General features: G+C 70.4%; 54 protein-coding genes (2 of these 54 cut by a window edge). 35 read left to right on the forward strand and 19 right to left on the reverse strand.

Features of this window, described 5'->3' with window-relative positions; translation table 11 throughout:
- Positions 1-63: the start of a hypothetical protein gene (locus AB0D59_RS24995; RefSeq protein WP_362569293.1), read on the reverse strand. Its footprint begins 759 nt before the window's first position; the window shows 63 of its 822 coding nt (coding positions 1-63); the start codon lies at positions 61-63; its stop codon lies beyond the left edge, outside the window.
- A gap of 49 nt (positions 64-112) precedes the next feature.
- Entirely contained in the window at positions 113-403 is a 291-nt protein-coding gene (locus AB0D59_RS25000; protein ID WP_362569295.1) for a hypothetical protein, read from the reverse strand.
- 380 nt (positions 404-783) lie between these two features.
- On the opposite strand from AB0D59_RS25000, the gene AB0D59_RS25005 reads away from it, so the two are divergent.
- From AB0D59_RS25005 to AB0D59_RS25045, 9 genes are all read left to right on the forward strand, one after another.
- Positions 784-2,973 carry an ABC transporter family substrate-binding protein gene (locus AB0D59_RS25005; protein ID WP_362569298.1) on the forward strand — a complete coding sequence of 730 codons (2,190 nt, stop codon included), beginning with the start codon at positions 784-786 and terminating at the stop codon, positions 2,971-2,973.
- A gap of 127 nt (positions 2,974-3,100) precedes the next feature.
- Positions 3,101-3,787 (forward strand): hypothetical protein, encoded by a 687-nt coding sequence (locus tag AB0D59_RS25010; protein ID WP_362569301.1) that lies wholly within the window; start codon positions 3,101-3,103, stop codon positions 3,785-3,787.
- A 158-nt stretch (positions 3,788-3,945) separates the two neighbouring features.
- A complete protein-coding gene (typA, locus tag AB0D59_RS25015; RefSeq protein ID WP_362569304.1) occupies positions 3,946-5,853 on the forward strand; it encodes a translational GTPase TypA in 1,908 nt (635 codons plus the stop codon).
- Positions 5,854-6,368: 515 nt separating this feature from the next.
- Positions 6,369-7,994, forward strand: coding sequence for an ABC transporter substrate-binding protein (locus tag AB0D59_RS25020; RefSeq protein WP_362569307.1), 1,626 nt, complete (start codon positions 6,369-6,371; stop codon positions 7,992-7,994).
- A 137-nt stretch (positions 7,995-8,131) separates the two neighbouring features.
- Complete coding sequence (locus AB0D59_RS25025; RefSeq protein WP_362569310.1) at positions 8,132-9,064, forward strand: ABC transporter permease; 933 nt, start codon at positions 8,132-8,134, stop codon at positions 9,062-9,064.
- Complete coding sequence (locus tag AB0D59_RS25030) at positions 9,057-10,010, forward strand: ABC transporter permease (protein ID WP_362569313.1); 954 nt, start codon at positions 9,057-9,059, stop codon at positions 10,008-10,010. Before AB0D59_RS25025 ends, AB0D59_RS25030 begins: the two co-directional genes overlap by 8 nt.
- Positions 10,011-10,021: 11 nt before the next feature.
- Entirely contained in the window at positions 10,022-11,071 is a 1,050-nt protein-coding gene (locus tag AB0D59_RS25035; protein ID WP_362569316.1) for an ABC transporter ATP-binding protein, read from the forward strand.
- Positions 11,064-12,203 (forward strand): dipeptide ABC transporter ATP-binding protein, encoded by a 1,140-nt coding sequence (locus AB0D59_RS25040; RefSeq protein ID WP_362569320.1) that lies wholly within the window; start codon positions 11,064-11,066, stop codon positions 12,201-12,203. Before AB0D59_RS25035 ends, AB0D59_RS25040 begins: the two co-directional genes overlap by 8 nt.
- Positions 12,204-12,381: 178 nt before the next feature.
- Positions 12,382-12,789, forward strand: a complete 408-nt coding sequence (locus tag AB0D59_RS25045) for a VOC family protein (protein ID WP_362569323.1) — start codon at positions 12,382-12,384, stop codon at positions 12,787-12,789.
- On the opposite strand, the gene AB0D59_RS25050 is transcribed toward AB0D59_RS25045, so the two are convergent.
- The 5 genes from AB0D59_RS25050 to AB0D59_RS25070 are packed head-to-tail and all read right to left on the reverse strand — an operon-like array spanning position 12,779 to position 18,652.
- Positions 12,779-13,771 (reverse strand): ABC transporter ATP-binding protein, encoded by a 993-nt coding sequence (locus AB0D59_RS25050; RefSeq protein ID WP_362569325.1) that lies wholly within the window; start codon positions 13,769-13,771, stop codon positions 12,779-12,781. The two genes, AB0D59_RS25045 and AB0D59_RS25050, sit on opposite strands and share 11 nt — an antisense overlap.
- Complete coding sequence (locus AB0D59_RS25055; RefSeq protein WP_362569328.1) at positions 13,768-14,766, reverse strand: ABC transporter ATP-binding protein; 999 nt, start codon at positions 14,764-14,766, stop codon at positions 13,768-13,770. Before AB0D59_RS25055 ends, AB0D59_RS25050 begins: the two co-directional genes overlap by 4 nt.
- Positions 14,763-15,704 (reverse strand): ABC transporter permease, encoded by a 942-nt coding sequence (locus tag AB0D59_RS25060; RefSeq protein WP_362569331.1) that lies wholly within the window; start codon positions 15,702-15,704, stop codon positions 14,763-14,765. Before AB0D59_RS25060 ends, AB0D59_RS25055 begins: the two co-directional genes overlap by 4 nt.
- Complete coding sequence (locus AB0D59_RS25065; protein ID WP_362569334.1) at positions 15,701-16,777, reverse strand: ABC transporter permease; 1,077 nt, start codon at positions 16,775-16,777, stop codon at positions 15,701-15,703. The genes AB0D59_RS25060 and AB0D59_RS25065 overlap by 4 nt, the downstream gene beginning before the upstream one ends.
- A 3-nt stretch (positions 16,778-16,780) precedes the next feature.
- A complete protein-coding gene (locus AB0D59_RS25070; protein WP_362569337.1) occupies positions 16,781-18,652 on the reverse strand; it encodes an ABC transporter substrate-binding protein in 1,872 nt (623 codons plus the stop codon).
- Between the two features lie 428 nt (positions 18,653-19,080).
- On the opposite strand from AB0D59_RS25070, the gene AB0D59_RS25075 reads away from it, so the two are divergent.
- The 5 genes from AB0D59_RS25075 to AB0D59_RS25095 are packed head-to-tail and all read left to right on the forward strand — an operon-like array spanning position 19,081 to position 24,700.
- Positions 19,081-20,709, forward strand: coding sequence for an ABC transporter substrate-binding protein (locus AB0D59_RS25075; RefSeq protein ID WP_362569340.1), 1,629 nt, complete (start codon positions 19,081-19,083; stop codon positions 20,707-20,709).
- A 6-nt stretch (positions 20,710-20,715) separates the two neighbouring features.
- On the forward strand, positions 20,716-21,639 hold the full coding sequence (locus tag AB0D59_RS25080; RefSeq protein WP_362569343.1) for an ABC transporter permease: 924 nt from the start codon (positions 20,716-20,718) through the stop codon (positions 21,637-21,639).
- Entirely contained in the window at positions 21,632-22,639 is a 1,008-nt protein-coding gene (locus AB0D59_RS25085) for an ABC transporter permease (RefSeq protein ID WP_362569346.1), read from the forward strand. Before AB0D59_RS25080 ends, AB0D59_RS25085 begins: the two co-directional genes overlap by 8 nt.
- An 8-nt stretch (positions 22,640-22,647) precedes the next feature.
- Positions 22,648-23,622, forward strand: coding sequence for an ABC transporter ATP-binding protein (locus AB0D59_RS25090; protein ID WP_362569348.1), 975 nt, complete (start codon positions 22,648-22,650; stop codon positions 23,620-23,622).
- Positions 23,615-24,700 (forward strand): dipeptide ABC transporter ATP-binding protein, encoded by a 1,086-nt coding sequence (locus tag AB0D59_RS25095; RefSeq protein WP_362569351.1) that lies wholly within the window; start codon positions 23,615-23,617, stop codon positions 24,698-24,700. The genes AB0D59_RS25090 and AB0D59_RS25095 overlap by 8 nt, the downstream gene beginning before the upstream one ends.
- Before the next feature lie 218 nt (positions 24,701-24,918).
- Here the strand turns inward: AB0D59_RS25095 and AB0D59_RS25100 are convergent, their stop codons facing one another.
- The gene (locus AB0D59_RS25100) at positions 24,919-27,045 is read right to left on the reverse strand and encodes a prolyl oligopeptidase family serine peptidase (protein ID WP_362569354.1); all 2,127 of its coding nucleotides are present in this window, start codon (positions 27,043-27,045) and stop codon (positions 24,919-24,921) included.
- A 189-nt stretch (positions 27,046-27,234) separates the two neighbouring features.
- Here AB0D59_RS25100 and AB0D59_RS25105 point away from each other — a divergent pair, with 189 nt between their 5' ends.
- From AB0D59_RS25105 to AB0D59_RS25145, 9 genes are all read left to right on the forward strand, one after another.
- Positions 27,235-27,429 carry a hypothetical protein gene (locus AB0D59_RS25105; RefSeq protein ID WP_351745642.1) on the forward strand — a complete coding sequence of 65 codons (195 nt, stop codon included), beginning with the start codon at positions 27,235-27,237 and terminating at the stop codon, positions 27,427-27,429.
- A gap of 80 nt (positions 27,430-27,509) precedes the next feature.
- A complete protein-coding gene (gene mshB / locus AB0D59_RS25110) occupies positions 27,510-28,391 on the forward strand; it encodes an N-acetyl-1-D-myo-inositol-2-amino-2-deoxy-alpha-D-glucopyranoside deacetylase (RefSeq protein WP_362569357.1) in 882 nt (293 codons plus the stop codon).
- Positions 28,388-28,804 carry a DUF6113 family protein gene (locus AB0D59_RS25115; protein WP_362569360.1) on the forward strand — a complete coding sequence of 139 codons (417 nt, stop codon included), beginning with the start codon at positions 28,388-28,390 and terminating at the stop codon, positions 28,802-28,804. The genes mshB and AB0D59_RS25115 overlap by 4 nt, the downstream gene beginning before the upstream one ends.
- A 155-nt stretch (positions 28,805-28,959) precedes the next feature.
- Complete coding sequence (locus tag AB0D59_RS25120; RefSeq protein WP_362569363.1) at positions 28,960-31,311, forward strand: hypothetical protein; 2,352 nt, start codon at positions 28,960-28,962, stop codon at positions 31,309-31,311.
- Positions 31,312-31,516: 205 nt separating this feature from the next.
- A complete protein-coding gene (locus tag AB0D59_RS25125) occupies positions 31,517-31,954 on the forward strand; it encodes a hypothetical protein (RefSeq protein WP_362569366.1) in 438 nt (145 codons plus the stop codon).
- Positions 31,955-32,109: 155 nt separating this feature from the next.
- Positions 32,110-33,078 carry an ABC transporter ATP-binding protein gene (locus AB0D59_RS25130; protein ID WP_362569369.1) on the forward strand — a complete coding sequence of 323 codons (969 nt, stop codon included), beginning with the start codon at positions 32,110-32,112 and terminating at the stop codon, positions 33,076-33,078.
- Complete coding sequence (locus AB0D59_RS25135) at positions 33,075-33,815, forward strand: ABC transporter permease (protein ID WP_362569372.1); 741 nt, start codon at positions 33,075-33,077, stop codon at positions 33,813-33,815. Before AB0D59_RS25130 ends, AB0D59_RS25135 begins: the two co-directional genes overlap by 4 nt.
- Before the next feature lie 5 nt (positions 33,816-33,820).
- Positions 33,821-35,020, forward strand: a complete 1,200-nt coding sequence (locus tag AB0D59_RS25140) for a histidine kinase (protein ID WP_362569776.1) — start codon at positions 33,821-33,823, stop codon at positions 35,018-35,020.
- On the forward strand, positions 35,017-35,631 hold the full coding sequence (locus AB0D59_RS25145; RefSeq protein ID WP_351704668.1) for a response regulator transcription factor: 615 nt from the start codon (positions 35,017-35,019) through the stop codon (positions 35,629-35,631). Before AB0D59_RS25140 ends, AB0D59_RS25145 begins: the two co-directional genes overlap by 4 nt.
- Before the next feature lie 181 nt (positions 35,632-35,812).
- On the opposite strand, the gene AB0D59_RS25150 is transcribed toward AB0D59_RS25145, so the two are convergent.
- Positions 35,813-36,700, reverse strand: a complete 888-nt coding sequence (locus AB0D59_RS25150; protein ID WP_362569375.1) for a transglutaminase-like domain-containing protein — start codon at positions 36,698-36,700, stop codon at positions 35,813-35,815.
- 43 nt (positions 36,701-36,743) lie between these two features.
- Positions 36,744-37,745, reverse strand: coding sequence for a GNAT family N-acetyltransferase (locus tag AB0D59_RS25155; protein ID WP_362569378.1), 1,002 nt, complete (start codon positions 37,743-37,745; stop codon positions 36,744-36,746).
- Positions 37,746-37,885: 140 nt separating this feature from the next.
- Here AB0D59_RS25155 and fdxA point away from each other — a divergent pair, with 140 nt between their 5' ends.
- Both fdxA and AB0D59_RS25165 read left to right on the forward strand, forming a co-directional pair.
- Complete coding sequence (gene fdxA / locus AB0D59_RS25160) at positions 37,886-38,206, forward strand: ferredoxin (RefSeq protein WP_007495984.1); 321 nt, start codon at positions 37,886-37,888, stop codon at positions 38,204-38,206.
- A gap of 164 nt (positions 38,207-38,370) precedes the next feature.
- A complete protein-coding gene (locus AB0D59_RS25165) occupies positions 38,371-39,465 on the forward strand; it encodes a bifunctional succinyldiaminopimelate transaminase/glutamate-prephenate aminotransferase (RefSeq protein ID WP_362569779.1) in 1,095 nt (364 codons plus the stop codon).
- Between the two features lie 163 nt (positions 39,466-39,628).
- On the opposite strand, the gene AB0D59_RS25170 is transcribed toward AB0D59_RS25165, so the two are convergent.
- Positions 39,629-40,063, reverse strand: a complete 435-nt coding sequence (locus AB0D59_RS25170) for an ATP-binding protein (protein ID WP_362569381.1) — start codon at positions 40,061-40,063, stop codon at positions 39,629-39,631.
- A gap of 281 nt (positions 40,064-40,344) precedes the next feature.
- The gene (locus tag AB0D59_RS25175; RefSeq protein ID WP_362569384.1) at positions 40,345-41,346 is read right to left on the reverse strand and encodes a heavy metal transporter; all 1,002 of its coding nucleotides are present in this window, start codon (positions 41,344-41,346) and stop codon (positions 40,345-40,347) included.
- Between the two features lie 93 nt (positions 41,347-41,439).
- Between AB0D59_RS25175 and dapE the strand changes: the two genes are divergently transcribed.
- Together dapE and AB0D59_RS25185 are read left to right on the forward strand one after the other, a co-directional pair.
- Complete coding sequence (gene dapE, locus AB0D59_RS25180; RefSeq protein WP_362569387.1) at positions 41,440-42,519, forward strand: succinyl-diaminopimelate desuccinylase; 1,080 nt, start codon at positions 41,440-41,442, stop codon at positions 42,517-42,519.
- 104 nt (positions 42,520-42,623) lie between these two features.
- Positions 42,624-43,382 carry a TIGR00730 family Rossman fold protein gene (locus AB0D59_RS25185; protein ID WP_362569390.1) on the forward strand — a complete coding sequence of 253 codons (759 nt, stop codon included), beginning with the start codon at positions 42,624-42,626 and terminating at the stop codon, positions 43,380-43,382.
- A gap of 107 nt (positions 43,383-43,489) precedes the next feature.
- Here the strand turns inward: AB0D59_RS25185 and folP are convergent, their stop codons facing one another.
- Positions 43,490-44,350, reverse strand: coding sequence for a dihydropteroate synthase (gene folP / locus AB0D59_RS25190; RefSeq protein ID WP_362569393.1), 861 nt, complete (start codon positions 44,348-44,350; stop codon positions 43,490-43,492).
- A gap of 165 nt (positions 44,351-44,515) precedes the next feature.
- Here folP and AB0D59_RS25195 point away from each other — a divergent pair, with 165 nt between their 5' ends.
- Together AB0D59_RS25195 and AB0D59_RS25200 are read left to right on the forward strand one after the other, a co-directional pair.
- Entirely contained in the window at positions 44,516-44,866 is a 351-nt protein-coding gene (locus tag AB0D59_RS25195) for a DivIVA domain-containing protein (protein ID WP_351704692.1), read from the forward strand.
- On the forward strand, positions 44,863-45,450 hold the full coding sequence (locus AB0D59_RS25200) for a DNA-3-methyladenine glycosylase I (protein ID WP_362569396.1): 588 nt from the start codon (positions 44,863-44,865) through the stop codon (positions 45,448-45,450). The genes AB0D59_RS25195 and AB0D59_RS25200 overlap by 4 nt, the downstream gene beginning before the upstream one ends.
- 97 nt (positions 45,451-45,547) lie before the next feature.
- On the opposite strand, the gene AB0D59_RS25205 is transcribed toward AB0D59_RS25200, so the two are convergent.
- A complete protein-coding gene (locus tag AB0D59_RS25205; protein WP_362569399.1) occupies positions 45,548-46,351 on the reverse strand; it encodes an enoyl-CoA hydratase-related protein in 804 nt (267 codons plus the stop codon).
- Positions 46,352-46,730: 379 nt separating this feature from the next.
- Between AB0D59_RS25205 and AB0D59_RS25210 the strand changes: the two genes are divergently transcribed.
- On the forward strand, positions 46,731-46,898 hold the full coding sequence (locus AB0D59_RS25210) for a DUF3117 domain-containing protein (RefSeq protein ID WP_004950282.1): 168 nt from the start codon (positions 46,731-46,733) through the stop codon (positions 46,896-46,898).
- Positions 46,899-47,026: 128 nt separating this feature from the next.
- On the opposite strand, the gene AB0D59_RS25215 is transcribed toward AB0D59_RS25210, so the two are convergent.
- Positions 47,027-47,725: an O-methyltransferase gene (locus AB0D59_RS25215; protein WP_351745689.1), complete on the reverse strand. Its 699-nt coding sequence runs from the start codon at positions 47,723-47,725 to the stop codon at positions 47,027-47,029.
- A gap of 163 nt (positions 47,726-47,888) precedes the next feature.
- On the opposite strand from AB0D59_RS25215, the gene sigE reads away from it, so the two are divergent.
- The 4 genes from sigE to AB0D59_RS25235 all read left to right on the forward strand — a co-directional run bounded on the left by sigE (position 47,889) and on the right by AB0D59_RS25235 (position 51,465).
- The gene (gene sigE / locus AB0D59_RS25220; protein ID WP_362569402.1) at positions 47,889-48,677 is read left to right on the forward strand and encodes an RNA polymerase sigma factor SigE; all 789 of its coding nucleotides are present in this window, start codon (positions 47,889-47,891) and stop codon (positions 48,675-48,677) included.
- Positions 48,674-49,633, forward strand: coding sequence for an anti-sigma factor (locus tag AB0D59_RS25225; protein WP_362569405.1), 960 nt, complete (start codon positions 48,674-48,676; stop codon positions 49,631-49,633). The genes sigE and AB0D59_RS25225 overlap by 4 nt, the downstream gene beginning before the upstream one ends.
- Positions 49,634-50,123: 490 nt before the next feature.
- Positions 50,124-50,567: a sec-independent translocase gene (locus AB0D59_RS25230; RefSeq protein ID WP_362569407.1), complete on the forward strand. Its 444-nt coding sequence runs from the start codon at positions 50,124-50,126 to the stop codon at positions 50,565-50,567.
- A gap of 226 nt (positions 50,568-50,793) precedes the next feature.
- A complete protein-coding gene (locus AB0D59_RS25235; RefSeq protein WP_362569410.1) occupies positions 50,794-51,465 on the forward strand; it encodes a hypothetical protein in 672 nt (223 codons plus the stop codon).
- Between the two features lie 139 nt (positions 51,466-51,604).
- Here the strand turns inward: AB0D59_RS25235 and AB0D59_RS25240 are convergent, their stop codons facing one another.
- Genes AB0D59_RS25240 through AB0D59_RS25250 form a run of 3 tightly spaced genes read right to left on the reverse strand, consistent with a single transcriptional unit; the run spans position 51,605 to position 54,684 of the window.
- Entirely contained in the window at positions 51,605-52,738 is a 1,134-nt protein-coding gene (locus AB0D59_RS25240) for an Mrp/NBP35 family ATP-binding protein (protein WP_362569412.1), read from the reverse strand.
- A gap of 43 nt (positions 52,739-52,781) precedes the next feature.
- Complete coding sequence (locus tag AB0D59_RS25245; RefSeq protein WP_362569415.1) at positions 52,782-53,369, reverse strand: DUF1003 domain-containing protein; 588 nt, start codon at positions 53,367-53,369, stop codon at positions 52,782-52,784.
- Positions 53,359-54,684, reverse strand: coding sequence for a CBS domain-containing protein (locus AB0D59_RS25250; protein WP_362569418.1), 1,326 nt, complete (start codon positions 54,682-54,684; stop codon positions 53,359-53,361). The genes AB0D59_RS25245 and AB0D59_RS25250 overlap by 11 nt, the downstream gene beginning before the upstream one ends.
- A 218-nt stretch (positions 54,685-54,902) precedes the next feature.
- Between AB0D59_RS25250 and AB0D59_RS25255 the strand changes: the two genes are divergently transcribed.
- Positions 54,903-55,634 carry a hypothetical protein gene (locus tag AB0D59_RS25255; RefSeq protein WP_362569421.1) on the forward strand — a complete coding sequence of 244 codons (732 nt, stop codon included), beginning with the start codon at positions 54,903-54,905 and terminating at the stop codon, positions 55,632-55,634.
- 163 nt (positions 55,635-55,797) lie between these two features.
- Here AB0D59_RS25255 and AB0D59_RS25260 read toward each other — a convergent pair whose 3' ends face one another.
- Positions 55,798-56,277, reverse strand: the 3' portion of a protein-coding gene (locus AB0D59_RS25260; protein ID WP_362569424.1) for a hypothetical protein. Its footprint extends 33 nt past the window's final position; only the last 480 of its 513 coding nucleotides appear in the window; the start codon falls outside the window, past its right edge — the gene reads right to left on this strand; it ends in the stop codon at positions 55,798-55,800.

The following is a 56,277-nucleotide window of genomic DNA, read 5'->3' on the forward strand; positions in this document are numbered from 1 at the left end:
CGCGGCGCGCGTACCGGTTCGTACGCCGCCGCTGTTCGGATGTGGTTCCGTACCAGTGGCCAATGGATGACTCCGGTCGGTTCGGGGGTCGGAGGGCCTGCGGGCAGTCCGGCTACGGTGCGTGCCGGTCGCGGGCGCCGAGACCCTCGTCGTCCGTGTCCGTCCACAGGTTGATGTCGTAGGGGTCGTCGGAGATGGTGACGAGTTCGGGGCGCTTGCCCGGGGTGTCGGTGTTCGCCGTCTCCCGCAGCAGCGCCACGCTCTCGCGCAGGTGATCGGCGTCGGCACGGACGCGGCGCATCTCCAGTCCGCCGCTCCCGAGCTGTTGCTCCAGGCGGCCGACGGACCGGTTCAGGTCGTCCAGGCACCGCTGTACTGACGTCAGGTCGTCGTGCACGGACATGACGTGACCTCACTTCCGCGGACTTCACCGTCCAAGGCGGCAACGTTCATGCGCCTGCGAGTGTTGCGCGTCACACCTGCTGATGTGAAGGCATGTGCAGCGATTGGCGGATTGCGCGCCTCCGTCGCACGCCCGCACGCGCTCTGTGTGCGCCGGGGACGGGCGCCGCCGCGAGGGGTGCCGCCGGTGCGCCGCCCCGGGTGGGCATTGCGCCGCACGGGTGGGCTTTGGCAGCCCTCGCCGCCGTGTCGTCCCCGGCCGACGGACCCCGTCCATTTCAGTGGGGTCCGTACTTCTGACGTACATGTGATCAACTCCAAAATACCCCCAAATGTGAACAGACCCCACCCGTGTCACCGGGCCTCCCGGAGGTAGCAGAGATGTCTCACCACGGCGTCGGACCCAGGCCTGGCCGCAGTGCGGTCATGCGTTCCGTCACGTTCCTGACCGCGGGCGCGCTCGCGGTGCCCTTCCTCACGGGGTGCGGCTCCGACGACGAGGGCAGCAAGCCGCTGGCCGGACAGGACATCGCGGCGGTCGCCCGTGACGCGGTCGCCGAGGGTGGCGCCCTGAAGTGGGCCGTGGACGCCGTACCGGAGACCCTCAACACCTTCCAGGCCGACGCCGACGCGGGCACCACCCGGGTCGCGCAGGCGGTCCTGCCGTCGATGTTCACCATCGACGCCACCGGCCGCCCGGTCCGCGACCCCGACTATCTGGAGTCCGCGAAGGTCATCGAGACCGAGCCGCGCCAGGTCGTCCTCTACAAGCTCAACCAGCAGGCCGTCTGGAGCGACGGCCGGGAGATCGGCGCCGCCGACTTCGCCGCCCAGTGGCGCGCCCTGTCCGGCAAGGACTCCGCCTACTGGACCGCCCGCAACGCCGGCTACGACCGCATCGGCAAGATCGAGCGCGGTGCCAACGACCTGGAGGTCCGGGTCACCTTCGAGCGGCCGTACGCCGACTGGAAGTCGCTGTTCTCGCCGCTCTATCCCAAGGAGGTCATGGGTACCCCGGACGCCTTCAACGACGGCGCCCGCCGGAAGCTCGCGGTCACCGCGGGACCCTTCAAGGTCGACAAGGTCGACACCGCGAAGAAGGACGTCGTCCTCACCCGCAACCCGCGCTGGTGGGGCCGCCCGGCCAAGCTCGACGAGATCGACCTGCACGCCGTGGACCGGGAGAAGCGGGCCGGCGCGCTCGCCGCCGGCACGGTCGACGTCGCCGACATCGACGCCTCCGAGGCCCAGCGGATCATCATCGCCGGGCGGGACAAGGGCACCGGCACGCCGTTGCAGGGCGCCGGGAAGACCTCCGCGAAGAAGCTGCGCTCCTGGGCGCTCACCCTCGGCATGGACGAGGAGAAGCTGCCCAAGGGGCCGAAGAAGCTCCGCAAGACCATCTCCAAGTGGCTGGAGCAGCAGCAGGAGCTGCGCGACGTCGACGTCCGCAAGTCCCTGGAGCCCGCCTTCACCCAGCTCGCCCTGAACGGCTCCGAGGGCCCCCTCGCCGACGAGCGGGTGCGCCGGGCCGTCGCCCGCGCCCTCGACCGCCAGACGCTCGCCAAGCTGGTGCTCACCCCACTGGGACTCCCCGCCGTGCCGGTCGGCAGCCACCTCGCCCTGTCCGGGCAGGCCGCCTACGCCGACAGCAGCGGGTCGATCGGCGGCCTCGACACCCACGAGGCGCAGGCGCTGCTCGCCGACGCCGGTTGGGTGGCCGGCGGGCCGATCAAGGCCGGGGGCAAGGCGGCCGGCGCGCAGAACGGGAACGGCGACAAGGCGGGCAAGGGCGACAAGGGCGGCAAGGCGGGCAAGGGCGACGACTCCGACGGCGGGGACGACGGGCAGTTCATCGTCGGGGAGGACGACAAGAGCCCCGACGCCCCCGACGACAAGGACACCCGCGACCACCAGAAGGACCACGCCCACGGGGCGCCCGGGGCGTACGCGCCGAAGGGCACAGCCGCGCCCAAGGGGGCGCAGGCCGCGGCCGCACCGCTGGCCAAGGACGGCAAGGCGCTGAGCCTGCGGTTCGTGCTGCCGTCGGGGCCGGGGTCACAGACGCTCCAGGACGTCGCCGACCGGATCCGGCAGATGCTCGCGGCGGTCGGCATCCAGGCCGAGATCACCAAGGTCTCCGACGAGAGCTACTTCAAGGACCACATCGCCTCCGGGCAGTACGACCTCGCGCTGTACTCGTGGCCGACGTCCGCGTTCCCGGCGACGGACGCGCGGCCGATCTACGCGAAGCCGGTGCCGGCCGCCGACGGGTCGCTGAATGTCGAGCAGAACTACACGAGGGTGGGCACCGACCAGGTGGACCAGCTCTTCGACCAGGCGCTCGGGGCGCTGGACGAGGAAGAGGCGGACGGGCTGTTGCGGAAGGCGGACTCGCGGATCTGGGCGTCGGCCGGGTCGCTGCCGCTGTACCAGCGCCCGCAGATCGTGGGGGCCAGAAAGGGGCTGGTGAACGTAGGCGCGTTCGGTTTCCAGACGCCGGTCTACCAGGACATGGGGTTCCTGAAGAAGGGCGCGAAGGTGTCGGCGAGTGCGTCGCCGGCCGGCTGACCGGCGCCGTAGCTCAGGGGTTGCTCAAATGGCTTGCCGTCACGCGATCGGCACCCGCAGGATCACGGGGACAGCGGTCGACGCCGCGGGCGCCGACCGCTCCACACGGGGGACATGGAGCGGGCGTATGCGCGACATCGGATCACGGATCTGGGCGACAGGACTGGCCGCGCTGGTGCTGGGAGCGGGCCTGACGGCCTGCACCGGGGGCACCGGCGGCGGGGACGGCCGTCCGGACGGGGGCGCGAGCGGAACCGGCACGGCGGCGGCGAAGGCGTGCGGAGACGGCACGTACAGCTGGTCCGCGGTCAAGGAGTCGGACCGGCTGACGGGCGTCTCGGAGCGGGAACGGCTGGGCGCCGGCGGCGGCGCGCTGCGGAACCCGCTGGAGCGCGTGTACACGCCGCGGCCCTCGGTGCGGACCGAGGGACCGACGCTCTCGCCGGCCGAGGTCCTCTTCTCGCTGGGCAAGAAGATCGGTGAGGTCGACTCCACGGCCCGCACCCTGGCGGACGACGACAGCGGCACCACCTACGCCTTCACCGATGTGCACGTCAAGGCCCCGCCCCTGGACAACGGCGCTGTCCGACTCGACGGCGCCGGAGACTTCGTGACCTACGACGGGGTGCGGGAGGTGGCGGGCGACTTCCGCTACTCCTGCCCGGACGGCCGGACCACCACCGGGCACGCGCGGACCTGGCGAGTCGTCCTGGGCGGAATCGTCAACTGCGGCGAGGCCGTGGAAGCGCGGCTCGCCCGGCAGGCCGCCCGGCTCTCCTGCGAAACCGGTTCGGCCGCCACGAAGGGCGCCTGACCGACACCCTCCCGGGGCCCCCACCCACGGCCCCGGGATGCCCCCACGGCCTCACCCCGTACCATGGGGTGAGGCCGTGGCGTGTTCAGCCCGGCAGGGTGCGCGAACACCGATGTACGCGCAAGCCCCTTCCTCATACTCCGGGAGTACGCCGCACCATGGCCACGCGCCACGACATCCGCAACGTCGCCATCGTCGCCCACGTCGACCACGGCAAGACGACCCTCGTCGACGCCATGCTGAAGCAGGCCGGTGCCTTCGCCGCGCACGCCGCCGAGTCGCTCGACGACCGCATGATGGACTCCAACGACCTGGAGCGTGAGAAGGGCATCACGATCCTGGCCAAGAACACGGCCGTGAAGTACCACCCGAAGGACGGTGGCGAGGTCGTCACCATCAACATCATCGACACCCCGGGCCACGCCGACTTCGGCGGCGAGGTCGAGCGCGGTCTGTCGATGGTGGACGCGGTGGTGCTGCTCGTCGACGCCTCCGAGGGCCCCCTGCCCCAGACCCGCTTCGTGCTGCGCAAGGCGCTCCAGGCCAAGCTGCCCGTCATCCTGTGCATCAACAAGACGGACCGCCCCGACTCGCGTATCGACGAGGTCGTCAACGAGGCCTACGACCTCTTCCTCGACCTCGACGCCGACGAGGACCAGATCGAGTTCCCGATCGTCTACGCGTGTGCGCGTGACGGTGTGGCCTCGCTGACCAAGCCGGAGGACGGCACCGTCCCGGCCGACAGCGACAGCCTGGAGCCGTTCTTCTCCACGATCCTGTCCCACGTCCCGGCTCCCGAGTACGACGAGGCGGCCCCGCTCCAGGCGCACGTCACCAACCTGGACGCGGACAACTTCCTCGGCCGTATCGCGCTGCTCCGGGTCGAGCAGGGCGAGCTGCGCAAGGGCCAGACCGTCACGTGGATCAAGCGCGACGGCACGATGTCCAACGTCCGCATCACCGAGCTGCTGATGACCGAGGCGCTCACCCGCAAGCCCGCCGAGATGGCGGGACCGGGTGACATCTGCGCGGTCGCCGGTATCCCGGACATCATGATCGGCGAGACCCTCGCCGACCCCGAGAACCCGATCCCGCTGCCGCTGATCACGGTCGACGAGCCCGCGATCTCGATGACCATCGGCACCAACACCTCGCCGCTGGTCGGTCGGGGCGGCACCGGCAAGGGCGCCGACAACAAGGCCGCGGTCAAGGACCGCAAGGTCACCGCCCGCCAGGTCAAGGACCGCCTCGACCGCGAGCTGGTCGGCAACGTCTCGCTGCGGGTGCTCGACACCGAGCGTCCGGACGCCTGGGAGGTCCAGGGCCGTGGTGAGCTGGCGCTCGCCATCCTGGTCGAGCAGATGCGCCGCGAGGGCTTCGAGCTGACCATCGGCAAGCCCCAGGTGGTCACCCAGATCGTCGACGGCAAGGTGCACGAGCCGGTCGAGCGCATGACGATCGACGTGCCCGAGGAGCACATGGGTGCGGTCACGCAGCTCATGGGCGTCCGCAAGGGCCGTATGGACAACATGTCGAACCACGGCTCCGGCTGGGTCCGCCTGGAGTTCGTCGTGCCGTCCCGCGGCCTCATCGGCTTCCGGACCGAGTTCCTGACCGGCACGCGCGGCACGGGCATCGCCCACTCCATCCACGAGGGCCACGAGCCGTGGTTCGGCCCCCTGACCACGCGTAACAACGGCTCGCTGGTCGCCGACCGCTCCGGCGCCGTCACCGCCTTCGCGATGACGAACCTCCAGGAGCGCGGTGTGCTGTTCACCGACCCCGGCACCGAGGTGTACGAGGGCATGATCGTCGGCGAGAACTCGCGCTCCGACGACATGGACGTGAACATCACCAAGGAGAAGAAGCTCACGAACATGCGGTCGTCCTCGGCCGACTCGTTCGAGGCGATCGTCCCGCCGCGCAAGCTCTCCCTGGAGCAGTCGCTGGAGTTCTGCCGCGACGACGAGTGCGTCGAGGTGACCCCGGAGTCCGTGCGTATCCGCAAGGTCGTCCTGGACCAGAAGGAGCGCGGTCGCACCGCCAGCCGCGCCAAGCACGGCTGACGCACGCCGTTCGACCACGAAGCCGGGCACCCCGCGTTGCGGGGTGCCCGGCTTCGTGTTGAGCGGGGAGGTAGGGAAAACCCTAATTCTCGTCGCTGATCCGTAAGGGCGGACCGCACGGCACTAGTCTTCTGACAGCATGCGCCCTGTCTGTGTCCAAGCGCACTTTCCGCGATTCTGCAACTGGATTTTCATCCGACTTGGGTTCGGTAAACGAACATGCAGGCCCGATAGGTGTGTAACAAGTCCGTTTCGCAGGGATCTTTCTGCAAACCCTTTGTCCGGATTTTGGAAGATGTTCGCGTCAGGTGTGATCGAACCGAGACCTTATGAGTGTGGTTCGGTCATGGCGCATGGCAGATAGTTAGGCGCGTAGAGCTCGGATCGGGTCATGCACTGTACGCAGCGCCGACCTGCGAGCGCGGGGAGCACCTGAACGTTTCAGGCGCCGGTGACGGTGACGTGTCATGTGCTCCTCCATGTGGTGAACCAATGGACTCATGAGGAGGAGCCCCATGCGTGGTGCCAAGAGCGCCAAGTGGGTTGCGATAGCTGCGGTTGTGGCGCTGGGGGCCACTGCGTGTGGCGGCGGCGGTGACGACAAGGGCAGCAGCAAGGCGGCGATCGACCCCAACGGTGTGTTCTCGGTTGAGTCCGGTGAGCCGCAGAACCCGCTGCAGCCGGCCAACACGATGGAGTCCTACGGCAGCCTTGTCATCAAGTCGCTCTTCTCGCAGCTGGTCTCCTATGACTCCGCGGGCAAGATCGTCATGGTCAACGCTCAGTCGGTGGACAGCAAGGACAACAAGACCTTCACGGTCAAGCTGAAGTCGGGCTGGAAGTTCCACGACGGCACCCCGGTCACCGCCGACTCCTACGTCAAGGCGTGGAACTGGGCGGCCGCCCCGGCGAACAAGCAGACCAACAGCTTCTGGTTCTCCGACATCCAGGGCTACGACGACGTGGCCCCCGCGAAGGGCAAGCCGAAGGCCACCTCGCTCTCCGGTCTGAAGGTCGTCGACGACAGCACCTTCACCATCACGCTGTCCAAGCCGATGCCGTACTTCGTGTACAAGCTCGGCTACGAGGTCTTCTCGCCGCTGCCGGAGTCCTTCTACAAGGACCCGAAGGCCGCGGGCCAGCACCCGATCGGCAACGGTCCGTACAAGTTCGTCAGCTGGCAGCACAAGAAGCAGATCCAGGTCGCAAAGTACGCCGACTACAAGGGCCCGAACGCCGCCAAGAACGGTGGCGTGATCTTCAAGAACTACGCCAGCCCCGAGACGGCGTACGAGGACCTGAAGTCCGACAACGTGGACGTCATCACCCAGGTCGCGCCCAAGGACCTGCCCGTCTACAAGCAGGACCTCGGCGACCGCGCGATCGACCAGTCCTACTCCGCGATCCAGACGATCGCCCCGGCGTTCTACACCAAGCAGTGGAAGAACATCGACCCGAAGGTCCTGCAGGGCCTGTCGATGGCGATCGACCGGAACACCATCACCAAGACCGTGCTCAACGGCACCCGTGAGCCCGCGACGGGCTGGGTCGCCAAGGGCGTCCTCGGCTACCAGCCGAACGCGGCCGGCGACGTCACCACGTACAACCCGACGAAGGCCAAGGCGCTGATCAAGGAGGGTGGCGGCGTTCCGGGCAACTCCATCACCATCCAGTACAACGCTGACGGCGGCCACAAGGACTGGGTGGACGCGGTCTGCAACTCCATCACCAACGCCACCGGTGTGAAGTGCGCCGGCGACTCGAAGGCCGACTTCCAGGCGGACCTGAACGCGCGTGACGCGCACCAGGTCAAGTCCCTGTACCGCTCGGGCTGGGTGCTGGACTTCCCGATGAACGCCAACTTCATCCGTGACCTGTACGGCTCCAAGTCGGACGGCAACCAGAGCGGCTTCTCCAACTCGAAGATCGACTCGGACATCGCCGCCGCCGACAGCGCGAGCACGCTGGAGGACTCGGAGCAGAAGTACCAGGCCATCGAGAAGGAGCTGGTCAACTACATGCCCAGCATTCCGCTCTGGTACTACAAGGTCAACGCGGGCTACTCGGAGAAGGTGTCCGGCGTCAAGTTCAACCAGGCCGGCGACCCGGTGCTGACCGGCGTTCAGGTCGCGAAGAAGTAACCACAAGACCGTACCCGGGGCGCGGCTTCCACGCGCCCCGGCAACGGCAGTGGCTGGGGGCCCTTTCCGTACGCATCATCCAACGGTGCGCACGGAAAGGGCCCGTCGGCTGCCGCTGTGACTGACATGGAGGCACGATGGGGCGCTACGTCGCACGACGACTGCTCCAGATGATCCCGGTCTTCATCGGGACAACCCTGCTGATCTTCCTCATGGTCTACGCCCTGCCCGGCGACCCCGTGCGAGGACTGTTCGGCGACAAGGGCGGCAGCCCGCAGGTGATCGCCCAGCTGAGACATCAGTACGGCCTGGACCAGCCGATCCTGGTCCAGTACTGGCATTACATGAAGAGCATGATCCTGCATGCCGACTTCGGCACGCAGATCGCCAGCGGGCGTCCGGTCACGGACGTGCTCGGCGACGCGTTCCCCGTCACCCTCCGTCTGGCCGGCCTCTCCTTCGTCATCGAGATAGTGTTCGGCATCGCCCTGGGCATCGTGGCCGGCCTGCGTGCGGGACGCTTCACCGACAACGCGATCCTGCTGTTCACCCTGCTGCTGATCTCGGTGCCGGTGTTCGTCCTCGGCTACATCCTCAAGGTCATTTTCGCCTTCGACCTGAACTGGCTGCCACCGAACGTCAACGACTCGACGAACTACAACGAGTTGCTGATGCCGGCCATCGTGCTGGCCACCGCGTCCCTGGCGTACGTGACCCGGCTCACCCGGACCTCGATCTCCGAGAACCTGCGCGCCGACTACATCCGTACGGCCATCGCCAAGGGCCTGCCGAAGCGGCGCGTGGTGGGCGTCCACCTCATGCGCAACTCGCTGATCCCGGTGGTCACCTACCTGGGTACCGACATCGGCGCCCTCATGGGCGGTGCCGTCGTCACCGAGGGCCTGTTCAACATCCAGGGCATCGGAGGCACGATCTACCAGTCGATCGTGCGCCGCGAGGGCACGACCCTCGTGGGCCTGGTGACCATCCTGGTCCTCGTGTACCTCCTCGCCAACCTTCTCGTAGACCTGCTTTATGCGGTCCTTGACCCGAGGATTCGCTATGCCTGACGTGACCAAGACCGTGCCCGAGGCCGCTGCCGAGGACGCCGCCGTCGCGGCGGCCGGGGGGCCACTGCCCGAGCCGAGCAAGCCTGAGAAGACGCGCAGTCTGTGGGGCGATGCCTGGCAGGACCTGCGGCGCAGCTGGATCTTCATCGTCTCGGCGGCGCTGATCGTCCTGCTGCTGACGATCACCTTCTTCCCCGGCTGGTTCACCGGCGCCAACCCGACCTCTGGCGACCTGGCCAAGCACTTCCTGCAGAAGCCCAGGCTCGGCAACTTCTTCTCGGCCGACTGGCTGGGATACGACCAGCAGGGCCGCAGCGTCTACGCCCGTGTCATCTACGGCGCCCGCGCCTCCATCGCGGTCGGCTTCGGTACGACGGTCGCGGTCACCGTCGTGGGCGGTCTGGTCGGCATGATCGCCGGCTACTTCGGCGGCATCGTCGACTCGGTGCTGTCCCGGCTGACCGACGTTTTCTTCGGCATCCCGTTCCTGCTCGGCACCATGGTCTTCCTCACCTCCTTCCAGGACCGCACGACCTGGATCGTCATCGGCGCCCTGAGCTTCTTCGGCTGGACGCAGATAGCCCGCGTGATGCGCGGCGCGGTGATCACGACCAAGCAGTCCGACTACGTGCACGCCGCCAAGGCGCTGGGCGCGAGCACACCGCGCATCATGTTCCGGCACATCCTGCCGAACACACTGGCTCCGGTGATCGTCGTCGCCACCATCTCGCTCGGCATCTACATCTCCGCCGAGGCGACCCTGTCCTACCTGGGGCTCGGCCTGAACGGCGTGTCCTGGGGCAATGACATCTCCGACGGCGGCAACCAGATCCGCGTGGCACAGTGGATCATGCTGTACCCGTCGATCATGCTCATCGTCACCGTGCTGGCGTTCATCATGCTCGGTGAAGCCGTGCGCAACGCCCTTGACCCGAAGATGCGCTGAGGGAGGCGTACGTGACCATCATCGAAGAAGCACCCGTGCCCTCGCCGCGCGACGGCGGCGGCGTCCCGCTCCTCGAAGTGCAGGACCTGCACGTCGAGTTCCACACCCGCGAGGGTGTCGTCAAGGCCGTCAACGGCGTCAACTACAGCGTCAGCGCGGGCGAGACGCTCGCCGTCCTCGGTGAGTCGGGCTCCGGCAAGTCCGTGACCGCGCAGGCCATCATGGGCATCCTCGACATGCCTCCGGCAAGGATCCCGCAGGGCGAGATCCGTTTCCTCGGCGAGGACATGCTCACCATGTCCTCCGAGAACCGCCGCAAGATCCGCGGCCGGCGCATCGCCATGATCTTCCAGGACGCGCTCAGCTCGCTGAACCCGGTGCTGTCCGTCGGCTACCAGCTCGGCGAGATGTTCCGGGTCCATCAGGGCCTGTCCAAGAAGGACGCCAAGGCCAAGGCGATCGAGCTGATGGACCGGGTGAAGATCCCGGGCGCGGCGGCCCGCGTGAACGACTATCCGCACCAGTTCTCGGGCGGTATGCGCCAGCGCATCATGATCGCGATGGCGCTGGCCCTGGAGCCGGAGCTGATCATCGCCGACGAGCCGACCACGGCCCTCGACGTGACGGTCCAGGCCCAGGTCATGGACCTGCTCGCGGAGCTGCAGCGCGAGTACAACATGGGTCTGATCCTGATCACCCACGACCTCGGCGTCGTCGCCGACGTCGCGGACAAGATCGCCGTGATGTACGCGGGCCGGATCGTCGAGACAGCCCCCGTCCACGAGCTGTACAAGCGACCCGCGCACCCCTACACCCGTGGTCTGCTGGACTCGATCCCGCGCCTGGACCAGAAGGGCCAGGAGCTGTACGCGATCAAGGGGCTGCCGCCCAACCTGCTGCGCGTGCCCACCGGTTGCGCCTTCAACCCGCGCTGCCCCAAGGCCCAGGACATCTGCCGTACGGACATCCCGGCGCTGCAGCCGGTGACCGAGCAGGACGGTGGCGAGCTGGTGGGCCGGGCCTCGGCCTGCCACTTCTGGAAGGAGACACTCCATGGCTGAGCTCAGCAAGAACGACGAGCCGCAGGACGCCACGCCGAACGTCTCCGAGGTGGTCTCCGCGTCCGACGCGGATGCGGTCACCGCCATCGAGGCGTCCGTCAAGCGGGGCGAGCCGATCCTGCAGGTGCGCAACCTGGTCAAGCACTTCCCGCTGACCCAGGGCATCCTGTTCAAGAAGCAGATCGGCGCGGTCAAGGCCGTCGACGGCATCTCCTTCGACCTGTACCAGGGCGAGACGCTGGGCATCGTGGGCGAGTCCGGCTGCGGCAAGTCGACGGTGGCCAAGCTCCTGATGAACCTGGAGCAGGCGACGGCCGGCGAGATCTTCTACAAGGGCCAGGACATCACCAAGGTGTCCGGGCGTGCGCTGAAGGCCGTCCGCCGCAACATCCAGATGGTGTTCCAGGACCCGTACACCTCGCTCAACCCGCGCATGACGGTCGGCGACATCATCGGGGAGCCCTACGACATCCACCCCGAGGTGGCCCCGAAGGGCGACCGGCGCCGCAAGGTGCAGGAGCTGCTGGATGTCGTCGGCCTCAACCCCGAGTACATCAACCGGTACCCGCACCAGTTCTCCGGCGGCCAGCGACAGCGCATCGGCATCGCGCGCGGCCTGGCTCTCAACCCGGAGATCATCATCTGCGACGAGCCGGTGTCCGCGCTGGACGTGTCCGTCCAGGCACAGGTCATCAACCTGATGGAGCGGCTGCAGGACGAGTTCAACCTGTCGTACATCTTCATCGCCCACGACCTGTCGATCGTCCGGCACATCTCGGACCGGGTCGGGGTCATGTACCTCGGCAAGATGGCCGAGGTCGGCACCGATGAGCAGATCTACGAGCACCCGACGCACCCTTACACCCAGGCGCTGCTGTCGGCGGTCCCGGTCCCCGACCCGGAGGCTCGTGAGCACCGCGAGCGGATCATCCTCACCGGTGACGTGCCCTCTCCGGCCAACCCGCCGTCCGGGTGCCGCTTCCGCACCCGCTGCTGGAAGGCCGAGGCCAAGTGCGCCGAGGAGGTTCCGCTGCTCGCGGTCCCCGAGCGCTTCAAGGGCGCGGACACCCCGGCGGCCCACGAGTCGGCCTGCCACTTCGCGGAGGAGAAGGACGTCGTGCACGCGGCCTGACCCCCACACGACGCGGTCGGGTCCCGGCACCGCCATGCGGTTTCGGGACCCGACCGTTTGTCATCACACGGACTGAATCAGGCCTTTGGCTTCGGACCGAAATCGAATGCGGCGGTTCCACCGCACCGGACACCCTCGCTCCCGATCTCGCTGACCTGTTCGGGGGAGTGCGAACAAAATGCTGCACCACATCGAACTGTGGGTCCCCGACCTGCCGCGCGCCGTCGGCGAATGGGGGTGGCTGCTCGGCCGGCTCGGCTACCGCCCGTACCAGGAGTGGGCGGCCGGCCGCAGCTGGCGGATGGGTACGACCTATCTGGTCGTCGAGCAGTCGCCCGCGATGACGTCCGGCGCGCACGACCGGATGCGTCCCGGTCTCAACCACCTCGCGTTCCACGCCGGAGCGCCCGCACAGGTCGACGAGCTGGCGGACACCGCGCCCGCGCACGGCTGGTCGCCGCTGTTCACCGACCGCTACCCGCATGCCGGCGGCCCGCAGCACTACGCGGCCTATCTGGTGAACACCGACGGCTTCGAGGTGGAGCTGGTCGCCGCCGACGGACCGCCGTCCGGCCTCACGCCGTGATCCGGGCCCGGGCCCAGTGGCACGCCACCTGCTGCCCGCCCGCCCCGCCCAGTACCTCCAGGTCCTGGCCCCGGCAGGCGTCCGCGACGCCCGCGCGGTCCGCCTCACCGCTCGCCAGGATCTGACAGCGGACGTGGAAACGGCAGCCCGCGGGGATACGGGAGGGGTCGGGGGGCTCGCCGGTCAGCACCACGCGCTCGCCCGGCGCCTCGGGCAGCACCGACAACAGCGCCTGGGTGTAAGGGTGCCGGGGAGCCGTGAGGACCTGTTCGACGTCGCCCGTCTCCACGATCCGGCCCAGGTACATCACCGCGACCCGGTCGGCGATGTTCCAGGCCAGACCGAGGTCATGGGTGACCACCAGCGCGGCCAGGCCCAGCTCGGCGCGCAGCCGCAGCAGCAGCGCCAGGATCTCGCCGCGCACGGAGGCGTCCAGGGAGGCCACCGGCTCGTCGGCGACGATCAGTTCGGGTTCCAGGACCAGCGCGCCCGCGATCACCACGCGCTGGCGCTGCCCTCCGGACAGCTCGTGCGGGTAGCGCAGGAAGAAGCGTTCCGGTGGGCGCAGTCCCGCGTGGCCGAGTGCCTCGGCGACCTTCGCCCGCTCGTTTCCCGTGCGGCCGTGGATCCGCAGCCCCTCGGCCACGGCGTCGTACACCGTGTGCCGGGGATTGAGCGAGCCGGTCGGATCCTGCAGCACCAGCTGCACCCGCCCGCGGTACGCCCGCAGCGCCCGCGAGGAGTACTCCAGGGGCTTCCCGGCGAAGGAGATCCGTCCCGCGGTCGGCGTCACCAGGCCGAGCAACGAGCGCGCCAGCGTCGTCTTGCCGCAGCCGGACTCGCCGACCAGCGCCACGATCTCCCCGGCCCGGATGTCCAGTTGGACGCCGTCCACGGCCCGGGCTTCCGGGGCGCCGTGGCGTCCGGGGAAGGTGACGTGGAGCCCCTGGGCGCTGAGCAGCGGCGGGGGTGTCGTCGTCATGAGGCGCTCCTCGTGTCCTCGGCCGCGGTGGTCGGTCCGGGCGCTGCCGCCCCCACGTGCACACAGGCGGCCCGGCGACCCGGCTCGGCGTCCCGCAGCACCTGGTCCTGCGTGGCACACCGGTCCAGTGCCACCGGACAGCGCGGATGGAACGCGCAGCCGAAGGGCAGTGCGGACGGGTCGGGCGGGTCACCGGCCAGGCCGCGCGGGGCGAACCGGGAGGCGGGGTCGCCGATGCGCGGGAACGCCGCCGACAGCGCCTTGGCGTACGGGTGCCGGGCGTCCTCGTAGACCTGGCGGGCGGGGCCCTCCTCGACGACACGGCCCGCGTACATCACCGTGAGCCGGTCGCAGGTGTCGGCGAGCACCGCCAGATCGTGGCTGATCATGATCAGGCCCACGTCCTGCTCCGCCACGAGCTGTTCGATCAGCCGCAGGATCTGCGCCTGGATCATCACGTCCAGGGCCGTGGTCGGCTCGTCCGCGATGATCAGCCGTGGGTCGCAGGCCAGCGCCATGGCGATCATCACCCGCTGGCGCTGCCCGCCGGAGAGCTCGTGCGGGTACGCGGAGGCGCGGGACGCCGGCAGGCCCACGTGGTCCAGCAGCTCGACGGTCCGTCTGCGTGCCGCGGCCGCCGTCGCCCCGCGGTGCAGCAGGATCGGCTCGGCGATCTGGTCGCCGACGCGGTGCACCGGATTGAGCGAGTGCATCGCCCCCTGGAAGACGATCGAGGCGCCCGCCCAGCGCACCGCCCGTACCTGCCCCCAGCGCATGGCCAGCACGTCCTCGCCGTTCAGCACGACCTCCCCGGACACGCGTGTCCCGGCCGGCAGCAGTCTGAGCAGCGCGAGGGCCAGCGTGGACTTGCCACAGCCCGACTCGCCGGCGATGCCGAGCTTCCGCCCCGCCGCCAGCGACAGGTCCACACCCCGCACCGCGTCCGCTCCGCCGGGGTAGGTCACCTCCAGGTTCCGGACCTCCAGCAGCGTCAACGGGCCACCCCCAGTCTGGGGTTGAGGACGGACTCCACCGTGCGTCCGCACAGCGTGAACGCCAGTGCGACCGCCGCGATCGCGATGCCCGGCGGCACCAGATACCACCAGTCCCCGGCGCTGACCGCCCCCGCCTCCCGCGCGTCCTGCAACAGCCCGCCCCACGAGATGACCGTCGGATCACCGAGGCCGAGGAAGGCCAGCGTCGCCTCGGCGAGGACGGACGAGGAGATCATCAGGGTGGTCTGGGCGAGGACCAGCGGCATCACGTTGGGCAGCACATGCCGGGTCATCACGTGCCAGTGGCCGCCGCCGAGTGCCCTGGCCCGTTCGATGTAGGGCCGGGACTCCACCGCGAGCGTCTGCGCGCGCACCAGCCGGGCCGTCGTCGGCCAGGAGGTGACGCCGATGGCGAGGATCACCGTGCCCAGCGACCGGGACATCACGGTGGCCAGCGCGATGGCGAGCACCAGCGCCGGCATCACCAGGAACCAGTCCGTGATCCGCATCAGCACGGTCGCGTACGCCCCCCGGAAGTGCCCGGAGGTGACGCCGACGACCGTGCCGATCACCACCGACAGCACCGCCGCCAGCAGCCCGACCAGGAGCGAGATCCGCGACCCCCACACCACCAGGCCCAGCAGATCACGCCCGAACCGGTCGGTGCCCAGCGGGAACTCACCGCTCGGCGCCTCCAGCGGACCGCCCGGCGCGGTGGTCACCCCGGCCACGCCGGAGCCGACCGTCAGGGGCGCGGTCAGCGCCACCAGGGCGAACAGGACGAGCGCGGTCAGGCCGACCAGCCCGGCGCGGTGGGTACGGTACTGCCGCCAGAACCGTACGGCGGAGCGGCGGCGGCGCTGCCAGGCCAGCGCCCGCGGTCCGGCGGCCTCGGGAGCCCCGGCCTCCGGCGCCGGCGGGGTGGCCTCGGCCGTCATCGGCCCACCCGGGGGTCGAGCAGCGGATAGACCAGGTCGGCCAGAGTGTTCATGATGATCACCGCCGAGGCGAAGAAGAGGAACAGCCCCTGCACCAGGGGCAGGTCGGGCACGCTCAGGGCCTGGTAGAAGAGTCCGCCGAGGCCCGGCCAGGAGAAGACGGTCTCGACCAGGATGACGCCCGCGACGGTCCGGCCGAGGTTGACGAAGACCAGGGTGACCGTGGGCAGCAGCGCGTTCGGTACCGCGTGCCGGCGGCGCACCAGGTCGTCCCTCAGGCCCTTGGCGCGGGCCGTCGTGAGGTAGTCGCTGCCCATCTCGTCGAGCAGTGCCGAGCGGGTGACCAGCAGCGTCTGCCCGTACTCGACGGCGACCAGGGTGAGCACCGGCAGGACGAGATGGTGGGCGACGTCGAGGACGTAGGCGAAGCCCTCCTTGCCGCCCGTTTCCATGCCGCCGGTCGGGAACAGCCCGGGGACGGGACCGAGGCCCACGCCGAACACGATGATCGCCAGCAGGCCGAGCCAGAACGACGGCACGGAGTACAGGACCAGCGCCAGGCCGGTGTTGAGCCGGTCGCCGAGCCGGCCGTGCCGCCATGCCGAACGGGTGCCGAGGAACATGCCGAGCGCGGTGTAGAGCACGAAGGCCGTGCCGGTCAGCAGCAGCGTGTTCGGCAGCGCCTCGCCGATCTTGTCGACGACCGGGGTGCGGAACTGGTAGGACGTGCCCAGGTCGCCGGTGAGCGCCTTGCGGCAGTAGTCCGTGAACTGCTCCCACACCGGCAGGTCGAGCCCGAACTCCTTGCGGTACTCGGCCAGTTGCGCGGCCGAGACCGGACGGCCGCCCGTCATGGTCTTGACCGGGTCGCCGGGGATCAGCCGGAAGAGGAAGAAGCCGGTGACGAGAACGGCGAGCAGCGAGACGGCGGCACCGCCCGCCTTGGCCGCCCCGTAGCGCAGATACCCGGCGGCCGTGCGCGCCCGCGGTCCACGGACCGCCGGACCGTCCGGAACCGGTACGGCGTCCGTGTCGAGCGACGCGGACACCGCGTCGCGAGCAGTCGGCTGCATGGGCTACTCGCGGTCGTCGGCGGTGGCGCGGCGGCGCCGCGCGAAGAACACTCCGGCGCCGGCGAGGACCACGACACCCGCGACGATACCGATGACGACCCCGGTCGAGCTGCCCCCGGAGGAGCTGTCGGAGCCCGCCGGTACCGCCGACCACCAGCTCCAGTAGCCGTCCTGGCCGTAGATGTTGCCGGCGGCCTTGGGCATCGTCTCGATCGACTCGATCTGGTCGGTGCGGTAGGCCTCGACGGCGTTCGGGTACGCCATGACGTTCATGTACCCCAGGTCGTACAGCCGCGACTCCATCTGCTTGACGACAGTGGCCCGTTCGGCGGAGTCGTACTCGGCGAGCTGCTTGGCGTACAGGTCGTCGTACGTCCTGTCGCAGACGAAGTTGTCGGTCAGGCCGGTGTCCTTCGGCGTGGCGGGCAGGGCGGCGCAGGTGTGGATGGACAGCACGTAGTCCGGGTCGGGGTTGACGGACCAGCCGTCGAAGGCCAGGTCGTACTTGCCCGCGAGCCAGGGGTCGGTGACGTTGTCCAGGCAGTCGAGGGTCGTGCCGATGCCGAGCTTGGCCCACCACTCCTTGAGGTACTGGCCCACGGCCTTGTCGTTGGGGTCGGTGGCGTGGCACAGGACGCGGTAGTTCAGTGGTCTGCCGTCCTTGCCGACCCGCTTGCCGTCGGCGTTCTTCTTGTAGCCGGCCTGGTCGAGGAGCTGGGCGGCCTTCGCGGGGTCGTAGGCGAGTTCCTGGCTCGCCGACGGCTTCCAGAAGTACGTGGAGAAGCGCGGCGGGATGTAGCCCTGGCCTTCGACCGCGTGCCCCTGGAACACCTTGTCGACGATGGTCTTCCGGTCGACGGCCAGGAACAGCGCGTGCCGCACCCGCTCGTCGAGCAGGGAGGGGTCGCCGTCGCCGAACTTCTGGCCGTTCTTCGCCTGTGCGCCCGGGTTGGTGGCGAGGGCGTAGAAGCGGCGGCCCGGGGCGTCGTTGACACGGATGTCCTTCTGCCCCCGGAGCGAGGACGCCTGAGCCGGCGTCAGGGCCGGGGCGCCCGCGACGAAGGAGACCTCGCCCTTGCGCAGCGCGGCCACGGCGGCGTCCTGGTCCTTGTAGTACTTGAAGACCAGCTCGTCGAACTTGGGGGCTCCGCGCCAGAAGTCCTTGTTGGCCTTGAGCCGGACGTAGCTGTCCGCCTTGTAGTCGGTGAGGACGAACGGCCCGTCGCCGACGACGGGGAACTTGTCGTCGTTGTTGAACTTCGAGAAGTCCGAGACGTTCTTCCAGATGTGCTCGGGCACGATCGGCACGTCGAGGGCGGTCATCGTAGCCTGCGGCTTCTTCAGTTCGATGACCAGCTTGGTGGGGCTCGGGGCCGTCACTCTGCGGAAGTTGGTGACGAAGTTGCCGTTCGCGGTGGCGGCCGCCTGGTCCGTCATCAGCTTGTCGAACGTCCATGCCGCGTCTTCGGCGGTCACCTTCTGCCCGTCCGACCACTTCGCGTCGGAGCGGATCGTGTACGTCCAGGTGAGCTTGTCGGCGGACGCGGCCCACTTGGTGGCCAGACCGGGAATCGGGTGCGCGTCCCCGGGGTCGTAGTCGGTGAGGTACTCGTACATCAGCCGCTGGAGGCTGGTGCTGAGCAGACGCACCGCAAGGAAGGGGCTCAGCGAGTCGACGCTCTGCGCGACCGCGACCGTGAGCACCTTGTCGCCCTGGGCGGCCTCGGCCTGTTGGGGCGCCGGGTCGAGCGGGGTCGCGAGGAGCGCCGAGACCGTCAGGGTGAGGGCGCCGGCGGCTGCCACGAGCCGGGGCGTACGGGGGCGTGGGCTTCTCTGGTGTGAACGACTTGCGCTGTGCTGGGCTTGTGGGCTCATGGATCGTGACCTCGCGTCATCGCTCGCACAGGGACGCTTGCTCGGACTTCAGGGCCGGATTCTCGCCTGGTGACGCCAGTGGGGTGATGAGTGTGTCTATCAGCGGCTGTCTGGGTGCGTCAACGGCGCGTGGATCCAGTGTGGCCTGCGGAAAAGGCGAGTTGACGCCTCATCGGATCATTATTGGTCTAGACCGGTAAAAGGGGCCTGGTGGGACGTTGGCGCCGCCTGATGCCGGATGCGGCCGCCGTGAAACGTGCGCGTCGTCGGGGCGAACGCCGGCGAAGGCGCCGCCAGCCGGATGGCGCCACTCCTCCGGGTGGGTTGTCCTGCGGATGGGTGCAGTGAATATGTGTTATGCGCCATTTCTGATGATATTGACCGGTAGCGCATCTCTCACGGATCACCCTTCACGGAGGAGGCACGCCATGCGTTCAGCCACGCACGCCCGATGGGCGGCCTGCGCGGCGGTGACGGCGCTCGCCGCCACGGCCTGCGGGGGCGGCGGCAGCGGCGGGGGTGGCGGCGACAGCGCCGTGCTCAGTTCCTCCTGGGGCGACCCGCAGAATCCCCTTGAGCCCGCCAACACCAACGAGGTCCAGGGCGGCAAGGTCCTCGACATGATCTTCCGGGGCCTGAAGAAGTACGACCCGAAGACCGGCAAGGCCCAGGACATGCTCGCCCAGAAGATCGACACGAGCGACTCGCAGAACTACACGATCACCGTCAAGGACGGCTGGACCTTCTCCAACGGCGAGAAGGTGACCGCCCACTCCTTCGTCGACGCCTGGAACTACGGGGCGAGCCTCAAGAACAACCAGAAGAACGCCTACTTCTTCGGATACATCGAGGGATACGACAAGGTCCACCCCGACAGCGGCAGCCAGAGCACCGAGGCGCTCTCCGGTCTGAAAGTCGTCGACGACCAGACCTTCACGGTGAAGCTGAACCAGAAGTTCTCCAGTTTCCCCGACACCCTCGGCTACGCGGCCTTCGCCCCGCTGCCCCGGTCCTTCTTCACCGACCACGCCGGCTGGCTGGAGCAGCCGGTCGGCGACGGGCCGTACCGCATCGAGTCGTACACCAAGGGCTCGCAGATGGCCCTGAAGAAGTGGGACGGCTATCCCGGTGCCGACAAGGCGCAGAACGGCGGCGTGACCCTCAAGGTCTACACGGACAGCGACACCGCCTACACCGACCTCATCGCCGGCAACCTCGACCTCGTCGACGACGTGCCCGCCTCGCAGCTGAAGAACGTCAAGAACGACCTCGGTGACCGATACATCAACACCCCGGCCGGCATCATCCAGACCCTCGCCTTCCCCTACTACGACAGCGCCTGGAACCAGAGCGGGTCGGACAAGGTCCGCACCGGGCTCTCCATGGCCATCAACCGGAAGCAGATCACCGACACCATCTTCCGGAACACCCGCACCCCGGCCACCGACTGGACCTCCCCGGTGCTCGGCACGGCGGGCGGCTTCAAGGAGGGGCTGTGCGGGAGCGCCTGCGACTACGACCCGGCCCAGGCCAAGAAGCTCATCCAGGAGGGCGGGGGACTGCCCGGCGGACAGCTCAAGATCACGTACAACGCCGACACCGGCTCGCACAGGATGTGGGTGGACGCCGTGTGCAACTCCATCAACAACGCGCTCGGCAACGACAAGGCGTGCGTCGGGAACCCGGTGGGCACCTTCGCCGACTTCCGCAACCAGATCGGCCAGCACAAGATGACCGGCCCGTTCCGCGCGGGCTGGCAGATGGACTACCCGCTCATCCAGAACTTCCTCCAGCCGCTCTACTACACCAACGCCTCCTCCAACGACGGCAAGTGGTCCAACCAGGACTTCGACAAGCTCGTCGACCAGGCCAACGCCGAGACCGACACCGCCAAGGCCGTCGGCACCTTCCAGAAGGCCGAGGAAGTCGTCCGCGACAACATGGCCGCCATTCCGCTCTGGTACCAGAACGGCAGCGCCGGCCACTCCGAGCGGCTCTCGAACGTGGCCCTCAATCCGTTCAGCGTCCCCGTGTACAACGAGATCAAGGTCAGCTGACGCGGCATGGGGCGCTATGTCCTCCGGCGGCTGCTCCAGATGATCCCGGTGTTCGTCGGGGCCACGCTGCTGATCTTCCTCATGGTCAACGTCATGGGCGACCCGATCGCCGGGCTGTGCGGAGAACGGGCCTGCGATCCGGCGACCGCCGCCCAGCTGAAGAAGGAGTTCGGACTCGACAAGCCGGTGTGGCAGCAATACCTCACCTACATGGGGAACGTCTTCACCGGGGACTTCGGTACGGCGTTCAACGGACAGCCGGTCACCGAGCTGATGTCCACCGCGTTCCCCGTCACCATCCGGCTGACGATCGTGGCCATCGTCCTCGAGGTCGTCATCGGCATCACCCTCGGCGTCCTCACCGGTCTGCGGCGCGGGCGGCCCGTCGACACCGGGGTGCTGCTGGCGACCCTGGTCGTCATCTCCGTACCGACGTTCGTCACCGGCCTGCTGCTCCAACTGCTGCTCGGCGTCGAGTGGGGCTGGATCAAGCCCTCCGTCTCCCCGGACGCCACCTTCGGCGAGCTGATCGTGCCGGGGCTGGTGCTCGCCTCCGTGTCGCTCGCCTATGTCACCCGGCTGACCCGTACCTCCATCGCCGAGAACAGACGGAGCGACTACGTCCGTACGGCCGTCGCCAAGGGGCTGCCCCGGCACCGGGTCATCACCCGGCACCTGCTGCGCAACTCCCTCATCCCCGTCGTCACCTTCATCGGCACCGACATCGGCGCCCTCATGGGCGGCGCCATCGTCACCGAGCGGATCTTCAACATCCACGGCGTCGGCTACCAGCTCTACCAGGGGATCCTGCGGCAGAACACCCAGACGGTCGTGGGCTTCGTGACGGTGCTGGTCCTGGTGTTCCTGGTGGCCAACCTGCTGGTGGACCTGCTCTACGCCGTACTCGACCCGAGGATCCGCTATGCCTGAGCAGCCGTTCGAGCAAGACCGGGCCATCGCGGGGACGGGCATGGGCGGGGCGATGGACCTGGCGGCGACCGAAGCGGAGACGCTGGAGCGGACACCCGGCGGACCGCTCGGCACCGGCCCGTCCGAGCTGTATCCATCAGCCGCCTCCGGCGGACGGGCCCGCTCGCTCTGGTCCGACGCCTGGCGGGACCTGCGCCGCAACCCGGTCTTCCTCGTCTCCGCCCTCGTCATCCTCTTCCTCGTCGTCATCTCCCTGTGGCCGTCCCTGATCGCCTCCGGCTCCCCCCTCAAGTGCGACCTGGCCAAGGCCCAGGAGGGCTCCCAGCCGGGCGCACCCTTCGGTTACGACGGACAGGGCTGCAACGTCTACACGCGGACCGTCTACGGGGCCCGTACCTCCGTCACGGTGGGTGTCTGCGCCACGCTCGGGGTCGCGCTGCTCGGGTCGGTGCTCGGCGGGCTCGCCGGGTTCTTCGGCGGGTTCTGGGACTCGGTGCTGTCCCGGATCACCGACGTCTTCTTCGCCATCCCGGTCGTCCTCGGCGGTCTCGTCCTTCTCTCCGTGGTGACCAGCAACACGGTCTGGCCGGTCATCGGGTTCATGGTGCTGCTCGGCTGGCCCCAGATCTCCCGGATCGCCCGCGGCTCGGTGATCACCGCCAAACAGAACGACTACGTCCAGGCCGCCCGCGCGCTCGGCGCCTCCAACTCCCGCATCCTGCTGCGGCACATCGCGCCCAACGCGGTGGCCCCCGTGATCGTCGTGGCGACCATCGCGCTCGGCACCTACATCGCGCTGGAGGCGACCCTGTCGTACCTCGGCGTCGGCCTGAAGCCGCCCAGCGTCTCCTGGGGCATCGACATCTCCGCCGCCTCGCCCTACATCCGCAACGCCCCGCACGCCCTGCTGTGGCCCTCCGGGGCCCTCGCGCTCACCGTCCTGGCCTTCATCATGCTCGGCGACGCGGTGCGCGACGCCCTCGACCCGAAGCTGAGGTGAGCGCCGCCGTGCTGCTCGAAGTGCGCGACCTGCACGTGGAGTTCCGCACCCGCGACGGGATCGCGAAGGCGGTCAACGGAGTCTCCTACGCCGTCGACGCCGGGGAGACGCTGGCCGTGCTCGGGGAGTCCGGATCCGGGAAGTCGGTCACGGCCCAGGCGGTGATGGGGATCCTGGACACGCCACCGGGGCGGATCGGCGGGGGCGAGATCCTCTTTCGGGGGCAGGATCTGCTGAAGCTCAAGGAAGAGGAGCGGCGGAAGATCCGGGGCGCCGAGATGGCCATGATCTTCCAGGACGCGCTGTCGGCGCTGAACCCGGTGCTGAGCGTGGGCGACCAGCTCGGCGAGATGTTCGTCGTGCACCGGGGGATGTCCAGGAAGGGCGCGCGGGCCAAGGCGGTCGAGCTGATGGACCGGGTGCGGATCCCGGGCGCCGCCCAGCGGGTGCGGGACTATCCGCACCAGTTCTCCGGGGGCATGCGCCAGCGCATCATGATCGCCATGGCGCTGGCCCTGGAACCCGCGCTCATCATCGCCGACGAGCCGACCACGGCGCTGGACGTCACCGTCCAGGCCCAGGTCATGGACCTGCTCGCGGAGTTGCAGCGCGAGTACCGCATGGGGCTGATCCTGATCACCCACGACCTGGGCGTGGTCGCGGACGTCGCCGACCGGATCGCCGTGATGTACGCGGGGCGGATCGTCGAGTCCGCGCCGGTGCACGACATCTACAAGGCACCGGCGCATCCGTACACACGCGGGCTCCTCGACTCCATCCCGCGCCTGGACCAGAAGGGGCAGGAGCTCTACGCCATCAAGGGCCTGCCGCCCAACCTCATGCAGATCCCTCCGGGGTGCGCCTTCAACCCGCGCTGCCCCATGGCCCAGGACGTGTGCCGCACCGACGAGCCACCGCTGTACGAGGTGGATCAACACCGGGGCAGTGCCTGTCACTTCTGGAGGGAGTGCCTCAATGGTTGACGCGGTGGTTGAGCCGATCCTGGAAGTGAGTGGACTGGTCAAGTACTACCCCTTGACGCAGGGCATCTTGATCAAGAAGCAGATCGGTGCCGTCAAGGCCGTCGACGGTGTCGACTTCGTGCTCGGCAAAGGAGAGACCCTCGGCATCGTCGGGGAGTCCGGCTGCGGCAAGTCGACCGTTGCCAAGATGCTCGTCAATCTCGAGCGGCCGACGGCGGGGTCGATCAAGTACAAGGGCGAGGACATCACCAGGTTGAGCGGGCGGGCGCTGAAGGCCGTCCGCCGCAACATCCAGATGGTCTTCCAGGACCCGTACACCTCCCTCAACCCCCGGATGACCGTGGGCGACATCATCGGCGAGCCGTACGAGATCCACCCCGAGGTGGCTCCCAAGGGCGACCGGCGGGGGCGGGTCCAGGAGCTGCTGGACGTCGTGGGTCTCAACCCCGAGTACATCAACCGCTATCCGCACCAGTTCTCCGGCGGACAGCGGCAGCGCATCGGCATCGCGAGGGGGCTGGCGCTGCGCCCCGAGGTGATCGTCGCGGACGAACCGGTGTCCGCGCTCGACGTCTCCGTGCAGGCCCAGGTGATCAACCTGCTCGACCGGCTCCAGAACGACTTCGACCTGTCGTACGTCTTCATCGCCCACGACCTGTCGATCGTGCGGCACATCTCGGACCGGGTCGGGGTGATGTACCTCGGGCGGATCGTGGAGATCGGCAAGGACGAGGAGATCTACGAGCACCCGACCCACCCCTACACCCAGGCCCTGCTCTCCGCGGTGCCGGTGCCGGATCCCGAGGCCCGGGAACACCGGGAGCGGATCATCCTGAGCGGGGACGTGCCGTCGCCGACGAACGTTCCGTCGGGGTGCCGGTTCCGCACGCGGTGCTGGAAGGCGCAGGAGCGCTGCGCGCTCGAGGTGCCGTTGCTCGCGGTGCCCGCCGTGTTCCGGGTCGCGTCGGGGCCGGCGGCCCATGACTCGGCCTGCCATTTCGCGGAGGAGAAGCAGGTGGTGCCGCCGGAGGGGCCGGCCGGGGGAACGCCGGACGATCTTGCCGACGGGGGTGCGTAGCGGGACGAACCGGGGTCAATCTCGTTAACACACAGGCAACTTCGGCGACCCGGTCCCGATATACGGACGCGGCACGCTTAACAGCGTACGGCCGTGCGGGTGCCGTAAACGGGCCGGGACGCGCCATGTCGTCCCGGCCCGTTGCCGTACGCTCCGCGGGGTGCGGCCGAAGTGAACCTGCGGGCCGGTGGGGGCCGAGCGCGCAGTTCCCCGCGCCCCTAAAGGGGCGCCATGCCCAACGTCCGCTTCAGGAAGTCCAGCTGGAGCAGCAGGAGGTTCTCCGCCACCTGTTCCTGTGGGGTCATGTGGGTCACGCCCGACAGTGGCAGGACCTCGTGCGGGCGGCCCGCGGCCAGCAGGGCGCTGGACAGGCGCAGTGAGTGGGCCACCACCACGTTGTCGTCCGCCAGGCCGTGGATGATCATCGTCGGGCGGTGCGGTTCGGCCGCGTCGACCAGGCCCGCGTCGTCGATCACCGAGTTGCGGCGATACACCTCCGGCTGCTCGCCCGGGTCGCCGAGGTAGCGCTCCTGGTAGTGGGTGTCGTACAGGCGCAGGTCGGTCACCGGGGCGCCCACCACCGCCGCGTGGAAGACGTCCGGACGGCGCAGGGCGGCGAGCGCGGCGAGGTAGCCGCCGAAGGACCAGCCGCGGACGGCCACCTTGGTCAGGTCGAGCGGGAAGTCCGCGGCGAGCGCCTGGAGCGCGTCGACCTGGTCCTGCAGGACGATCGCCGCGATGTCGTCCTTGATGGACTTCTCCCAGGCCGGGGAGCGGCCGGGGGTGCCCCGCCCGTCCGCGACGATCACCGCGAAACCCTGGTCGGCGAACCACTGGGAGGTGAGGTGGGCGTTGTGCGCGGCGACCACGCGCTGGCCGTGCGGACCCCCGTAGGGGTCGAGCAGAACCGGAAGGGGAGTGTCCCCGTGGTAGTCCCGTGGCATAAGCACGGCGCACGGAATTCGGCGTGCGCCCCCCTCGGTGAGTGTCACGCGCGGGGACAAACCAGGATCTTCGGCGTACGACGTGACAGTTGCCAGATGCTTTCCGTCACGCAGCACCTGGACGTGGGCGCCCGGCCGGTCCAGCGTGGCGGACACCAATACGGTCACGCCCCCGGCGCGCGTGGCCGTGTGCACGCCGGGCTCCTGCGACACGCGCTCCACGCCGAGTTCGTTGACGCGGTAGACGTGTACCTCGCCGATTTCGGGGGACTCGGCCTCCTCGCCGGCGGACGCGGAAACCAGCACGTCATCGGCGGTCACGTCGAGAACCGCACGGATGTGCAACTGGGCACCCGTGAGTGGCCGTTCGCCCACCGCGAGCACCCGGGCGCCGCCCTCGTCGGCGATCCGTACCAGCTGTCCGGAGGGGCTCCAGCAGGGCACTCCACCGAACAGTTCAAGCCATGTTGGATCTTCGTCGGCGTGCACCATCCGGGTCGCCCCCGACCCCGGGTCCACCGCGAGGAACAGCTGGCTGCGCTGGTCGCGCGCCTGTACGAGCAGCAGCGGTGCACCCGCCTCTGACCAGTGCACACGCGCCAGGTAGGGGTAGCGTGCCCGGTCCCAGGAGACCTCCACGCGCCCCCCTTCGAGGTCGTAGGCGAACAGCCGTACGTCCGCGTTCTCGGTGCCCGCCGCCGGGTAGGCGACATGATGTGGCTCACGCCCGGGGTGGGCGGGGTCGGCGATCCACCACCGCTGTACCGGCGTGTCGTCCACCCGGGCCACCAGCAGCAGGTCGGACCGCGGCGACCACCAGAAGCCGCGCGAACGCCCCATCTCCTCGGCCGCGATGAACTCGGCCAGTCCATAGGTGACCTGTTCCGACTCGGGCTCCGCCAGCGGCCGGTCGTCCGCGCCGTCGGCGCCCACGACCCGCAGGGCACCCTCCGTGACGTACGCGACCTGGCGGCCGTCGGGGGACGGGCGCGGGTCGATCACCGGTCCGGGGACCGTGAGTTCGCGTGTCGTGCCGGCCCTGAGCTCCGCCGTGAAAAGCCGCCCTGACAAGGCGAAAGACGCCAGCTCCAGGGTCGCGTCGGTGGCGTACCCGACGATGCCGGCACCGCCCTCACGGCTGCGTTCGCGACGGGCCCGCTCCTGTGCCGAGAGGTGTTCGTCGGCGCCGCCGAGCAGGGTGCGTGGGTCGGCCGCGAGGCGCTCCTCGCCGCTCGGCACATCGAGAATCCACAGGGAATTGGCCCGGTCCGTACCGGAACCGGAGCGCAGAAACGCCACGCGGGAGCCGTCGGGGGCCACGGTGAACGCGCGCGGCGCGCCGAGCGTGAAACGCTGGGTGCGGGCGTGCCGGCGGGGGAATGAGACAGCCTCGGTCTTCATGCCCCGACCATATTGGCCATGCGCCCCCTTGTGCGGCCGTGCGCCGAGCGATGCGCGAGCACGCATAGTTATGATCACTACCGCTGAGTGGGTATGAACCTGCTGGCTTGCGCATGGATTTGCTGTACCGATCTACAACCCCCATACCCGAACCCCCCGCGTCCCTGGGATCTTTGGAGGTGAGCCGCCGTGGCACTCTCGATTTCGGCGGTGGTGCTGCTGGCGATCATCGTCTTCTTGCTGATCAAGAAGTCGGGTCTGAAGGGCGGGCATGCGGTCGTCTGCGTGCTGCTCGGTTTCTATCTCGCCTCCTCGACCATCGCGCCGACGATCAGCGATCTGACGACCAACGTCGCCAGCATGATCGGCAGCATCAAGTTCTGACCCGGACCACCTTCCGACCCGGTCGGCCTCGTCGACCGGGTCTGCGCGGCGCTGTCGGTGGCGTTTCGTAGGGTGGGCACATGACGGAACCGCCCGCCCGGCCGCTGCCCGCCCAGCGCCTGCTGCTCGTGCACGCGCACCCGGACGACGAGTCGATCAACAACGGCGCCACCATGGCCCGCTACGCGGACCAGGGCGTCCATGTGACGCTGGTCACCTGCACCCTCGGTGAGGGCGGTGAGGTCATCCCGCCCGAGCTGCGGCATCTGACCGGTCCCGCACTGGGCGAGTACCGCCGGGGTGAGTTGGCCGCCGCCATGGGCGCACTGGGCGTCGGCGACTTCCGGTTGCTCGGCGGCCCCGGCCGCTACCGGGACTCCGGCATGATGGGCACCGCCGACAACGACGACCCGCACTGCTTCTGGCGGGCCGACATCGACGAGGCCGCCGGGTACCTGGTCGAGGTGATCCTTGAGATCCGCCCCCAGGTCCTGGTCACCTACGACGACAACGGCGGGTACGGCCACCCGGACCACATCCAGGCCCACCGTGTCGCGGTGCGGGCCGTGGAGCTGGCCGCCGAGGCCGGCCACCGCGTCGCCAAGGTCTACTGGAACCGCGTCCCGCGCACGGTCGCCGAGGACGCCTTCGCCCGGCTCCGGGACGATCTGCCGGGGCTGCCGTTCGCCAAGGCCGCCGCCGTCGACGACGTACCGGGCGTGGTCGACGACCGCCGGATCACCACCGAGATCGACGGCACCACGTACGCCACCGCGAAGACCGCAGCGATGGCCGCGCATGCCACCCAGGTCGAGGTGGCGCCGCACGGCACCCCCTGCTTCGCGCTGAGCAATGAGCTGGCCCAGCCCGTATTCGTCACCGAGTACTACGAGTTGGTGGTCGGCGAGCCGGGCGCGGCGCGCGAGACCGATCTCTTCGCCGGTATCGGGGAGGCACCATGAGTTCCGCCGGACGCGGCTCGATGCTCGCGCAACCGTTGCAACGGCCCCCCGCCGGGCGGATCGCCGCCCTGTTCGGGCTGATCGTGCTCGGCGCCCTGGTCGGCCTCGCCGGGGCCCTCGTCCAGGCCGCCTGGTTCCCCGGTGGGCTGCTGCTCGCCCTGGCCGGCGCCGCCGGTCTCTTCCTCGGCGGGTCGCGGGCGCTGGGCAGCCGCTCCGGGGCCGTGGCACCGGCGTTCGGCTGGGTCGTCGCCGTCATCCTGCTCACCGCCAGCAGACCCGAGGGCGACTTCCTGTTCGGTGCGGGAGGCGGTTCCTATCTCTTCCTGCTCGGCGGCATGGCGCTGGCTGTGATCTGCGCCACTATGGGTTTGGGGCGGCAACCTGACACGGACGGCGCCCGACTTGGCAAGTGACGTACCAGTTCGCCGTGCGGCGCGCGTGACAGTCCGGTGTGGGTTTCCCCAGCGGTCATGGGATAAGCGCCAGAAGTGGCCAGTATGGTGGTGCGCGCCGCCGAGCCGCCCGAGCAAGGTCGTACGGGCGGCGGAGCCAACCGGGAGAACCTGCCTTGAGTCGTGAAACTGACACTCCTTCCTCCGGGCCCGACGGGCGCGGGGGAGCCGCATACCCCTCGGGCACACCGCCGTACGGGACCCCCATGGCTTCCGACGACGGCAAGGGCGCGGGCCGTTCGGCCGCGCAGCCGGAGGAACGCAAGACCGAGACCACGCTGACGACCCGGATCCGGATCAACATCCCCGGATCCCGGCCGATTCCGCCGGTGGTCGTCCGTACCCCTGTCACGGACGCCGAGAGCGGCGCCGGCGAGGAGACGGGCACGCACGCGCAGCCGACGGGCGCCACGATGTCCAGCGGGCCCACCGGGTCCACCGGCACCGTCGAGCCGCCCGCCGAGACCGCGCCCGGGCCCGCCACCGGGGACAAGCCCAGCGACTGGTTCGCGCCGCGCAAGTCCGGCCCTGCCAAGGGCGGTCAGCGCGGCGGCGCGACCAACGGCGTCGGCACGCCCGGCGGTTCGCCCGCCCCGGCGCCGAACGGCCCGGCCGCACAGGGCACCCCCGGTGCCGCGCAGGGCGCCCCCGGTGCCGCGCGTCCGAACGGCGGCCGCCCCGGCGGTGTCGTCGGCTCCATGAGCGTGCCCGGCACGTCCCGGAGCGGCTCGACCAACGGCGCGGGGCTGCCCACGGGCGCGACCGGCGGCCCGGTGGCTCCCGGGCACGGCGGCGGCACCGGCTCCTTCGACGTGACCGAGGCGCTCGCCGCGGGCCCGCTCGGCGGCCCCCGGGGCGGCGCCAAGGGCCCCGGCGAGCCCCGCCGCGACGAACTGCCGTACTTCACTGGGAACGGCGGCCAGAACGGCGCCCAGCCCGGCCCCGGTGCGCCCGGCGGCGGCCCGGCCGGTCCGGGCGGCCCCAGCGGCTTCAACGGCCCCGGCCTCCCCGGCGGCCCCGGCGGCCCGCAGGGCCCGGCGGGCCCCACCGGCGGCCCGGTCACCGGCGACGGTCCGTTCATCCCGCCGGTCAACGGCAGTGAGTCCTTCGCGGGTCCGGGCGGCGCGCCCTTCAACGGTGGCGAGCCCTTCGGCGCGCCGGGCGGCCCGGCCGGCCCCGGTGCCCGCCCGGGCGGCCCCGCCGGCCGTCACGCCCAGGCCGGACCCGGCACGCGCACCGCCCCCGCCGGTCCCGGCCTCGGACCCGGCGGCGGCCTGAGCGACGACACCGCGATCCTCACCCCGCAAAAGCCCGCCCCCGAACCGGGCACGCCCGGCTACGGATCCCCGGCGGACAACGTCTCCGGACACACCGTCACCAGCGGCATCCCGGTCGTACCGCCGGGCGCGAACTCCCCGTTCGCGCCGGGCACGCCCGCCGACGGCCCGCTGCCGCACACGCCCCCGAAGCTGCCCGAACCGGTCTCGCCGCCCCCGGCCGAGTCCAAGGGCAAGGCCAAGGCGAAGAAGAAGCGCGGCAAGCTGCCGCTCCTCGTCGGTGTCGTGGTGGTCGCCGGCCTCGGTGTCTATGGCGCCGGGCTCCTGATGAACCACTCCGACGTGCCCAAGGGCACCACGGTGCTTGGCGTCGACATCGGCGGCGGCACCCGCGACGACGCCGTCAAGAAGCTCGACGACGCGTTCGGCACGCGGGTGAACAAGCCGTTGAAGCTGTCGGTCGACGGCAAGGCCGTCTCGCTGCCGCCGGACCAGGCGGGCCTCCAGTTCGACATGCAGAACACCGTCGAGGCGGCCGCCAAGAGCGACTACAACCCGGTCTCCGTGATCGGCTCCCTGTTCGGCCAGAAGCGGGTCGTCGACCCCGCCATGCCGGTCGACGAGGAGAAGCTCCAGGCCGCCCTCAAGGGCCTCGGCGGCAGCTCCGGCTCGGTCACCGAGGGCACGATCAAGTTCACCTCCGGCAAGGCCGTCGCGGTCTACGGCAAGGCGGGCAAGGGCATCGACGCGGCCGCCTCCACGAACGCGGTCAAGCAGGCGTACGAGTCGACGGTGGAGACGGGCACGGCTTCAGCGGTCGCCGTACCGACGACCACCGTGCAGCCGACGGTCTCGAACGCCGAGGTCGACCGCGAGATGAAGGCGTTCGCGGAGCCGGCGATGTCGGGCCTGGTCACGGTCAAGACGGACACCGGCGTCCCGCTGCCGATGAGCCCGCAGAACTCCCTGTGGAAGTTCCTCCGGGTCAAGGCCGTCAACGGCAAGCTCGTCGACAGCCCCGACCTGAACGCGCTCAAGGAGCTCTACGGCAGCACCTTCGACGGCGTCAAGATCACCCGCGCCAGCGGCGAGAAGACGGCCGTCACCCCGCAGGACGTCTACGTCGCCATGCGCCAGGCGTTGCTGAGCAAGACGAACCGGGTGGGTGTCATCAAGACGAACCCGAGCTAGTCGAACAACAACGAGAGAGGGCACCCGGTGATCACCGGGTGCCCTCTCTCGTTGTGTGTCATGGTCGAGGGCTGGTGCAAACTGCCACTTAATTAACGAGAGTTGAGCTTACGGACGGCGATGCGGTGACCCGGCTCGCTGCAAGATCCATCTCGTCGGCATTCGACTTGGACAGGAATCTGCATGCACATGATCCGTCGCACCCATGGTCTTCCTTTCCAGCATGCTCATGCTCGCCGGAGCCGGTCTGTTCCTCGCGTCGCCGGCGCAGGCCGCCACCTCGTGCTCCGGCACCATCACCCACGACGCGACCGTCTCCCGTAGCGGGAGCGTCATAGGTGAGCTGGTCATCTACTACAACAGCAGCAACGGCGGCACCAACAGCGCCTGCTTCTACCATCGTGGAGTGTCCTACGGCGTTGCCGCTCCCACCGACGTCCAGATCCTTCGCTGCTCGCAGACGTCGGGCACGGGGAAGGTCTGCACCCCGACCCAAAACTCCCCTGTGGACAGCGGTTCCTACTCGTACCAGGCGGGTCCTGTCGGCGTGACCGGCACGGCGAACTACTGTGTCGCGGCTGTCGGCGGAATCTGGTGGGGCGGTACGGAGTCCTCCATCGAGAGCGGCACGCGAGGATGCTGATCAGCGTGTCCTGAGGAACGCAGCCAACGGGGGCGCCCGGTACTCACCGGGCGCCCCCTCTCGTCATGTCACGTGCTGCTCATGACATCTGTCATACGGCACTCCGGACGGTCGGCACTGCCCCCGGCCAGGGGTTCGCCGCGAGCATGGACGGCATGACAACGACAGCGGCGACGACCGCCACCGGTGCCCCGGTGGTGGTCGGGTTCGACCAGGTGAGCAAGACCTACGGGAAGGTGCGGGCCGTCGACGGGCTCTCGCTGCGGCTGCACCCGGGGGAGACCGTGGCCCTGCTCGGGCCCAACGGCGCGGGCAAGTCGACCACGCTCGATCTGCTGCTCGGCCTCAAGCACGCCGACACCGGCTCGGTGAGCGTCTTCGGCATGACCCCGCGCGAGGCCATCGTCGCCGGCCGGGTGGGCGCGATGCTGCAGAGCGGCGGCCTGATGGACGAGGTCACCGTGCGCGAGCTGGTCAAGCTCGCCTGCGATCTGCACCCGAAGCCCTACAAGGTCAGCGACGTCCTCGCCCGCGCGGGCATCTCGGGGATCGCCGACCGCAAGGTCAACAAACTCTCCGGCGGCCAGTCCCAGCGCGTCCGCTTCGCGCTCGCGACCGCCGGTGACAGCGACCTGATCGTCCTGGACGAGCCGACCACCGGCATGGACGTCTCCGCCCGCCAGGCCTTCTGGGCCACCATGCGGGAACAGGCCGACCAGGGGCGTACGGTCCTGTTCGCCACGCACTACCTCGAAGAGGCCGACGCCATCGCCGACCGGGTGCTGGTGCTGCACCGCGGGCGGCTGCTCGCCGACGGAACGGCAGCCGAGATCAAGGCGAAGGCGGGAGCGCGCCGGATCTCGTTCGACCTGGAGGGCGAGATCGACGAGGCGTCGCTGCGGGCGCTGCCGTTCCTCACCGCCCTCACTGTGTCAAGGAGCGGCTCCGCCGCGGGCAGTGGCCAGACGGTCCGCATCCAGTCGTCCGACGCCGACGCCACCGTCCACGCCCTCTACGGCCTGGGCGTCTACCCCCGCAACCTCGAAGTCGCCGGGCTCGGCCTGGAGCAGGCGTTCGTCGCCATCACGGAGGCCGAAGAGGCCAAGGAGGCCACGCAGCCATGAACGCCCTGATCAAGCTGGAGCTCGCCCGGGCCCTGCGCAACCGCAAGTTCCTGTTCTTCTCGGTGATCTACCCGTCGATCATCTTCCTGCTGGTCGCCGGCCAGGGCGACACCACCCAGACCGTCGACGACTCGGGGCTCTCCCTCGCGGCCTACGTCATGGTCTCCATGGCCTCCTTCGGTGCCCTGACCGCCGTCCTGATGGGCAACAGCGAGCGCATCGCCAGGGAGCGCGAGAGCGGCTGGGTACGGCAGCTGCGGCTGACCACCCTGCCCGGGCGCGGTTACGTCCTCGCCAAGACCGCCAGCGCCGCCGTGGTGAGCCTGCCGTCCATCGTGGTCGTCTTCCTGATCGCCGCGGCTGTGAAGCACGTGCGCCTCGACGCCTGGCAGTGGTTCGCCCTCACCGGCGCGATCTGGGCCGGCAGCCTGGTCTTCGCCGCGCTCGGCGTCGCCATCGGGTATCTGGCGAGTGGCGACGCGGTCCGCCCGATCACGATGATCACCTACTTCGGCCTGTCGATCCTCGGCGGCCTGTGGTGGCCGTCCTCCTCCTTCCCGACCTGGCTCCAGGACATCGCGAAGTGGCTGCCCACGCACGCGTACGCTGCACTGGGGCGGGCCATCGAGCAGAGCCAGGCCCCGAAGGCCCAGGACATCGCCATCCTCGTCGTCTTCTTCGCCCTCTTCGCCGGCGGCGCGGCCTGGCTGTACCGGAAGGACACGCTGAAGGCGTGAGCACGATGACGGAAGACCTTCGGTCCGAGGACGAAGCCCGGGCGGACCGGCTGGTGCGCATCGGCCAGCCGCCCCGCAGCCGGCGCGAGGCGATGCGCAAGATGGTGTGGGTCCTGCCTTGGCTGGTTTTCCTCGCCTCCCCGGCGGACGACCTGGCCTCCGGCCACCACACCACCGGGGTCGCGGTGGCCGGCTGGGTGGGCCTGACGGCCTTCGTCGGGATCTACCTGTCCATCGTCTTCCGCTCCATGGGCCGGCCCTTCCGCGGCTGGATCGTCACCACCGCGATCGCCGTGGAGGGGACGCTCGCGGTCGTGCTGGCCTTCAGCCTCGGCGGCTCCTGGTTCGGTCTGTTCGTGTACGTCTCCGTGATGTGCGGAGTGACCTTCCCGCTGCGGGTGGCCTACTGGACGATCCCGCTGACCACCGCGGCCATGATGCTGGCGGGCTGGTACGTCCACGACATGGACGAGGCCTGGGGCCTGTTCCTGGTGGTGTCGCTGGTCGGCTTCTCCATGACAGGTGTACGGCAACTCGTCGCCACCACCATCGAGTTGCGCAAGGCCCGCGCCACCGTCGCCCAACTGGCCGCCAACGAGGAGCGGTTGCGTCTCGCCCGGGACCTGCACGACCTGCTCGGCCACTCGCTCTCCCTCATCACGCTGAAGAGCGAGCTGGCCGGCCGGATGCTCCCCGACCACCCCGACAAGGCGGCCCAGCAGGTCTCCGACATCGAACAGGTCAGCCGGCAGGCCCTGGTGGACGTCCGCGAGGCGGTCACCGGCTACCGGCGGCCCCGGCTCGCCGACGAACTGGCCGGCGCCCAGGTCGCCCTGACCGCCGCCGCGGTCACCGCCGAGGTCCCGGCCGACCCCGACCTCGCCGGAGTGCCCGAGGACGGCGAGGCGGCGCTCGCGTGGGCGCTCCGGGAGGCGATCACCAACGTCGTCCGGCACAGTGGCGCGAGCGCCTGCACGGTCGAACTGCTGCGCCGCCAGACCCTCGACGGACCGGTCCTCGAACTCGCCGTCGAGGACAACGGCTCGGGCGGCTCCGGCAAGGGCCCCGGCAACGGCCTCACCGGTCTCACCGAGCGGCTGGAGAAAGCCGGCGGCACGCTGGAGGCGGGGCGCCTGAAGCGCGGGTTCCGGCTGGTCGCCCGGGTCCCGCTCGGCGTCGGCAGGCCCGTAGGATCCGGGGCATGAGCAGCACGATCAAGGTCCTTCTCGCCGAGGACCAGTCGATGGTCCGGGAGGCGCTGGCCGCGCTGCTGGGCCTGGAGGACGACATCGAGGTCGTGGCCCAGGTGGCGCGCGGCGACGAGGTGCTGGCGGCGGCGCGGGCGCACGGCATCGACGTGGCCCTGCTCGACATCGAGATGCCGGGCTGCACCGGCATCGAGGCGGCGGCGCAGCTGCACCAGGCGCTGCCCGCCGTGAAGCTGGTCGTCCTCACCACCTTCGGGCGGCCCGGCTATCTGCGCAGCGCGATGGAGGCGGGCGCCGACGCGTTCCTGGTCAAGGACGCCCCCGCCGCCCAACTCGCCGAGGCCGTCCGCAAGGTCCTGGCCGGCGAGCGCGTCATCGACCCCACCCTGGCCGCGGCGGCCCTGGCGGAGGGCGCCAACCCCCTGACCGACCGCGAGCGGGAGGTCCTGCGCGCGGCGGCCGACGGCTCCACGAACGCGGAGCTGGCGGCGGCGCTGCACCTTTCGCAGGGGACGGTACGGAACTACCTCTCGACGGCCATCCAGAAGCTGGCGGTACGGAACCGGGCAGAAGCGGTCCGCATCGCGAGGGAGAAGGGCTGGCTGTAGCCGGCGTCGGGAAGGGAATGCGGCGGCGGGCACGAAGGACTGGGCGACGGCAGTCTTCCGGCGTCGGGCGGGGTGGCCGACCCAGGGGCGCGGGGAACTGCGCGACAAGCCACGACGTACCCGCAGCCGCGCACGCCGCACCACCACCCCTACGGCGAAGCGGCGGCGGCCCTCACTCCCGTCAGTTGAGACGGGCCCGGGCCGCCCGGGCCTCGCCCCGCACCTTCTCCGCCGCCCCCTCGTCGACCACGTCGATCAACTCCGCGTACTCGTCCAACTCCTCGGCGCCGTCGACGAAGTCACCCCGCTCCACCAGCAGCCGCGCCCGGTCGTACCGCAGCCGGGCCGGGTGCGCGGGCATCTGCAGCGACAGATCCACGGCCCACAGGCCCACGTCCGACCGCTCCGGCCGGGCCGCCGCCCAGGCCCGTACGTTGTTGAGGATCCGCCGTACGACGTCCAGCGGCTCGGCCGGCTCCAGCATCGCCGGCTCCAGCGGCACCCCCGCCGCCCCCACCACCAGCGTCTGCGCGTCCGCCCCGCTCAGCACCCGCCCCCCGTCGAACGGATCGGCCAGCACCTGTTCCTCCGCCGGCCCGAACCCCACCACGAAGTGCCCCGGCAGCGCGACCCCGTACACCGGCGCACCCGCCCGCCGGGTCACCTCCAGCCACACCACGGACAGCAGGATCGGCAGCCCGCGCCGCCGGCGCAGCACCTCGTGCAGCAGGGAGGACCCCAGCCGGCGGTAGTCCGCGGCGGTGCCGTGGAAGCCCAACCGTTCGCCCAGCATCCGGTGCGCCGCCGTGGCCCAGGCGAGCGGCCCGCCCGGCCGGTACGGCAGCTGCCCGGCCAGCCGGTCCAGCTCCATCTGCGCCGCGTCGATCCCGGCCTCGTCGAGCGAGCCGTCGGCCGCCGCGCCCAGCAGCAGACACAGCGTCGCCAGATCGGGCCGCTCGGACCGCGCCTCCTCGGCGAACCGCTCCTTCACCTCGGCGGCCCGCTCCGGCGACGGCGGACGCAGCTGCGGACGTGGCTCTGGATCGGGATCTGGATACGGGGGATGCATAGCTGTTTGGTGCCCTTCCGGAACGATCCGTACCGCGGCGGCCTCAGCCGTCCGCCTCCGGCGCCCTGTAGTGGTGGTAGGCGTGGTGCGCCCCGAACCCCAGCCCGGTGTACATCGCCCGCGCCACCGTGTTCTCCGCCTCCACCTGGAGCCAGGCCGCCGACGCGCCCTCCTCCAGCGCCCGCCGGGCGAGCGCGGCCATGACCTCGCCGGCCAGTCCCCGGCGCCGTAGCGCCGGGTCCACCTCGACGGCGGCGAACCCGGCCCACCGGCCGTCCACCACCAGCCGCCCGATGGCCGCCGGGGCACCCTCGCCGGGAACGGTCGCGAACCACACCGACGGCCCGCCGCCCAGCACCCGCAGCGCCACCTCGCTCACCCCCTTGCGCTGGTAGCGCGCCAGCCAGGCCTCGTCGGCCGACCGGGAGAGCACCACACCGGCCCCCTCCGCCCGGTCCGCCACCGGCGCCAGCGCGCCGGTCCACAGCTCGGCGCTCACCTCACGCACCCAGCCCCGCCGCTCCAGCTCCGCGCAGAGCAGCTCCTGCGTGCCCTCGGCGCCGGTCGCGGTCTGCACGTACGCGGGCAGCCCGCGCTCGCCGTACCAGCGCCGTACGGCATCCAGGGCCGCGTCGAGCGGCAGCCCCGGATCGCCGAGCGGCAGGACGCTGTTGGCCCGCCGGGTGAACCCGGCCGCGGCCCGCAACTCCCACTCGCCCAGCGGCTCGCTCTCCACCGGCCGCCAGCCGCGCGAGGCGACACGCGCGAGTTCCCGATATGTCGCCGCCGGTCCCCGGCGGCGCGCCGGAGCCCTCGGCACGATCTTGGCCGCCGCCAGCGCGGACTCCGGTATCCGGACGATCTCCCCGTCCCGCCGGGTGATCGTCAGCATGCCGTCGTCGTCCCATGATGTGAGAACACCCACCGTGTCGGTGAACTTCTCCCCGGTGACGTCATTTCCGGTCAAACGGCGCACGGAGACCCGTTTGCCCACGTCAGCAGCGGTGATACGGACCTCGAAGCGCCCTGCGGCCGAGATTTCCACTGGTCAGTTCACCCCTCCTGTTCGGATCACGCCCGAGAACGGAGATACTAGAGGTGGGCATCGACGACGCCGCGCTCCCGCGCGCCAGGCGGCGGAGCCTACGGAGGCCCGCCGGCGCCCAATCGAGGAGGAACGACAGCGTGACCTACGTCATCGCGCAGCCTTGTGTCGACGTGAAGGACAAGGCGTGCATCGAGGAGTGCCCGGTCGACTGCATCTACGAGGGCCAGCGGTCCTTGTACATCCACCCGGACGAATGCGTTGACTGTGGTGCCTGTGAGCCGGTCTGCCCGGTCGAGGCGATCTTCTACGAGGACGACACTCCGGAGGAGTGGAAGGACTACTACAAGGCCAACGTCGAGTTCTTCGACGAGCTCGGCTCTCCCGGCGGCGCCAGCAAGCTGGGCCTGATCGAGCGCGACCACCCCTTCGTCGCCGCGCTGCCCCCGCAGGCCGAGTAACCCACACCGGCGGCCCGCCGCATCACCGTGCCGCCTCGGTCCCGTACGGCCTGATCGCACCCGATCGGCGTCTGCGGGGCCGAGGCGTTTGCCGTGCCGGTCGTGCCGGTACCGCCGGTCGTACCGGTCGTACCGGTCGTACCGAAGAAAGTGAGCCAGTGACCGTGTCCGCAGTCTCCGACCGTCTGCCCACCTTCCCCTGGGACAAGCTGGAGCCGTACAAAAAGACGGCAGCGGCGCACCCGGACGGCATCGTCGACCTCTCGGTCGGCACCCCGGTGGACCCGGTCCCCGACCTGATCCAGAAGGCCCTGATCGACGCGGCCGACTCGCCCGGCTACCCCACGGTCTGGGGCACCCCGGCGCTGCGCGACGCGATCACCGGCTGGGTCGAGCGCCGCCTGGGCGCCCGCGACGTCACCCACCGCCACGTCCTGCCGATCGTCGGCTCCAAGGAACTCGTCGCCTGGCTCCCCACCCAGCTGGGCCTCGGCCCCGGCGACAAGGTCGCCCACCCGCGCCTCGCGTACCCCACCTACGAGGTCGGCGCCCGGCTGGCCCGCGCGGAGTACGAGGTCTACGACGACCCGCGCGACCTGGACCCGACGAACCTGAAGCTCCTCTGGCTGAACTCCCCGTCCAACCCGACCGGCAAGGTCCTCTCCCAGCGGGAGCTGACGGAGATCCTCGCCTGGGCCCGCGCCCACGGCGTCCTGGTCTTCTCCGACGAGTGCTACCTCGAACTGGGCTGGGAGGCCGACCCGGTCTCGGTCCTGCACCCGGACGTGAACGGCGGCTCGTACGACGGCATCGTGGCCGTGCACTCCCTCTCCAAGCGGTCCAACCTGGCGGGCTACCGCGCGGCCTTCCTGGCCGGCGACCCGGCGGTGCTCGGCCCGCTCCTGGAGATCCGCAAACACGGCGGCATGATGACGTCGGCGCCGACGCAGGCGGCGGTCGTGGCGGCCCTCTCCGACGACACCCACGTCCAGGAACAGCGCGAGCGCTACGCGTCCCGCCGCGGCCTGCTCCGCGAGGCGCTGGTGGCCCACGGCTTCCGCATCGAACACAGCGAGGCGAGCCTCTACCTGTGGGCGACGCGGGACGAGTCCTGCTGGCAGACGGTGTCCCACCTGGCCGACCGCGGCATCCTGGTGGCACCGGGCGACTTCTACGGCGAGGCGGGCGAGAACTTCGTACGCGTGGCCCTGACGGCGACGGACGAGCGCGTACGGGCGGCCGTGGAGCGGCTCGCCTAGCGCAGACCTGTGTCGGAGCGCCCCGTCAGGGGCGCGGGGCTCTGTGCCCATGTGCGGCTCTGCCGCGCGGGCGCGCCCCCCGGCCCGCACACACGACACACAACGAAAAGGGACCCAGGGCGGCAAACCCCGGGTCCCTTCTCAAACCACCGGCGCCGCGGCGTCAGCCGCCCAGCGGCAGGCCCTTGACCGGCAGCCCACCCTTGGCGAGCCCGTCCGTCGGCAGCCCACCCTTCGTCGCCGTGGCCGCCGTCTCACCCAGCAGCCCACCGGCGGAGCCGGCCGCGTCGCCCGCGGCGTGCTGCACCACCGGCGCCGCCACCTTGACGGCCTTGCCGCCGGTCTTGCCCGCGGCCGGCAGGGCCGACTCGACCGCCTTGCCACCGGTGTGGCCGACGGCCCCGGTGACGTTCTGCGCCGCGGCGTCGGCGGTGTTGCCGACGCTGGCTCCGTCCAGGGCGGTCATACCACCCAGGTTCGGGGTGGCCGGCAGACTCGGGGCCGCGCTGGCGGAGCCGGCCGCACCGACCCCGGCAGCCGCTCCCGCTGCGACGAGCAGCGCGGCACGGGCGATCCGGCGGGTCAGAGGGAGGGACATGATGCTCCATTCGACGGGAGGGAACGTGATCGCCGTGACTACCGCTCGAAGCCCGCGAAGGTTGCGGAGGCCAAAGGTAAAGAGTTGATAACGCATCGCATTATCGGGTGTGGATAAAAATGGGCAAAGAGTGCCTGGGTCGAGACCTCACCGAGATCAGCAGAATCCTTACGGCCTCGTGTTCCCAAGGGATTTCGCGCATGCGCGAGTGACCGTGCGAAAACCTGCGCACACCCTGCGCGCGATCCGCCCGGGCCGACCCGCAGGAGTGAAGGGCCGAACTACTGCCCGGTCACGATCCGCACCGACCCCGCGGACTTCTCCGACCCGCCCGCGCCCTGCGAACCGGCCGCCGCCTGCCACTGGCTCTCCGTGCTTCCGGCGGACCACTCCTGGCCGGCGTACGACACCCGCTGGATGTGCAGCGCCGAGGAGTTGGCGACCGCCCAGTGCGCCAGCTGCCAGCCGCGCTCGCGCTCGGTGCGCCCGGACTTGTCGGTCTTCCCGCCCTGCGGCACCGGCACGGTCACGGTCCGCCCGTGCGCCGTGGCGGTCACGCTCGGCGTCGGTGTCGGCGAACTCCCGGACGAGCCGTTCACCTCCGCGCCGGCCTCCTCGACCGCGTCCCGCCCGAAGTCCCGTACCAGCGCGGTCCGCACCGCGTCCGGCCCCGTCGCCGCCGCCTCGGTCGTGGCCGCCGGGCGCCCGTCGCAGGTCAGCGTGGCCGCCGCCTGCCCGGTCAGGGCCGCCGCGAGCAGCGTGGCGTCCGTCTCGTGCTTGGCGTACGCCTCCGGGTAGCCGCTGCGCTGCACGCGCTGCGCGGCCACCGTCAGCGGCAGGGTCTCGTAGTCGCGCACCTTGTCCAGGTGTGCGTAGAACATGCCCGCCGCGTACGCCGGGTCCAGGATCTGCTTCTCGGTGCCCCAGCCCTGCGAGGGCCGCTGCTGGAACAGGCCCAGCGAATCCCGGTCGCCGTGCTCGATGTTGAGCAGTCCCGACTCCTGGAGCGCGGTCGCCAGGGCGATGGCCACCGCCCGCTCGGGCATACCGCGCCCGGTGCCGACGGCGGCGATCGTCGCCGCGTTCACCGCCTGTTCGGGCGTGAACTCGTACGACTCGCTGTCGCTGCGGCCCGAGACGACCTTGCAGCCCTCGGCGCCACCGCCGCCGGTGACGTACTGGACGACCAGATAGGCAGCGACGGCGCACAGGATGAGCAAACCCGACACGAAACGCAGGACACGGCGGCGACGTGTGGGGCGGGTGGGGGACGGCTCTGGCACGCGTACAACATACTGGAGAGTACGAGGCGCGCACCCCCTGGTCCGGAAGCCTGTGAAACCGCCCGCCCGGTACTGCGCGTTAGGGTCGGGGCCATGGCCGACACCTCGCTTGACCTCACGCTGGACGCCGCCGCGCTGACCGCGCGACTCGTGGACTTCCCCTCGGAGAGCGGCACCGAGAAGCCGCTCGCGGACGCGATCGAGGCCGCGCTGCGCGCCCTGCCGCACCTGACGGTCGACCGCCACGGCAACAACGTGATCGCCCGCACGAACCTCGGCCGCCCCGAGCGCGTGATCCTGGCCGGCCACATCGACACCGTCCCGATCGCGGACAACGTGCCGTCCCGGCTGGACGAGGACGGCGTGCTGTGGGGCTGCGGCACCTGCGACATGAAGTCCGGCGTGGCGGTCCAGCTGCGCATCGCGGCCACCGTCCCCGCCCCGAACCGCGACCTGACCTTCGTCTTCTACGACAACGAGGAGGTCGCCGCCCATCTCAACGGCCTCCGGCACGTCGCCGAGGCGCATCCGGAGTGGCTGGCGGGCGATTTCGCGGTCCTCCTCGAACCGTCGAACGGCGAGGTCGAGGGCGGCTGCCAGGGCACCCTGCGCGTCCTGCTGAAGACCACGGGAGAGCGGGCCCACTCCGCGCGCTCCTGGATGGGCTCCAACGCGATCCACGCGGCCGCCCCGATCCTCGCCCGGCTCGCCGCCTACGAGCCGCGCTACCCGGTCATCGACGGCCTGGAGTACCGCGAGGGCCTCAACGCGGTCGGCGTCTCGGGCGGAGTGGCCGGCAACGTCATCCCCGACGAGTGTGTGGTCACCGTCAATTTCCGGTACGCCCCCGACCGTTCCGAGGAGGAGGCGATCGCGCACGTCCGCGAGGTCTTCGCCGACTGCGGGGTCGAGGAGTTCGTGGTCGACGACCACAGCCCCGGTGCGCTGCCCGGCCTCTCCCACCCGGCCGCGGCCGCCTTCATCGAGGCGGTCGGCGGTACCCCGATGCCCAAGTACGGCTGGACCGACGTCTCCCGTTTCTCGTCCCTCGGCGTCCCGGCGGTCAACTACGGCCCCGGCAACCCGCACTTGGCGCACAAGCGGGACGAAAGGGTCGAAACCGGGAAGATCCTGGCGGGCGAGGAGCGACTGCGCGCCTGGCTGACCGGCTGAGCCTCCCGGCGGCGCTTCGCACCGGACATGCCGACGTCCCGCGCCCGTAACCCGGGTGGATCTACGCTGAGGCGGATACACCTGCAAGCGGAGGGAGCGCACATATGCCTACCGGGAACCCCGAGGGGAAGAAGGTGCCGCCGGACGAGCAGCGCCTGGGACCGGTCCTCCGACGGCGCGGTCAGGTGACCGCGAGCACGACGGACCAGCGTCTGCTGGACGCGGGCGGTCCCTCCGACTGGGTCCACACGGACCCCTGGCGGGTGCTGCGCATCCAGTCGGAGTTCATCGAGGGGTTCGGCACGCTCGCCGAACTCCCGCCCGCGATCAGCGTGTTCGGCTCGGCGCGGACGCCGGTGGAGTCGCCGGAGTACGACGCGGGAGTGCAGTTGGGCCGGGGACTGGTCGAGGCCGGCTGGGCGGTCATCACGGGCGGCGGCCCGGGTGCGATGGAGGCGGCCAACAAGGGCGCCCTGGAGGCGGGTGGTGTCTCGGTCGGCCTCGGCATCGAGCTGCCCTTCGAGCAGGGCCTCAACTCGTATGTCGACATCGGCCTGAACTTCCGGTACTTCTTCGTGCGGAAGATGATGTTCGTCAAGTACGCGCAGGGCTTCGTGGTGCTGCCCGGCGGGCTCGGCACCCTCGACGAACTCTTCGAGGCGCTCACCCTCGTCCAGACGCAGAAGGTCACCCGCTTCCCGATCGTGCTGTTCGGCAGCGCGTACTGGGGCGGCCTGGTCGACTGGCTCAAGAACACCCTGATCGCCCAGGGCAAGGCGAGCGAGAAGGACCTGCTCCTGTTCCACGTCACGGACGAGGTGGGGGAGGCGGTGGCCCTGGTGTCGAAGGAGGCGGGCCGCTAGGACCGGTCGTTTCCCGCCTGCCCCGGTTCGTGCACCTCTCGACTCGCCGAGTCGGGTGGTGGGCGGGCGGGGCTTTCGGGGGTCCGGGGGGCGGAGCCCCCGGGAAGCTACGCCAGCCCGCGCCGGGCGACCGCCGGAGGCCGGTGGCCCGCGATCGACGCCACCATGTCCAGGACCTGCCGCGTCTCCGCCACCTCGTGGACGCGGTACACCTGCGCCCCCAGCCACGCCGACACCGCCGTCGTCGCCAACGTGCCGATCACCCGTTCCTTCAGCGGCCGGTCCAGCGTCTCGCCCACGAAGTCCTTGTTGGACAGGGAGACCAGCACCGGCCACCCCGTCTCGACCATCTCGCCCAGCCGCCGCGTCGCCTCCAGGCTGTGCCGGGTGTTCTTCCCGAAGTCGTGCCCGGGATCGATCATCACCGACTCCCGGGGCACCCCCAGCGCCACGGCCCGCTCGGCCAGCCCCAGGGTCACCCGCAGAATGTCGGCCACCACGTCGTCGTACGTCACCCGGTGCGGCCGTGTCCGCGGCTCCGCCTCACCCGCGTGCGTGCACACCAGCCCCACCCGGTACCGCGCCGCGACCTCCGCCAGCCCCGGATCGACCCCGCCCCACGCGTCGTTCAGCAGATCCGCCCCGGCCTCGCAGACGGCCTCCGCGACCGAGGCCCGCCAGGTGTCCACGCTGATCACGACCTCCGGGAACCGTCGGCGCACGTCCGCGACGAACCCGACGATCCGCCGCGCCTCCTCCTCGGCGGTGACCTCCTCGCCCGGCCCGGCCTTCACCCCGCCGATGTCGACGATCGCGGCCCCCTCGGCGATCGCCTGCTCCACGCGCGCGAGGGCGGGTTCGTCGTGGAAGGTCGCCCCCTGGTCGTAGAAGGAGTCCGGGGTCCGGTTCACGATGGCCATGATCACCGGTTCGTGCGGTGCGAATTCCCGCTTGCCCAGCCTGAGCATCGCCTGTGACCTCTCGTAGTAAGTCCCTTGGTACGACCGCCTGCGACCCGAACTGTCAGACTCGCATGGCACGATCGGACACAGACACATTCGACATCGAGCACACTAAGCGCACTCGGCACCATGAGTGCGCACCGAGCTTCATCGAGCCTGGGGGCCACCGCGATGGTTATGTTCCTGTTCCTGGTCGTCGCGCTCGCGGTCGTGGTCGCCGCGGTCACGCTCTCCGTGGTGAGCGGCGGCGAGAGCGGCCCGCTGCCCGAGGTGGCGCCCGAGCGCTTCCAGGACCCGCTGCCCCCGGACCGCCCGGTGAACCGCGCCGACGTGGAGAGCCTCCGCTTCCCGCTCGCCCCGCGCGGCTACCGCATGGCGGACGTGGACGACGCGCTCAGCCGCCTCGGTGCCGAGCTCGCGGAGCGCGACGCCCGGATCGCCGACCTGGAGTCCACGCTGGCCGGCGCCCAGGCCGCTCCCCACACCTCGCTGGCCAAGCCCGAGCCGGAGGACCGGCCGTGACCGACGGAGCGGCCGTGGCCGGGCCGGACGGCAGACTGCGCTGCCCCTGGGCCCTGTCCACCGAGGACTATGTCGCGTACCACGACGAGGAGTGGGGCCGCCCGGTCCACGGCGACGACGCCCTCTACGAACGTCTCAGCCTGGAGGCCTTCCAGTCGGGCCTCTCCTGGATCACGATCCTCCGCCGCCGCCCCGGCTTCCGGGCCGCCTTCGCCGGCTTCCGTATCGAGAAGGTCGCCACCTTCACGGACGAGGACCGGGAGCGGCTGCTGGCCGACCCGGGCATCATCCGCAACCGGTTGAAGATCGACGCGACGATGGCCAACGCGCAGGTCCTGGCGGAGTGGGAACCGGGCGAGCTGGACGAGCTGATCTGGTCGTTCGCCCCGGGGCCGGGTACGTACCCGGCCCCCAAGACCATCGCCGACGTCGCGGCGGTCACTCCGGAGTCGACGGCCCTGTCCAGGGCCCTGAAGAAGCGCGGCCTGCGCTTCATCGGGCCGACGACGGCGTACGCCCTGATGCAGGCATGCGGCCTGGTGAACGACCATCTCGAAACCTGCGTAGCCCGAAAAACCCCGTAAGCGGCAGCGCCCCGTCAGGGGCGCGGAGCCGCGTCGACATGGGGCTCCGCCGCGCGGGCGCGACCAGTCACACGCACCCGCGGTTCCCCGACATGGCTCACCGCCCCAAGTACTTGGGCTTCTCCTTGTTCACGAACGCCTGCACGGCGATCCCGTGATCCTCCGAAGCACCGGCCCGGGCCTGCAGCTCGTCCTCCTTGTCCAGCGTCTCGTCCAAGGAGTGCGTGAGCCCGAAAGCGATCGCCTCCTTCAGCGCCGCGTAAGCCACCGTCGGCCCCTCGGCCAGCTTCCGCGCGATCTTCTCGCCCTCGGCTCGCAGGTCGGCGGAGGGGACGACCTTGTTCGCGATGCCCAGCTCGTACGCGTCCTGCGCACTGATACTCCGAGGAAAGAGCAGCAGGTCGGCCGCGCGCCCCGGCCCCACGACCCGGGGCAGCGTCCAGGACACACCGGAGTCCGCGGTCAGCGCGACCCCCGCGAACGACGTGTTGAAGGCGGCCGTGTCGGCGACCACGCGATAGTCCGCGGCCAGGGCGAAGCCGAGCCCGGCGCCGGCGGCGACGCCGTTCACCGCGGCCACCACCGGCTTCGGCGCCCCGGCCAGCGCCCGCAGGATCGGGTTGTAGTGCTCCCGGACCGTCGTCATCGTGTGCCCGGCCCCCGTCTCCCGGTCGGACGCGAGCAGCGTGATGTGTTCCTTGAGGTCCTGGCCCACGCAGAACGCCCGGTCTCCGGCGGCGGTCAGCAGGATCGCCCGGACGGCCGTGTCGGCCGCCGCTTCCTGCGCGGCCTCCCGAAGCGCGACCTTCGTCGCGATGTTCAGCGCGTTCATCGCCTCGGGGCGGTTCAGCGTGATCGTCGCGAGTCCGTCGCGCACCTCGTAGAGCACGGTGTCGGTCATGGTGCGTCCCCTCCGTCGTCTCCGTCTTCGCGGCTGACGTACCGCTCAGTACGTCGATGTCCGAAGGACAGCATGGCGGAGATCGCCGTGCGGGGACCGGACCCGTCGTGTGACCTGCGTCAAAGAAATCCGAAGCCGACTCGGTCGGCGTAAGGACGCGGGGCGGCGCAGTATCGCAGTCACATCGCCGAATTGGGTGGTTTTGCTCGCGCGCGTTGCCCAAGCGATGCCGACTGATGTTGGTCATCGGGTCCTGAGATGCGGGATAATGGCTTGGAAGCAATGTGTTCGATGCCGGTGCCGCGTGTCCCGCCAGGATCGCGCGTGCCCTCGTGGGCCGTCGGCAGACGATGAGCTGTTTTCAGGAAGGGGAACCAGCATGGCGGCCATGAAGCCGCGGACGGGTGATGGCCCGCTCGAGGTGACCAAGGAGGGGCGGGGCATCGTCATGCGCGTTCCGCTCGAAGGCGGCGGTCGGCTCGTCGTCGAGCTGACCCCTGACGAGGCCGCGGCGCTCGCCGACGCCCTCAAGAACGTCGTCGTCTGAGCGTCAGCGACCACACCCTTTCGGCCGCCCCGGCATCGTATGCGGTGCCGGGGCGCTGCCGTGTCCCCGGGTCATTCGTCGCCACGGGGCCCCTCGGTCCCGCCGGTCCCGCCGCGGTCCCGCCGGGGTCAGCGCTTGACGGCGCAGAGCAGTCCGTCGCCCACCGGGAGCAGCGACGGCACCAGCTCCGGGCTCTCCCGGACCGTGCGCAGCAGCTCGCGCAGCCGCAGCACCTCGGTCGGCTGCGGCCCCGAGTCGACCGTACGGCCGTTGGCGAAGACGCCCTCGAAGACCACCAGGCCGCCCGGGCGCAGCAGGCGCAACGATTCAGCGAGATAGTCGGAGTACTCCTGCCGGTCGCCGTCGCAGAAGACCAGGTCGTAGCCGGCGTCCGCGAGACGGGGGAGGACGTCGAGGGCGCGGCCGGGGATGAAGCGGGCCCGGTTGCTGGCGAAGCCGCAGGCGCGGAAGGCCTGCCGGGCGAACTGCTGGTGCTCCGGCTCGGGGTCGACGGTCGTCAGGACCCCGTCCGCGCGCATGCCGTGCAGCAGATGCATCCCGGAGACCCCGCACCCGGTACCGATCTCGGCGACCGCCTTGGCGTCCACGGAGGCGGCGAGCAGACGCAGCGCGGCACCCGTGCCGGGCGACACCGAGCGCAGCCCTGCGTCGCGGGCCCGGTCACGGGCCCACCGCAGCGCTTCGTCCTCGGCGACAAAGGCGTCGGCGAACGCCCAGCTCGTCTGCCGGTTGCCGGTAATGACCCTCTCCTGTCCCCGTGGTTGCCTGGGCGTGACTGTATCCGTTGGTGCCGGGAACCCGCAGATGGGACCAGGCGTTTAGAGGGGTGGAAGACGAGGCGGGGGGACACGAATGGATCACGATGACGGGACGGCGGTCGAGCAGCCGCTGATGCTGCTGGACGAGCCGTATCAGCAGAGATCAAATTCTTGTAAAACCGCTTATCCGGTGCTAACGGGCGAGGTGGCTATGGTAGGGGCTCCACTGGACACCACCAGAGCCGACAGGGGAGGTGCGGCCGCGCCCGGGGATCGGGGAAGAGCGCTACGGCGCTTTCTCGGATCGGCAGGCAGGCCGAAATCCGTGAACGACACCGCTGCTGACCCCAGCCACGCCACCGCGCTCGCCATGGGCGAGGACCGGACCGCGACCTTCTCCACCGACGCGGACGGGCAGGCATGGACTCCGCCCACGTGGGAGGAGATCGTCAGCACGCACAGCGGCCGCGTCTATCGCCTGGCCTACCGCCTCACCGGCAACCAGCACGACGCCGAGGACCTCACCCAGGAGGTCTTCGTCCGCGTCTTCCGCTCTCTGTCGACCTACTCGCCGGGCACCTTCGAGGGCTGGCTGCACCGCATCACGACCAACCTGTTCCTCGACATGGTCCGGCGCAAGCAGCGCATCCGCTTCGACGCCCTCGGCGACGACGCGGCCGAGCGCCTGCCCAGCCGCGAGCCCACCCCGTCCCAGGCCTTCAACGACGCGCACTTCGACGCCGACGTCCAGCAGGCGCTGGACACCCTGGCGCCCGAGTTCCGCGCCGCCGTCGTCCTGTGCGACATCGAGGGCCTGTCGTACGAGGAGATCGCCGCGACCCTCGGCGTCAAGCTCGGCACGGTCCGCTCCCGTATCCACCGCGGCCGCTCCCAGCTGCGCAAGGCCCTCGCGCACCGCTCCCCGGAAGCCCGCAAGTCGGAGCGCCGCTCCTTTGTGCCCCGTGTTCCCGCACTGGGAGGAGGGGGCGCGTCCGCGTGAGTGGTTCACGACCGAAACCGGCCGAGCCGCAGCTCGCCGAGCAGCACCTGGGAGACCGACTCTCCGCCCTGGTGGACGGAGAGCTCGGTCATGAGTCGCGTGAGCGCGTCCTGGCCCATCTGGCGACCTGCGCCAGGTGCAAGGCGGAGGCCGATGCCCAGCGCGCGCTGAAGAACGTCTTCGCGGAGGCCGCCCCGCCCCCGCCCTCCGAGAGTTTCCTGGCCCGCCTCCAGGGGCTGCCCGGGGGCGGTGACACGGACGTCTCGCCGTTCGGCGGCGGAGGCCCCTCAGGACGCCGGTCCGACAGCGGGGTCTTCGGCGTGAGCCAGGAGGACCGCTTCGAGTTCGGCTACGTCCCGGCCCACCCGCACGACTCGGCCATGGCCGCCGGCCGCGGCTTCCGTATCCACCCCGTCGGCCGTCCGGACGCCGACCGCTCCGCCTCGCGCGGCATGCGGTTCGCGTTCGTCGCCGCAGGCGCGGTCTCGCTGGCCGCCGTCGCGCTCGGCGGGGTCACCGCGGGACTGCCCGGCTCCCCGGCCGCCGACGCCCGTAGCGGCACCGGCGGCGGCAGCGTGGCCCCGGCCGGTACGACGGGTACGGGCACCGGGAGTGCCGCCGACGCGCAGCGCCGCCGCTCGCTCTCTCCGCTGCTGTCCTCCGGCACCCTGCTCGGCAGCGCCACGACCGCGGCTCCCACCTCGGTCTCCGCGCCGCTGCTGCCCGGGGTCCCCTCCCCGGCCGCCGGAGAGAAGGCGCTGCGGGAGCTGACCGCACCCGTGCTGGCCGGCGCGGCCGCCGTCTCCCCGCTGATACGGCCGCTGACCGCCAACCCGCCGTTCGCCCTCACCTCGTGGACCAATACCCCCGAGGCGACCGGCGCCGCACTGCTCGCCGCACCCGTCCCCGACACGACCTCCGCTCCCTCCCCTTCCTCCTCGCGCGCGACCCGCTGACCACCTGCCGAACGGCCCCTGCGCGGTGACCCGCGAACCGGGTCGAATCCCGTGAGCAGACCATGCCCGCGGCGGCTGCCCCGGGCGCGGGTTCGGTTCGGCCTTCCCGGCCCGCCGCCGGGCGCGGGCCGCGGTTCGCCCGTGCGGAGACGGGCGCCGGCGCACAGGCCACCCGTACCGGCTTCGTGCTCGACACGGGTGGGCGCATCCTCACCTGGGCCTCACCGTGGAGCGTGCCGGCGCCGAGAAACGCCGCACGACAGTCCTTGGCTCCTCGGACAGGAACTGACAGAAACGTCACAGGCGGGACTTCACTTGTGCCCCGACTAGGCAAACAACCCGGAAAACCGGTCGTACACGCGGAGCCGGAAACCTCGGGACGGTACCGGTCGGACAGGTCCGCCGGGTACCGTGGACCCGGCCCGGACCACGGAACACCCGCAACAGCGACCGGAGGGCCGAGGACCGAGGACATCGCAAGGAGCTTCAGGTGTTCAATGACATAGGCCCACTCGAGCTGGTGACCATCATTGTGCTCGCCGTGCTCGTCTTCGGTCCGGACAAGCTCCCGAAGGTCATTCAGGACGTGATGCGGACCATCCGCAAGATCCGGGAGTTCTCGGAGAGCGCCAAGGCGGACATCCGCGAGGAACTCGGCCCGGAGTTCAAGGACTTCGAGTTCGAGGACCTCAACCCCAAGAACTTCGTCCGCAAGCACCTGGACAGCGACGAGCTGGGGCTGAAGGAGATCCGTAACGGCTTCGACCTGAAGAAGGAGATGGCCGAGGTCACCGACGCGGTGCACAGCCGCGAGACCGACTCCTCCCCTTCCACGGGTGCTGCGGGTGCTGCGGGTGGCCGGATCGACATGACCAAGAAGCCGGAGGACCCCGGCAAGGACGACCGTCCGCCGTTCGACGCGGACGCCACCTGAGCTGTACCGGACACCCTTGCGTGAGCGGCGCACGTGACGCGTTTCATACCGCGTGTGCGCCGCTCACGGCTTGATCCAGCCGCCCGCGCGACCCACGCGCCGGTCGGTTTCACTGCTGGTCCCAGCGGTGTGGATATGCTGCCGAGTTGTTGTGCGGACCGGACGAGTGCGCCCGAAGGGGGGCGGGCCGCCCCGGGCCGACGAGAGCTAGGAGGCGTCCGGGCAGATGGAGACGACAAGTCGGGTGGGCGAACATATGCCGGTCGCGGAGAACGGACAGCAGGTCCCCTCCGCCCGTCGCACGGTCGTCGGCTACCTGGAGGCGCCCTTCCCCTGGTACGGCCTCGACGAGGCGTTCACAGGGCCGCGCTGGCTGATGCAGGTGGGTGCGGCGGCCGACGGTGCGGTGGAGCACGGGTCGATCGGGCACGGCGACGAGCCGTCGGTGCGCAACGAGCATCTGGCCGCGTCCGTCGGTGAGCCGAGGGAGAAGTTCGCGGTGGTCGTGACCATCGCGGCGAACCCGTCCCGCAGGAGCGCCGACGGGACGGGGTTGCTGGAGGCCACGTCCGTGTCGTCGGCCGCGTGGCTGGCGGGGGTCGGTCTGCTGTCCTTCACCTGGCCGGGGCAGATGGACCACAGTCTGCGGGACGACTGGCTGGAGCAGCAGACCGAGACGGCGTGGGAGTTGGCGGACGAGCTGAGCGGGCCGGAGTGGTCCACGCTGTCGCTGCCGGTGGACGGGGTGGCCACGCCGTTCCACTACCGGGAGTCGGAGTTCGGGTGGGTGCTCGCCGGGTCCACGTCGCAGGGGGTGCATCTGGGTGCGTACGGCAGGGGGATGTCCGCGTACGGGCTGGGGTTCGCGATGATCAAGGACATTGCCGCGTACGCGTGACAGCAAAGGGGGCGCCGGTGGTTTGTGGCGCCCCTTCGTCGCAGGGGGTCGTGCGCGTCGTGGCTTGCCGTGCCCACGCGGCGGAGCCGCACAGTGAGACAGCCCCGCGCCCCCGAAGGGGCGCCGAGCCCCGGATTCCTCAGAACTTGTTGCGCGGCGTGATGCCCAGGGACAGGCCCGAGAGGCCGCGCTGCCTGCCTCCGAGCTTGTCGGCGATTGCGCGCAGTGCCGTGCCCGCCGGGCTGTCGGGGTCCGTCAGGACGACCGGCTTGCCCTCGTCACCGCCCTCGCGGAGGCGGACGTCGATGGGGATGTTGCCGAGGACCGGGACGTTCGTACCCGTCGTGCGGGTGAGGCCGTCGGCGACCACCTGGCCGCCGCCCGTGCCGAAGACGTCGACCATCTCGCCGCAGTGCGGGCAGGGCAGGCCGGACATGTTCTCGACCACGCCGACGATCTTCTGGTGGGTCTGGACTGCGATGGAGCCGGCCCGCTCGGCGACCTCCGCCGCCGCCTGCTGAGGCGTCGTCACGACCAGGATCTCGGCGTTCGGGACCAGCTGGGCGACCGAGATGGCGATGTCGCCGGTGCCGGGCGGGAGGTCGAGGAGGAGGACGTCGAGGTCGCCCCAGTAGACGTCCGCGAGGAACTGCTGGAGGGCGCGGTGCAGCATCGGGCCGCGCCAGACCACCGGGGCGTTGCCCGGGGTGAACATGCCGATCGAGATGACCTTCACGCCGTGCGCCGACGGCGGCATGATCATGTTCTCGACCTGGGTGGGGCGGCCGTCCGCGCCGAGCATGCGCGGGACCGAGTGGCCGTAGATGTCGGCGTCGACGACACCGACCTTGAGGCCGTCGGCGGCCATCGCGGCGGCGAGGTTGACCGTCACCGAGGACTTGCCCACACCGCCCTTGCCGGAGGCGACCGCGTAGACCCGGGTGAGGTTGCCCGGTTTGGCGAAGGGCACCTCGCGCTCGGTCTGGCCGCCGCGCAGGGCGGACGCCAGCTCCTTGCGCTGCTCGTCGCTCATCACGTCCAGGGTGACGTCGACGCGGGTGACCCCGTCGACCCGGGAGACCGCATCGGTGACCCGCTGGGTGATCGTGTCCCGCATGGGGCATCCGGAGACCGTCAGGTACACGGTGACCGCGACCGCGCCGTCCTCGCCGATCTCCACCGATTTGACCATCCCCAGTTCGGTGATGGGTCGGTTGATCTCGGGGTCGTTCACCGTCGCCAGTGCCTCGCGCACCGCGTCTTCGCTAGCCATACAGACGATGGTACGGCGATGCACAGCGCCGCAATAACGCCCCTCACCGGTCGTCTACGTCACGCCTTGCCGACCGTTCTGCCGGGAATACGCCATGCCCGTCCCGCCGGGCGTCCAAGTCCTTGAGCAGGTCCAGCAGCTCGGCACGGATCCAGTCCCGGGTCGCGACCTCGCCCAGGCCCATCCGTAGCGCGGCGATCTCCCGGGTCAGGTACTCGGTGTCGGCGATGGACCGCTCGTTCTGCTTGCGGTCCTGTTCGAGGTTGACCCGGTCGCGGTCGTCCTGCCTGTTCTGCGCGAGCAGGATCAGCGGGGCCGCGTAGGAGGCCTGGAGGGACAGGGCCAGGGTCAGGAAGATGAACGGGTACTCGTCGAAGCGCAGCACGCCGGGCGCCGCGATGTTCCACAGCACCCAGAGGATGATCACGAACGTCATCCAGACGATGAACCGCCCGGTGCCCAGGAAACGGGCGATGCGCTCGGACAGTCGGCCGAAGGCCTCCGGGTCCCATTCGGGCACGAGCCTGCGCCGCGGCAGGCGCGGCTGGTCCAGACGGGGTCCACGGGGCCGGGTCGCGGCGGTGGCGCCGGACGGCGTGCGCTCCCGGGTGCTCTCACGTTCAGGCGCCACGATCCCCCACCCCCTTCTCCTGCTCCTGCTCCTGCTTCTTTTCTTTTTCCTGCTCCTCCTCGTCGAGGTGGAACTCGGTCTCCCGCCAGTCCTCCGGCAGCATGTGGTCCAGGACGTCGTCCACGGTCACCGCGCCCAGCAGCGACCCGGTCTCGTCCACCACGGGCGCCGCGACCATGTCGTACGTGGCGAAGAACCCGGCGATGATCGGCAGCGTGGCCTCGGGGTCGAGCGGTTGCAGGTCGTCGTCGAGGAGCGAGCTGACCAGGGTGTACGGGGGGTCGCGCAGCAGGCGCTGGAAGTGGACGGTGCCCAGGTACTTGCCGGTCGGGGTCTCGTCCGGCGGGCGGCAGACGTAGACCTGGGCGGCGAGGGCCGGGGAGAGGTCGGGATTGCGGACCCGGGCCAGGGCGTCGGCGACGGTGGAGTCCGGCCGTACCACGATCGGCTCGGTCGTCATCAGACCGCCGGCCGTGTGCTCCTCGTACGACATCAGCCGCCGCATCTCGGCCGCGTCCGCCGGCTGCATCAGGCTCAGCAGCCGCTCCTTGTCCTCCTCGGGGAGTTCGGCGAGCAGGTCGGCCGCGTCGTCCGGGTCCATGGCCTCCAGGACGTCCGCGGCCCGCTCCTCCTTCAGCTTGCCGAGGATCTCGATCTGGTCGTCCTCGGGAAGCTCTTCGAGTACGTCGGCCAGGCGGTCGTCGTCCAGTGCGGCGGCCACCTCGGCGCGGCGCTTGGCGGAGAGGTGGTGCAGCACGTTGGCGAGGTCGGCGGGGTGCAGCTGCTCGAAGGTGGCGAGCAGGCTCTCGGCGCCCTGGCCGTGCTCCTCCAGGGAGAAGCCGGTGACCTGCGACCACTCGACGGTGAGCGACTCGCCTCTGGTCCGCCGGAAGGTGCCCGTGCGGCCCTTGCGGACGAAGACGCGGTCGACCTCCCACTCCCGGCGGGCCTGCCGCTGGTGTGCGCCCAGGTCCAGGACGGTGACCTCCTCGCCGGTCTCGACCAGCTGGACGCGGCGGTCGAGGAGTTCACCGAAGACCAGGCGCTCGGTGGGCCGCTGCTCGAAGCGGCGGACGTTGAGCACGCCGGTGCTGATGACCTGGCCGGACTCGATGCTCGTCACCCGGGTCATGGGCAGGAAGATGCGGCGCCGGGTGGACAGTTCGACGACCAGGCCGAGCAGCCGCGGGGGCTTGCGGCCGACGCGCAGCATGACGACGAGGTCCCTGACGCGTCCCACCTGGTCGCCGTTGGGATCGAAGACGGCGATACCGGCGAGATGCGAGACGAAGATCCGGGGAGCGCCGGCTGCCATGGGTCCGCTTCCTTTATCTACCGAAGTGCAGCTTTTCTGTCGAAGTATCGCTTGGTGACTTTCCTGTCCTGTTCGTCTGCTCGGTGGGCTTCAGGCTAGCCCGTACCGATCGGATACGCCCTGGTGGGCGGTCCGGACGGACTGGCTCCGCCGGGCGGGCGAGGCACCGGTACGCTGCGGTACGCCGTGCCGGACCCGTCAGAGAGGTGGCCCTGTCCGTGACCGCGATTGCTCCGGGCCGTACCCGTACTCGCCGCGCCGCAGTGGTGACCGCGATGTGCGCGCTGACCCTCCTCACGGCGTGCAGTGAGGATCCGGACGCGGGCACCAACGGGGTGGGAAAGCTGGCCCCGGACGTCATCCAGTCGAAGACCCGGGCGGCGGCGACGTCGGTGGCGACGGTCCGGATGGCGGGGACGGTGGTGACGAGCGGACGTACGTACCAGCTGGACATGCGCCTGAACGCGCACGGCGGGACCGGGTCGGTCACGTCGAAGGGGTCGACCTTTCACCTGCTCCGGGTGGGCGACACGCTGTATCTGCAGGCCGACGCGGACTTCTGGAACCATGCCGACGGGAGCGACACCAGCGCGGCCGGCAAGCTCGACGGCAAGTACGTGAAGGTTCCGCAGGGCGACCCTTCGTACAAGAAGTTCAGCGGCTTCACGGACAAGGACCTCCTTCTCTCGGGCCTGCTGACCCTGCACGGTGCCCTCTCGGCCGACGGTCACCACGAACAGTCGGGCACCCCCACCATCCGCATCGCCGGCGACGGCGGCTCCGGCGGAACGCTGGACGTCTCGCTGAAGGGCAAGCCGTATCCGCTCCGCCTGGAGCGCGCGGGAGGCGCTGGCACCCTCACCTTCACGGACTGGGGCAAGTCCTTCAGCATCACCGAGCCGGAGAAGACCGAGACAGTGGACTACGGCAAGCAGCTGCCCACGTCGTAGGGGCGCTGCCGCGGCGGACGCGAGGGGCCGACGAGTTGTCGGGGGGAACGACCCTGCCGGTGCCGAGTTCCGCCGCGACGTTGCTCGGCCGCGACGTTGCTCGGCCGCGGCGATGTTCGGCCGCGACGGTGTTCGGCCGTGCCGAACCTGGCTCGGTCCTCGGCTACTTGGTCCTTCTGCGCCTCGCGAGGAGCTTCGGCAGGGCCGCCGGGACCGGATGGCGGGTGGTGGCCGGTGACGGTACGGGCGGCTCTGCCAGGCTGCCCGTCGGCAGCGGTGTCGTCGCTCCCGTCGGGCGCAGGCGCAGCACCCTGCACTCCCTCGCCCAGCGGTCCGTCATGGCCTCGCCGTCGGGTGCGTTGAGGCGCTTGCCCTTCAGCTCCGCCACCGCCGCGTCCCACTCGGGGGAGCCGGCGGACAGTTCCGTCACCGTCGCCGTCCAGGTGACCAGCCGGCCGCCCTTGTCCTTGCTGCGGACGGTCACCTCGGCCGACCCGCCGTCGGCCAGCCCGGTCAGCGGCTGCTCGGTTCCGTCGCCGACCAGGCACACGCCACCGTCGGCCCAGGCGTGCCACACCGCACGCGCGGCCGGCGCCCCGGCACCCCGGACCCAGATGAGGCCGGACTTCTTCGTGGCCTCCTC

Source organism: Streptomyces sp. NPDC048417 (assembly GCF_040651615.1).
Taxonomy (GTDB): domain Bacteria; phylum Actinomycetota; class Actinomycetes; order Streptomycetales; family Streptomycetaceae; genus Streptomyces.

Excerpts from the sequence above, each read along its gene's own strand:
- AB0D59_RS25025 (WP_362569310.1), top strand. The coding sequence starts at position 8,132 with ATGGGGCGCTACGTCGCACGACGACTGCTCCAGATGATCCCGGTCTTC.
- AB0D59_RS25130 (WP_362569369.1), top strand. The coding sequence starts at position 32,110 with ATGACAACGACAGCGGCGACGACCGCCACCGGTGCCCCGGTGGTGGTC.
- AB0D59_RS25050 (WP_362569325.1), bottom strand. The coding sequence starts at position 13,771 with ATGACGACGACACCCCCGCCGCTGCTCAGCGCCCAGGGGCTCCACGTC.
- AB0D59_RS25005 (WP_362569298.1), top strand. The coding sequence starts at position 784 with ATGTCTCACCACGGCGTCGGACCCAGGCCTGGCCGCAGTGCGGTCATG.
- AB0D59_RS25210 (WP_004950282.1), top strand. The coding sequence starts at position 46,731 with ATGGCGGCCATGAAGCCGCGGACGGGTGATGGCCCGCTCGAGGTGACC.
- AB0D59_RS25045 (WP_362569323.1), top strand. The coding sequence starts at position 12,382 with ATGCTGCACCACATCGAACTGTGGGTCCCCGACCTGCCGCGCGCCGTC.
- typA (WP_362569304.1), top strand. The coding sequence starts at position 3,946 with ATGGCCACGCGCCACGACATCCGCAACGTCGCCATCGTCGCCCACGTC.
- AB0D59_RS25140 (WP_362569776.1), top strand. The coding sequence starts at position 33,821 with ATGACGGAAGACCTTCGGTCCGAGGACGAAGCCCGGGCGGACCGGCTG.
- AB0D59_RS25080 (WP_362569343.1), top strand. The coding sequence starts at position 20,716 with ATGGGGCGCTATGTCCTCCGGCGGCTGCTCCAGATGATCCCGGTGTTC.
- AB0D59_RS25060 (WP_362569331.1), bottom strand. The coding sequence starts at position 15,704 with ATGACGGCCGAGGCCACCCCGCCGGCGCCGGAGGCCGGGGCTCCCGAG.
- sigE (WP_362569402.1), top strand. The coding sequence starts at position 47,889 with ATGGTAGGGGCTCCACTGGACACCACCAGAGCCGACAGGGGAGGTGCG.
- dapE (WP_362569387.1), top strand. The coding sequence starts at position 41,440 with ATGGCCGACACCTCGCTTGACCTCACGCTGGACGCCGCCGCGCTGACC.
- AB0D59_RS25115 (WP_362569360.1), top strand. The coding sequence starts at position 28,388 with ATGAGTTCCGCCGGACGCGGCTCGATGCTCGCGCAACCGTTGCAACGG.
- AB0D59_RS25065 (WP_362569334.1), bottom strand. The coding sequence starts at position 16,777 with ATGCAGCCGACTGCTCGCGACGCGGTGTCCGCGTCGCTCGACACGGAC.
- AB0D59_RS25170 (WP_362569381.1), bottom strand. The coding sequence starts at position 40,063 with ATGTCCCTCCCTCTGACCCGCCGGATCGCCCGTGCCGCGCTGCTCGTC.
- AB0D59_RS25020 (WP_362569307.1), top strand. The coding sequence starts at position 6,369 with ATGCGTGGTGCCAAGAGCGCCAAGTGGGTTGCGATAGCTGCGGTTGTG.
- AB0D59_RS25010 (WP_362569301.1), top strand. The coding sequence starts at position 3,101 with ATGCGCGACATCGGATCACGGATCTGGGCGACAGGACTGGCCGCGCTG.
- AB0D59_RS25075 (WP_362569340.1), top strand. The coding sequence starts at position 19,081 with ATGCGTTCAGCCACGCACGCCCGATGGGCGGCCTGCGCGGCGGTGACG.
- AB0D59_RS25205 (WP_362569399.1), bottom strand. The coding sequence starts at position 46,351 with ATGACCGACACCGTGCTCTACGAGGTGCGCGACGGACTCGCGACGATC.
- AB0D59_RS25125 (WP_362569366.1), top strand. The coding sequence starts at position 31,517 with ATGGTCTTCCTTTCCAGCATGCTCATGCTCGCCGGAGCCGGTCTGTTC.
- AB0D59_RS25150 (WP_362569375.1), bottom strand. The coding sequence starts at position 36,700 with ATGCATCCCCCGTATCCAGATCCCGATCCAGAGCCACGTCCGCAGCTG.
- AB0D59_RS25030 (WP_362569313.1), top strand. The coding sequence starts at position 9,057 with ATGCCTGACGTGACCAAGACCGTGCCCGAGGCCGCTGCCGAGGACGCC.
- mshB (WP_362569357.1), top strand. The coding sequence starts at position 27,510 with ATGACGGAACCGCCCGCCCGGCCGCTGCCCGCCCAGCGCCTGCTGCTC.
- AB0D59_RS25100 (WP_362569354.1), bottom strand. The coding sequence starts at position 27,045 with ATGAAGACCGAGGCTGTCTCATTCCCCCGCCGGCACGCCCGCACCCAG.
- AB0D59_RS25040 (WP_362569320.1), top strand. The coding sequence starts at position 11,064 with ATGGCTGAGCTCAGCAAGAACGACGAGCCGCAGGACGCCACGCCGAAC.
- AB0D59_RS25095 (WP_362569351.1), top strand. The coding sequence starts at position 23,615 with ATGGTTGACGCGGTGGTTGAGCCGATCCTGGAAGTGAGTGGACTGGTC.
- AB0D59_RS25145 (WP_351704668.1), top strand. The coding sequence starts at position 35,017 with ATGAGCAGCACGATCAAGGTCCTTCTCGCCGAGGACCAGTCGATGGTC.
- AB0D59_RS25235 (WP_362569410.1), top strand. The coding sequence starts at position 50,794 with ATGGAGACGACAAGTCGGGTGGGCGAACATATGCCGGTCGCGGAGAAC.
- AB0D59_RS25195 (WP_351704692.1), top strand. The coding sequence starts at position 44,516 with ATGGTTATGTTCCTGTTCCTGGTCGTCGCGCTCGCGGTCGTGGTCGCC.
- AB0D59_RS25185 (WP_362569390.1), top strand. The coding sequence starts at position 42,624 with ATGCCTACCGGGAACCCCGAGGGGAAGAAGGTGCCGCCGGACGAGCAG.
- AB0D59_RS25240 (WP_362569412.1), bottom strand. The coding sequence starts at position 52,738 with ATGGCTAGCGAAGACGCGGTGCGCGAGGCACTGGCGACGGTGAACGAC.
- folP (WP_362569393.1), bottom strand. The coding sequence starts at position 44,350 with ATGCTCAGGCTGGGCAAGCGGGAATTCGCACCGCACGAACCGGTGATC.
- AB0D59_RS25135 (WP_362569372.1), top strand. The coding sequence starts at position 33,075 with ATGAACGCCCTGATCAAGCTGGAGCTCGCCCGGGCCCTGCGCAACCGC.
- AB0D59_RS25070 (WP_362569337.1), bottom strand. The coding sequence starts at position 18,652 with ATGAGCCCACAAGCCCAGCACAGCGCAAGTCGTTCACACCAGAGAAGC.
- AB0D59_RS25085 (WP_362569346.1), top strand. The coding sequence starts at position 21,632 with ATGCCTGAGCAGCCGTTCGAGCAAGACCGGGCCATCGCGGGGACGGGC.
- AB0D59_RS25000 (WP_362569295.1), bottom strand. The coding sequence starts at position 403 with ATGTCCGTGCACGACGACCTGACGTCAGTACAGCGGTGCCTGGACGAC.
- AB0D59_RS25250 (WP_362569418.1), bottom strand. The coding sequence starts at position 54,684 with ATGGCAGCCGGCGCTCCCCGGATCTTCGTCTCGCATCTCGCCGGTATC.